Origin of the sequence: Paenibacillus sp. 481, from assembly GCF_021223605.1 — a bacterium.
GTDB lineage: Bacteria > Bacillota > Bacilli > Paenibacillales > Paenibacillaceae > Paenibacillus_B.
This window is the reverse complement of record NZ_CP075175.1, coordinates 5,424,363-5,482,033: the sequence shown is the minus strand read 5'-3', so window position 1 is coordinate 5,482,033 and position 57,671 is coordinate 5,424,363. Positions and strand designations below refer to the sequence as shown.

Here is a 57,671-nt window from a genome sequence, read left to right as displayed (position 1 = left end):
AGGCCCTGGCTTTTCCACGTTGGTCGTGTCAGGACATAAACTAGTAGCAGAAGTGTGCGATGGTTCTCGTTTTGACAAATTGATATACAGTGAATTGGAAAATGTACGCGCCTTCGGCGGCGACGGCCTATTTACAAGCAGAACGAACGAGCCTAATTGGAGAAAAGCCCATAACATTTTGCTGCCTACTTTTGGCCAACAAGCGATGAAAGGGTATCACTCCATGATGGTTGACATCGCCTTGCAGTTGGTTCAAAAATGGGCTCGTCTGAATCCGCAAGACAGTATCGATGTCCCTGATGACATGACCCGCCTCACGCTCGACACGATCGGGCTTTGCGGTTTTAATTATCGCTTTAACAGTTTCTATAGAGAAGATCACAGCCCTTTTATTGTGAGCATGGTACGCGCACTAAATGAAGCGATGCAAAAAAGCGCACGGCTTGCGATTCAACATTTATTTATGTTCAAAGCAAAGCGGCAGTTCCAAGCCGATATTCAGACGATGTTTACATTAGTAGACAAAATCATTGCGGAACGAAAGGCAAGCGGCGATCAAGGTGAGATGGACTTACTTTCACGAATGCTGAATGGCAAAGACCCAGAGACTGGGGAAATGCTGGATGACGAAAACATTCGATATCAAATCATCACTTTTTTAATTGCGGGACATGAAACGACAAGTGGCTTATTATCGTTTGCGCTTTATTTTTTGCTGAAAAATCCAGATTCGCTTAAAAAGGCGTATGCGGAAGTGGACCAAGTATTCACAAGCCCGACTCCGACGTACAACCAAGTGCTTCAGCTCAAATACATAAGGATGATATTAAATGAGTCGTTGCGCTTATGGCCGACAGCTCCGGGTTTTGATCTGTATGCGAAAGAAGATACGGTCATCGGAGGGATATATCCTTTAAAAAAAGGAGACGGTGTCAGCGTACTTCTGCCTCAGCTTCATCGTGACAAAGACGCGTGGGGAGAGGACGCAAATGAGTTTCGGCCCGAGCGGTTTGCAGATCCGGCTAAGGTGCCTAATCATGCTTACAAGCCATTTGGCAACGGAGAACGGGCTTGTATCGGGATGCAGTTTGCCTTATACGAAGCAACGTTAGTTCTGGGGATGATTTTACAGCATTTTGCGCTTATTGATTATGAGAACTACGAGTTGAATATCCAGCAGACGTTAACGATTAAACCGGGTGATTTTAAAATACGCGTGCAGTTGCGGCAGGATAAGCAAGTGGCAAGTATGCCTGTGCAAGCGGGGGCAGCAGAGACAGCGGCTGGGCTGGCTGTTGAGGATGTTGAGGATGCAGCCAATGAGCGGGAGCAAAAAGAGCAAAGAGGACAAGGGAAACGAAGAGCACAGTGGGAGCAAGGTGAGCGGACGGAGCAGCGTAGTCAGCCAGGTCAGCCAAGTGAGGTGGAGCAACGAAGTCATGCAGGTCAGCCAAGAGAGGCGGAGCAACGAAGTCATGCAGGTCAGCCGAGAGAGGCAGATCAACGAAGTCAGATTGCAAGCACCATAAGCGGAGCTGAAAGTCCCTCGCTGCTCGTGCTTTACGGCTCTAATCTAGGCACAGCAGAAGGAATAGCACGAGAACTTGCACATACCTCACGCCTATACGGCTTCAAGAGTGAAGTCGGCCCTCTGAATGATTGGGTCGGTAGGCTTCCCAATGAGGGAGCCGTAGTTATCGTTACCGCTTCTTATAGCGGAAGGCCGCCGCACAATGCGGCTAAGTTTGTGCAATGGCTGAAACAAGTGCAACCGAATGAACTTCTAGGTGTTCAATATGCGGTATTTGGCTGTGGTGACCGCAATTGGTCGAATACGTATCAGGACGTGCCTAGATGGATCGACGACCAGCTCACATTAAAAGGAGGCACAAGGCTTTCTCCACGTGGTGAAGCCGATGCTGGCGGGAATGTTGAGCGGCAACTTGCCGAGTGGCGGGAGACCATGTGGGCGGATATGAAGCATGCTTTTGGCTTGCAAGCAGCCGAACATCATCATGTGGCAGTCGAGCAGCAGCGTTCACTGCACGTTCAATTTGTGAGCGAATTAGTCAGCGGATTAGAAGCGCTGCCTCTTGCTCGCACGTACGGTGCTGTCATCACTACAGTGCTGGATAATCGTGAACTGCAAATGGCTGGAAGCGAGCGCAGCACAAGGCATATTGAGCTTGCATGGCCTGAAGGGATGACGTATCAGGAAGGCGATCACCTCGGGGTGCTACCAAGCAATAGCAAGGAGAATGTAGATCGAATATTGCGTCGGTTCCGACTTCATGGAAATGATCAACTGATACTGACGTCTGATGGCCGCAACATGGCACATTTACCACTGAATCGCCCTGTTAGCCTGATTGAACTGCTCCGTCACAGTGTAGAAATACAAGAGCCAGCAACTCGCGCGCAGCTGCGTGAGCTTGCAGCTTACACCGTGTGCCCACCGCATAAGCGTGAATTGGAAGCCTTACTAGATGAAGCTGTGTACAAGGAGCACATATGGAATAAACGTATCTCGATGCTAAGCTTACTGGAACAGTACGAAGCGTGCGAGCTGCCGTTCGAACAGTTCCTAGAGCTGCTGCCGCCACTTAAGCCAAGATACTACTCGATTTCCAGTTCTCCACGAACAGATGCTAAGCAAGTAAGCATTACAGTTGCCGTTGTGCATGGACCTGCTTGGAGTGGCAACGGCGAATACGAAGGTGTTGCTTCAACGTACTTGGCCACATGCAAGCGAGGAGAAGAAGTCCTTATGTTCGTACGCACGCCTGAATCTGGCTTCCAATTGCCGGAGGATGCGACTGTGCCTATCATTATGATTGGCCCGGGGACAGGTGTGGCGCCGTTTAGAGGTTTTTTGCAGGCACGGGCTGCACTCAAGAAGCAAGGATTGCCTATCGGGGAAGCGCATCTCTTTTTCGGATGCCGCAACGAATTGGATTTTATTTACCGTGAGGAGCTTGAGCAATTTCAAAAAGAAGGCGTTGTCACGCTTCACACGGCTTTTTCGCGTGCAGAAGGGATGCCCAAATGCTATGTGCAGCATTTACTAGCACAACATGCAACCGAAATCATAGAAATGCTTAACGATCAAGGGCGGCTCTATGTTTGCGGAGACGGCAGTCAAATGGCGCCGGATGTGGAGGCCACCCTTCAACAAGCCTACCGAGATGTGCGGGGAGTAGGCGAGCAAGAAGCGCAAGCTTGGCTGGACAAGTTGCAAGCAGAGGGGCGCTACGCGAAAGATGTGTGGGCACGGACATAACGATTATGCAAGCTGTTTCCTGTAGCGGACGGGAGACAGCTTTTTTTTATTTTCCAATTGCAGGCGGCTTGTTTATTAACGGTGTTAATCATTCATATAGTATAATTTTGTATTATTCAAAAAATCGTGTCACAAATTGGAATGTTGAGATTGTTATATAGATAAACAACACGACAGGAGGTGATCTCTTGCAGACTATCATCCCCGGGGAAGCGGAAGAAAAACGGAATGCAATCGAAGCGATTGTTGAACAAGTCAAAGCAGGAGACATTCAGGCATACAAGTCAATTATTATCCATTTTGAACGGCAAATGTATGCGTATTGCTTGTATATTTTGAAAGATCATGCAGAGACAGAGGATGCTGTGCAAGAGATTTTTATTCGCGCTTATGAACATCTGTATCAATATAGCAGGCAAGTATCTTTTTCTGCGTGGCTTTATAAGATGGCGTATCATCATTTGATGAATGTAAAGAAGAAGAAAAGCCGTTGGCTCAGATTGGTCGAGCATGTGAAAGAGCAGCAGCCTGTGCAGCAATTTTCTCAACAGGAGTCTGTCGTGCATGAGCTGTTAACGCATCTATCGACGGAAGAACGTCATATTTTACTGCTAAAAGCGGTAGAACAGTACACCTTTGAAGAAATAAGTGAAATTATGGGCGTTAAGTCCGCTACGATACGAAAAAAATATGAGCGCTTGCGGCGGAAGTTATTGGAGAGCAATAGCCTAATTGGAGGGGTGGCACATGGAAAAGTGGCAGCATCAAACGGAGTGCGCTGAAATGGATGCCATTGAACGCTTGATTGCGGACACGGCATTGCCAAAGCACAGTTTGAGCGATCAAATTATGAGCAAGATTGAAGCTCGTCCACTGTCAAGACGATTATCTCGGGCAAAACCAAATGTAATGAAGCGTGTAGCAGTAGCCACATCTGCGGCCGCGATCCTTGGCGTAGGTGTTATTGGCGCGGGATTTGTATCGCCAGTTATGGCTGCAACCTTAAAGCAAATTCCCGTTATCGGAGTGCTCTTCCAAGGAACGAGTGAAGAAGCAGTGCGAGCTGCGATTAAGCAAGGAATCGTATCTACACCTAACCTAAGTGTAACTCATGATGGAATTACACTTAAATTAACGAATCTTTTGTACGATGGAACTCGGTTATCTTTTTTGGTGGAACGTGAAGGTGAAAATTTGCCGTTTAATGCTGGCACTCCGTATATCCCGTTTGATCCTACTGAAAAAGGAGAGTGGGCTAAAAAACGGATGGTTCCGGAAAAAGATCAGCTTAAAGGTTATATCAAAAGGCCAACGATCCTTGCAAATGGAAAGGAAATTGATTCCGCATCAGGGCAATATGGGGACTACCCGCTAGGGAAAAGCACCGCTTATGAAGTTGAATTGTTTCAAATCAAACATTTGCCAGATGAATTTGAGCTGACCGTTCAGCTCAATGTCACAAAGGTAAAAGAAACCTTCGAGTTCAAAATTCCTGTAAAAGTGAAAAATAAGGCGCTTGTCCTGAAGCCGGGCATGTCTAAATCACATGGAGATTTCAGCTATACGGTTAAGCAGTTAGACATTTCACTCGTCTCCACTCGTCTTATTTTGGATAGTAAAGGACCTGTTCCACGTTCTCCAGCGCAGACAGGCAAATACCACGCTAGCAAGATGTATTATGAGCTTGTGGATGACAAAGGCATTGAAGTGGAGCTGAGTCAATACGGGTATTTCCACGGCAAACCGAAAACCAAATACAACGTTGACGAGTTATACAGTCCTTTTAAAGGCGTACCTAAATCCATTACGATTAAGCCTTATACCCTTACGGTGAAGAACAAGGATTGGAATGTCGTCGGTAGAGATTTGAAAAATGATAAAAAAGGTGATCGGACGTACATTAAACAATTGGAAATGACTATTCCTGTTAAAAAGTAAGAACAGGGGAATTCGACAAGATCTAGCTAAACTACATTGAACAGGAGATAGAGAAATGAGCACTATGAACAACACTGCGAAACCTAAGTCGAATCATACTCGGAAAAAAATCACGTTAATCGCATGGGCAGTCATGCTAGGTGTGGCGATCGTCGGCAATGGATTTCCTTCTTACGCTAGTGCTGAGACTGCCATGCAAGCTGCTGTTGCCGCTAAGCCAGCCATTGATTCGAATAAAACGGTTACTCAAGGTGGCGTGACGCTCAACCTAACTAAAGTGTTGTACGACGGGCAACTCCTGAAAATTACGATTCAGCCGGAGCGCGGGACTGTAGATTCCGCGAAGTATCCGGTGCTATCTGTTGAGGGGAAACAGACGATATTTAATGCTGGATTTACGACAACTAGCGAAAATACGACAGCGTGGCTAAACTACTCCATCCATGGAAAACTTCCGGACGAGTTCAATATGACGCTGACGTTACATGCGAATGGCGTAAAGGAGCCATTTATTTTTAATATCCCGATGAAAAAGCTTGGAAGTCTGATCACTTTAGAGCCGGGTATCACTCAAAAAAGCGGAAATTTTAGTTATACGGTGAACCATTTCGAAATGACCCCGTTAACGACAAAGCTCAAGCTGGATAGCAAAGGGAACGTTCCGACAGGAGCTACATCCAAGGGGAGTCCTAGCAAAATGTTCTATGAAATTGCAAATGAGCAAGGGGATTTAATACAGGGAAATGTGTCCGATCTCGACATCAAGAAAAAGCCTAAATCTAGCCATAAAGAGGATCTGTTATACGTGGACTCGTTCGAATCGGTACCCAAAACCATTACAATTAAACCGTATACGTATACGATTGAACCGAATGGGAACATTTTGACGGAAAAAAATAAGTTCAAAAGATGGGTGAAAACGTATTATAAGGACCTCGAAATGAAGATTGTGATCCCGAAATAACGAATTATAAATGTACAACAAACGATTACGACTGAGAACTACCGCACAACTATCGCAAAGCTACCGCATTAAAAAAAGGAATTCGCGCTTATCCAGCGTGAGTTCCTTTTTTTTTGCAGGTGAACAGCGGTTCCAATTTATCGAGATTCAAGTCTAACCAATAATCCCGTTCAATGAGTTGATTCAGGATGGTTGTGAAAGGCATACCAATATCCTTGCCAGATACATATTGCCCCATATAGATGTGCAGTACCGCGACATGGTATAAACGAGTCAACGTTCTTAATTGTTGAGTTTCATCTGTAGTAAAGGAGCGAAATGTTGTGTAGCCGTCAATGAACGCAGCAGCCATATCTAAAGAGCCATTTGACATTTGCAACACATGATTCAAACTGATTGCAAATTCTAGAAAGGCAATGTCATACGCCAGAAAATCAAAATCAAGGACGCCAGTTATATTATCGTCTATCGCAAGCAAATTGAACACGAGCAAATCATGATGCACAAGCTGCTGTGGTAATTTCTTTAATTGTTCAAGCTGTTTATTAACGGATGCAAGGGCATGATCATAGGCGTTTTTTTGTGCATCTGTAATAGGAAATGGCGGGCAATCCCAAAACGATTCGACTGCTGCTTGATTAACGAGCGGGTGGATGCCGTAGAAGTCTGTAAAGGGAATCCCTTCAAAGTCTAACCCCCTTGGCTTGTTATATGTACCTAGCTTAGCAGCCAATTCTCCCACGACGCTTCCAAACGATCTGGCATCTTTCAGCGTTAACAGCGCAGGTGCGGTACCCTTAATATAAGTAACGCAAGCTCCTAAAGTACCGTCCTGTAACGTAACATATGCTTCTCCATCTAGCGTAGGTAAGAACCTTGGAATTTCAAAGGACAATGGACTGTCTTCTAAAAATGACGTCACACTCATTTCCAAGGCTAAGCTTTGAATCGACTTTGTATATCGGTCATATTTTCGCACAACGAATTTCTCGTTATGTATCGCCACGAATATGGTCGTATTCGTTAAACCGAACGGTGCGGGTTCCGTTTTCACATTGTTGGTATCAACATATTTGGCAATTATCCATTTTAACGAATCTATCATGTTAAACCCCCTCGAAAGATACTCTAGGTTAACTTTAGGTACACCATCTCTAAACCATGCTATCACACTAAATCTAGAACGAATACTCGTAGTTATCCCATATCAACAACATGATTTAACATCGCCATTTTTAAAAAATACGTCATGCATGAATGAGCGTGTCACAAATTTGTATTTCAAGATTGTTATATAGGTAAAGAGAAAGGGGGACAAGCTCTTACAGACTCCATCCCCGGGGAAGATAGTAACAGGTTGAAATAACGTGAAATGCGCGAATAGCAAGGTGCCAGCACTATGCACAGATGAATAACCAACTCATAACATGATAGGAGAGTTTTCAATGAAAAAAACAATTTTGGCTGCCTCTATAGCAGCAGTACTCGGAGCAAGTGTTATTAGCCCAGCATCAGTATCGACTGCGTTAGCTACATCCGCAAACCAAGGAAGCGCAGCTGAATCTATCTTAAGTGCTACCCACGACGGAATCACATTAAAGGTAAGCGACTTAACTTATAATGGAACTCGTTTATCTTTTCTCTTAATCCGTGACGGAATAGATTTACCTACAACCGCATCGCCATACATTGATGGAGCAATTAAAGCTGACGATAACGAATGGGTCAGAGAACGGAAGGTGCCTGAAAAGGATCGGATTAAAGGATATATTACAAATCCAACCCTTCTAGTTAATGGGAAAAAGATCGACGGTATGGGCAGTTACGGAGATTATCCCGTTAAGAAACACGCTTTTCGCGTTGATTTAACAAATGTCTCGAATTTGCCGGATGATTTCGAGCTCACGATTCAAACGAAAGTGACGAAGGTCAAGGAAACTTTTGAGTTGAAAATTCCAGTAAAGGCTACACAAAAGCCGCTTATACTGAAGCCAAATGCGTCCAAATCAGACGGGGAGTTCAGCTATACGGTTAAGGAATTGCATGTTTCGCCAGTGTCTACTCGTCTTATTTTGGATAGTAACGGCCCAGTTCCAAGATCGTCAGAACAGACCGGTGAATATATCGCCAGCAAGGTCTATTATGAGCTGGTGGACGACAAAGGGAATGCCCTCGAACAAGAGATATTCGGCTATTTCCACAAAGAGCCTGGCACGAAAGACAGCGTTAACGAATTGTATAAGTCCGCGAACGGTACATCTAAATCGATTACGATTAAGCCATTTACGCTTACGGTGAACCCGAAGGATTGGAGCGTGAAAGGCCAAGGGAAGAAGAGTGTTGGAGATAAGACATACCTGAAAGATTTGGAAGTGACGATTCCGGTAGCGAAGTAAACGACAGCTGGACAAGTGAAAATAGGGATGAGGGAAATCCACACTAATACGAGTGTGGATTTCTTTTTTATTCGTGATCTATTTTAATTCACTTCTTATGTGCTCTTTCCACTTAATAATGTTTGCGATGGCGTTTTTTTCACCACCCAAGTAAATATCCTCAATGGTCATAGACCAACGTTTCAGTGTGCGACTTCTTTCTTTACTTGGAAGAGGATTTGCTATTTTACCAGCCTTGGATACTAACTCTCGATTTCTTTCGAGAATATACGGAGTATCCCAATTATGATCATAAGCGTCAGTAAATAATTGAACCAAAGATCGGTAACCTTCTTCAGTGTAATTCGAAGGATGCTGTATCATATAACAGGCAACAAGCCAAAAATGCAAAGCATATAACTTTGGGTTATTGTGTTCCCAAATAAGGGGGAATCCGAATAATTCGTAGCAGGAAAACCCATCTATCCCCTTAGCACCACATTCCACACATTGTCCAGACTCCATAACCGTGCTATTATCAACCATTTTGGAATCCCCTATCAAACGACTATTTGTATAAGGTTAATATATCGTATTTTTATGTTCTTTGCTGCTTCTTCAATATCAAATAAATATAAAAAATTGTGTCACAAATTCGCAGGTTGAAGTTGTTATATAGGTATAGCGCAGGGGACGCCAGTCTCCATTAAGGTATTCTATCTACATCACAATTCCTACTAGAATGGAGCGAGTTCATTGACAACAACGACATCTAAATTAAGTGTACTCAAAAAAACAGTACTGATCGCATCGATCTTAACCGTATTCGGGACTGGTGTGTATGGTGCGGGAACAGGATTTGGAACACCAGTAATGGCTGCATCCGCTAGCAAAGACAGTGCAACTGCATCTAACCGGAGTGTAACTCATGACGGAATCACATTAACGGTAGACAAATTATCTTATGATGGAACCCGATTGTCTTTCCAGTTGATACGTAAGGGAGTAGGCTTGCCTGAAAATGTTGCATCTCCATACATTGATGGAGAAATAAAAGCAACGGATAACGAATGGGTCAGAGAACGGAAGGTACCTGAAAAAGATCGGGTTAAAGGGTATATTGAAGGATCAACCTTACATTTGCTTGCTAATGGGGAAAAAATAAAATATACCGCAGGCAGCTCTCGTGGTACACCCGACAATGCTTTTTATTTTGAACTAACAAGTGGGTTGAACTTGCCTGATGAGTTCGAACTGACGATTCAAGCGAAGGTCACCAAGGTTGATGAGCCGTTCGAGTTCAAAATTCCAGTAAAAGCTGTAGGTAAGCCGCTTATGTTAAAGCCGAATACGTCCAAATCGCACGGCAAGTTCAGCTATACAGTGAAGGGATTGCATATTTCGCCGAAGTATACGCGACTCATTTTGGACAGTAATGGACCCGTTCCAAGATCCAAAGAGCAAACGGGCAAATACATCGCCAGCAAGGTCTACTATGAGTTGGTAGACGACAAGGGGAATGTCCTTGAGCCTAATATTTTCGGTTATTACCACAAAGCGCCGGGCGATAAAGCTCATGTAAATGACCTGTATAGCCCTGCTAAGGTGACACCTAAATCGATTACGATTAAGCCGTTTACGCTTACGGTAAACCCGAAGGATTGGAGCGTGAAAGGCCATAGTAAGAAAAGTGTGGGTGATAAGACATATCTGAAAGAGTTGGAGTTGACGATTCCAGTGGTTAAGTGACTTCACTTCAATTACTCAGTGCTGTTGTTCAACTTCGTTATTCACTTGTCTTTTTTCAAAAAAAGGGAATTAAACCCTTTCTATTAAGTAGTTGCATGAATGTTTAAAATCTTCTTCTCATAAAATAAATATGGTAAATGAGCTTGTTCCATTATATTTAGACAAAATGATTTGCAAGTCGCTGAAGGGCTATTAACAGGTGAAAGTGAGTTCATTATTGAAATTTACTCATTTAATAAACAAGGGGGCTAGCTGCATGAAAAAAGCAGTTTCTAAACGGTTTGTTGCAGTGATTGGCGGTTCTCTTTTTTCCAGCATGTTGATTGTAAATGCTACAGTCGGTGACGTTGTCTCTTTTGGTGGTGGAGCTGTTATTTTACCGTGGTAACGTATTTTCGAAACTCCCGCAAAAGGAGCATAGGTTACATTTCTCTCGTATAACTCTGATCTTTATGATGAAAATGATTGCAGTGACATCGACATCACAAAATTTCGTCAACGAACCTCCTTCTTCTTGTGGATGGTTCGTTGGCGATTTTTTTATGGGTTGTATTTTTGCATCAGCTCAGCGTTCCGTGGTCACTCCATTTTAAAAAATTGTGATAGAATTGTAGTTCATGCTAATTCAAGGTTGTTGTCGAGTGGATTGTGTATTACTGACTACGCGAATTGAAGATTTTTATTTTGAAAAATGGTAACAATGATAAGAGAGGGGATTATCGTGAATTATTTAGTTGTAACCAATCACAGAACGGAATATTCGAATCCTATCACTTTAATAAAAGGTCAGCCTATCATTGTTGGCGAAAAATACAATGGACCAGAAGAATGGGACAATTGGTACTTCTGTTCAACTTTGGATCATGAAAATGGCGGTTGGGTTCCAGGGCAATTGATTGATGTAAGGGAAGCAGAAGGAGTTATTTTAGAAGATTATACCGCAAAAGAACTGGATGTTAACGAAGGAGAACATCTTGTTGGCTTAAAAGAACTCAACGGTTGGATTTGGTGTTTAAGAACGCTTAACTCCGAAGAGGGATGGGTACCTAAAGAGAACCTACAACTTTATTAAATGTACATAAAAAAGGTGCTGTGATCACATATTCGTATGAGACATTTCTGCATCAGAGATAGCAAGGAGTTAGAACATAATGATGAAGCTTATATCGTGGAATGTAAATGGTTTACGGGCATGTGTAAATAAGGGGTTCATGGATTATTTCCATGAGATGAATGCGGATATTTTTTGTGTGCAAGAGACGAAGCTGCAAGAGGGGCAAATTGATATGGCCCTAGGCGAAGAGTATGCGCAGTATTGGAATTATGCATTGAAGAAGGGATATTCCGGAACAGCTGTGTATACGAAACGGAAACCTCTTACTGTGCGCTATGGAATCGAGGAAAATGAGGAACCGGAAGGTAGAATTCTTACGCTAGAGTTTGAGTCCTTCTATCTGGTCAATGTATACACGCCGAATGCGAAGCGGGACTTGTCACGTCTGGAAGAGCGCTTGGTGTGGGAGGATCGCTTCCGTCATTATTTGCAGCAGTTGGATGAGCAGAAGCCAGTCATTGTATGCGGTGATTTGAATGTGGCGCATCAAGAGATTGATATTAAAAATGCAAAATCCAACCACGGGAATTCAGGGTTCACGGCTGAAGAGCGGGAAAAAATGACGATGCTTCAACAAGCCGGATTTACCGATACATTCCGGTATTTCTACCCGGATACGACAGATGCTTACACGTGGTGGTCTTACATGCCAAAGGTAAGAGAACGAAATATCGGGTGGCGTATTGATTATTTCCTTAGTTCAAGCAGAATCGATACGGCTTTGGTCGATGCACGTATTGATTCGATGGTGCTGGGCAGTGATCATTGCCCGATTCAGCTTATTATCGACGATACCAAATTGTAATTCATTTCCCAGTTCATGCTCTAGTACAAACATGGAGTACAGATATCAAGTACAAACAAGGCACCCCTTGCGTGGTGTCTTGTTTGTTGACAATACGGGGTTATCATGAAAAAGTAAACTCCTACATAGATGGTATTCGTCCGTATAGCTCACTTACTAAATTGTCTTGTTTCATAATCTCATAACAATTAGAGGTGCATGATGATAATAGGAAAATGGACAACAAGAGTACTGGGGGAACACTTGCCTTACGATAATGATGTTTTAGTTTTCTTGAAAAATGGAACTGGCTGGATGTATAGCATGAATAAACAAGGTTGGTCTAGCGATACGTTTGTTTGGAAAAAGAATGAAAACGGTAGTCTATGTATTGAAGGGAAAGTTCACGAGTATAAACGTGAAGAAGCTAGAGAATCTAAAATCCTTTTTAACGAGGTTTTCTACAAGGTTACTACAGGTTTATCAGGAAAAGTAATTACTTTTTCATCCCCAATAAGCAGCGATCATACAACATTTGGTTTAGATGATGGTGATGTTCCCGATTTAGATAGGGAAATGACTGTGTTTGAAAAAATTCATGAACAAATAAAGCTGTTACACTGGTATACGCCAAACTGTATAGTAGATTCTGTACTCCAAGAGTTAATCCAAATCGATGATCAGCATCTCCATCTACTTGTTCTTCCTTATGGTAAAGCGTATTGGGACAACGCTGCATTAGTATTATCTAAAATAGAATCTAAGAGACTTGAAGTTATTATTCCAGACATGATTGAATGGTTGTATGATTTGAACTGGCCCGGAGCACTGGAAATTGCAGAGTTATTATGTAAAATGGGAGAACCTATAATCCCGCATTTGAAGCCATACTTATCAGAATATGAATCTCCAATGACTTCAAATATTTTGTCTGAAATTGTTGAAAATTGGCCAAAATCTCATGTAATTCAATTAAAGCACGAATTAAAAAGTTTGACGACGCAGGACGAAACGTCGGAATATGCTAAAAGAACTGTACTGGAAATTTTTAAAGAACACGAACTGTTTTAGTCCTTTGCTTAACCCATATAAAAGGCTCGACTATCAACTAACGTACGCAGTATTCGATAGTCGAGCTTATTTTTACTACTCTGTGTCTGAAATTGTAGTCTTGGTGTTTTTTCTCGTATCAGGCATCTTATTCAGCGGGAATCGACCTTCCAAGTCAATGACCTGCCTGACATCGAACAAATCAAGAAACAGTTCACGCTGTCTACTTAACACGATGCCATCAATATGCCTGCGATCCTGCATCACTTTGTTCGCGAGACGATGTTCATACGTAACATTGCCCACATGACTGAATACCGTATAGCCTTGCTGCTCCAGCCACGCTAGACGTTTGTCGCCTAACGCGTAGCCTTCGCCATAGGGGTAAATATATACACTCGTGTCGCCAACAAGTGAGCCGACTTCTCGTTTCCACTTGCGTTCATCGGCCTTCAATCGCTCCAAATTCATCTTCAAATGGTGACGATGGCCATAACTATGCGAAGCGAACCGCCAGCCCGACTCCTTTAACTTCTCAACGACTTTTCGTGCTCCCACACGCTCCCTTGACATATCTCGTGAAGTTGACTGTGTACGCCAACCTAAAATCCCCTCAAAACCAGTGAGCGCTAATGTCCCTTTTGCACCCCGATAAGAGAAATCAGGATGCTCCTCCACGAAATGGTCAAGCAGCGGGACGATATCCAGCTCACTGGATAACACCGTGTTGCCCTTTAAGTCATACGACTCCGATACCACCTTGCCATCACGATTCAAACGAAGCTTATCAACGGTGCCATACCTCCGCATGTATGTATAATAGTTCGGATCATCTATCGAGATGACTAGCGGTTTCTTACCCGCAGGCAAATGAAAATCATGGCGCATCGCTTGCTGCTTACCGTTAATCTTTTTGAATTCATACACATCATCCAAATGAACGAGTACATAGTTATGATCGTACAGTGACTTTATAATCCGCTTAAATTCAGGTACCGTTACGAACCAATCAAACATCTCTTTTGACTGCCTATCGCCAACAAATGCTCGCTGTGGATACGCAATTAACGGGTGAAAAAAGATATGCTCCACTAATGGGGGAGAATAAACGACGTCGTTCCTTACGCTTGAAACAACGCCCAACTTCGCACAACCCAAAGCATGCACCTTCGGGCTGTCAACAATGTCTGCAACGTCAATTCCAAACAAAGCGATGCAAAGTGCGATTATGATTCGTTTCTTCAGCGTCTGTACCTGCACTTGCACTTGTAAATCCTCCCGACTAATCAAGATTGCAGCTAACTATCAAGCATGCCTAACGCACCATTAGTATGGGTTAAAAATACAAAAAAAATTGACCGGTGTCCCTTTTTTTAGAAGGAGGTCTATGATTTCAGGCCCTAATCATCCGCTCATTCCCAGCCACGGCATAACATAACGATTCAAGTCTTCCGTTACGATCTATGGATATGTTACGCTGGATCATATCACCGTAAAGAGGAAGGGGACACGTTTAATGAATGTTGCGACTACAATTCGCTTAAAGGACACGTTGATAGACACGTTGCTGTCCCGTTATCCTCACACGAATATCCATACATGCCGTTCGCTCTCAGAAGCTCCGGACGAGATCTTTCAATCCGACGTACTAGTTACGTACTCGTCGGGCATTACGGAGCGTCTATTGGACAAGATGCCTAATTTAAAATGGATTCAAGTGTTCAGTTCAGGTGTGGATACGATGCCATTATCTTATTTAGCTCATCGGAACATAACCGTGACGAATGCGCGTGGCGCACATAAAGTGCCGATGGCAGAGTTCGCCTTCGGACTTATGTTGCAGGAAGCCAAATCGTTCATTTCGCTATATGAACAGCAGAAGCGAGGGGAATGGGGAAACAAGCTAAGCTTTGGAGAGCTTGATGGGAAGACGGTGCTGCTATTAGGTACGGGCGCGATCGGACAAGAAATAGCGGCGCGTGCTAAAGTGTTCGGGATGAAGACGATCGGCATAAATCGATCAGGACGAGCGGTCGAACATTTTGATGCCATATATCAAAGCGATGCCGACGAGATTCCGCTGGGGGATGCTGATTATGTTATCCTTATCGCCCCGCTTACGCCCCATTCTGCGAATTGGCTGGACGCTGCAAAACTTAAGCAGTTAAATCAGGACGCGGTGCTTATAAATCTGGGGAGAGGGGATCTTGTCGTAGAGGACGATCTCATTCATGCCCTTCAAGCGCAACAAATAAAGCGAGCGTATTTGGATGTGTTTCGCGTCGAACCGTTGCCCCGTGAATCGGTACTGTGGCAGCTGGATAACTGTATCATTACGCCTCATGTGTCAGCCATTTCGAAAAGATATAATGAGCGTTGCACGGGCATATTTGTCGAGAATGCGTTGCGTTATTTGGAGGGGGCTTCCACTTCCATGTTGAACGAGGTAAATTTAACAGACGGATATTAAGACGCCTCAGCAAGCACGCTAGTTCGAGATGAATGATCGGGTATTTCCGATACAAGTCAAGACGCAAGCTAATTTCAAGCTAATTAGGCTGCCCATTAAAGGGCGGCCTTTGTGCGTTAATCGAGCTCATTAGGGGTTTCGAGGAGCGCAAATGTATAGCCAACATCCCTCTTGATTTGACAGCCATAACATTCCATTAGATAGTTATATATATAACTAAATGGATGAGGAGCAGCATCAGCATGTATCGCATTTTTATCGTTGAAGATGATGACCAAATTGGCGCACTTCTGACAAGAAACTTGGAGAAATACGGATTTGAGGCGAAATGTGCAACGAATTTTAGCGAATTGGTACCAGAGCTCGAGGAGTATGCACCGAATCTTGTGCTGTTAGATATTAACTTGCCGTATTTTGACGGCTATTACTGGTGCAGGCAGATCCGCATGCGTTCGAGTGTGCCGATTATTTTTATATCGGCGCGAGAAGGAGAGATGGATCAGGTCATGGCTATTGAAAATGGGGGCGATGACTACATCACGAAACCACTTCCGCTAGATCTGCTTATGGCCAAAATAAAGGGTGTATTACGAAGAGTGTACGGTGAATATGCAGATACGTCGACACTGGCGCCCGTCGCTGAGCCTGATGCCGAATTGAACGTACAAGGTTTACGGCTTAATTTAAGCCGTAATGAGCTAGCGTGGCAGCAGCAGAAAGTCGAGTTGACGAAAAATGAGCAATTGCTGGCGGAATGCTTCATGCAGCATCTCGGAAAAACGGTCACACGAGATCGATTACTAGAGACGCTGTGGGATAAGGCAGAGTTTGTCGATGACAATACGTTAACCGTCAATGTAACAAGACTCCGCAAAAAGTTAGAGGAGCTAGGGCTACATCAAGTCATTGTGACAGTACGTGGCCTAGGGTATAAGCTCATAATTGAAGCAGAAGCAGAAGCAGAAGCAGAAGCAGAAGCAGAAGTTCAAGTTCGAAAGAGGGAGTCACTCAAATGAGCAAAAGCGCACATAGAAGCTCCGTAGTCCTTTTTTTTCGTGATCGCTTACTCTATATAGTAACGGGGCTGTGTGTGGTCGGACTTGGTGTCACGCTCATGTTGCTGGAGAGATCGCGTGTCAGCAGAGGAATAAGTGATGGCGGAACGATTACGTATTTTATCGTCGTATCTGTATTCATTATTGGATTATGGCTAGCTGTAGACTACGTCCGGCAACGCGCTTACTACGATGAAATGAAATCGGCCATCGAACGTCCCCACGGGTTACAGGCAAGTGCCGTCGTCCAATCTACCGTGACACAGGAGCAGCGTCTTGTGGCTCGCTTATTGGAGGAGCAGCAACGTTCTTATTTGAATGAGCTGCACACCTATGAACGCCAGCAAGAGCTGCACAATCACTTTGTGCTGCAATGGGTTCACAATATGAAAACGCCTATCGCGGTTATCGATCTCCTTATGCAGGAGGCTGTGCAGCAGATGCCCGCAACAGAGGAAGAGCAGCATCAACTCGTGTCTAGCGTAAAGGATGAAGCCGACCGCATGACGAGGGGGCTTGAAATGCTGTTATATACAGCGCGGCTCGATAAATTCGAGATCGATCTTCATATCAAGAGAACACCGTTGCATGAAATAATTCGTGACGTGATGATTGCACACAAGCGTCTCTGTATCCGCCATTCCATCATCCCGCGGGTGGATGGTGTGGCCTGGGTAGAAACGGATGCGAAGTGGATGGCATTCGTCCTTAATCAATTGGTAAGCAATGCGATTAAATATAGCAAGCAGAAGCTCGGTCCCAAAAGCCTTATCTTCCGCATGGAGCAGACTGCGAACGGCGTCAAGCTGAGCGTGATCGATGAAGGCATCGGAATTGCGGCGCATGAATTGCCGCGCATATTTGACCCATTTTTCACAGGTGAAAATGGGCGATCTGCGGGAGAATCTACCGGAATGGGGTTATATTTGGCTAAGCAAGTGTGTAGTAGACTCGGTCACGATGTATCGGTGCATTCGGAATTAGGCGTCAGTACAAGGATTGTGATTACATTTGAGCCAACTAGTCTTCATGTTCTTAGGTGACAAATTTGTAAGGTAAACAACACGCGGATTGTCATCTAAATCGATGGGTTCAGCACTTTCTGAAGGCTATACTTACGGTGTTGAATCATTTGAATAGGGGGCAAAGGAGAGTAGAGTTAGAGAATGACGTTATTGGAGGAACAGAAGATGACAGAGTATGTTAGGAGGGAACGCAATGACGATTCGCTCACTTGCATATAGCAACATTCGCGGAAAATGGCGCTCGTATAGCGCATTTTTTATGAGCTGTGTTTTTTCTGTCATGATCTACTACATGTATACCGCTTTTATTGTACATCCGGATGTCGTGAACGCTCATATGATAGCGGCTATGAACGTCAAGCAAGGGCTCATATTTTGTCAGTATATCATTATTATTTTTTCATTGTTATTCGTGCTTTATTCCAATACTGCATTTTTGAAGACGAGACAGCAACAATTTGGCCTCTTCACGCTGTTTGGCATGACGCGCATGCAGCTTCGTAGACTGATCATAGTTGAAAATGGCGTTATTTCCGCGCTAGCGATCGGCGTCGGTATCGGCCTTGGCATGATGTTTAGCAAACTATTTTTTATGGTGCTAGAAGTGCTGTTAGAAATGAAACATCCGCTTAAATTTACGGTCCCACTCGATGCAGTGTGGCAAACGGCAGGTAGTTTCTTCGTGTTGTTCACCGTTCTATCTCTATGGTCGGCTTTACAGGTAGGGCGCAAGGAAATCATCCATATGCTCCAAGCTTCATTGCAGTCTAGAAACAATCTGATCCAATCGCCGTCGCTTGCCGTGCTGGCCGTCGTTTGCTTAGGATTCGCGTATGGTTCGGCGCTTATTTTAAACGGTCATAACTTTGTCCTGCTAGCACCGCTTATTATGGGGACGGTGATGATCGGGACTTATTTTCTGTTTACACAGGTCAGCCTTGCCATCCTGCAATTCGTGCGAGGAAATCGTCATATTTACTATCATCGTACCCATATGATTATAATCGCTCAGCTTGGACACAAGTTAACAGACAATGCGCGCATGCTATTTATCGTATCGATGTTGAGTGCCGTTATCGTTACGGCATCGGGCGCTGTCTACATGATATTGCGAACTGTGCAATTAGATGGTGTGAAGACGCAATACGAAAATCCCGAAGCCCTTTTTTCGCTCATCTTATTTATAGGCATGTTTCTTAGCATGTTGTTTTTTGTTGCAGCTGGCAGCATGATTTATTTCAAGCTGTTTACGGAGCTACGGGACGATCAAGCGCAATTTAAAGCGTTGACCCGCCTCGGCATGACCGAAGATGAGGTCAGAAAGATCGTTGTTACACAGATTGGTATCATTTTTTACGCACCTTGTATCGTGGGAATTATCCACGCGTTGTTTGCGATGAAAGCAGTGGACAACCTGCTTCAGTTATCGAATTGGAACTATTCGTTGTTCGTTATAGGGATTTACATGGCTATGCAAACGATATATTTCCTCGTGACTTGTCATGATTATATGAAGCATGTATGGCGCAGCACAGACTACTAACAGGTGATGAAGGAGAACGAAGATGACTACTAGGACCATTTGGAAGAGAACCTATATGGCGATCATGATCATCGCGATATTAGGCGGAGGATACCCAACGGCAGCTATCGCAAGCTCGCAATTAACGATTGAACAGAAAGCTCACACCATCGAGCAGTTTGTTCAACAACACATGCAAGCTAGCCGTATTCCAGGTATTTCGGTCGTTATTGTAGAGAAGGGGAACACCGTTTATCAACAAGGCTTTGGCTACGCAGATGTTGCTGCGAACAAGCCTGTTACCGGAAACACTTTGTTTGAGCTCGCTTCAACGAGCAAAGCGTTTACAGGTCTAGCTATTTTGCAACTGGAACAAGAGGGGAAGCTGAAGCGGACGGATGATGTGACGAACATCATCCCGTGGTTGACCTTGTCGTACAAGGATGAGCCTGCATTGATCACGATAAATGATCTATTGTTTCACACGAGCGGAATACCAGCTACCTCGATTCAATATTATCCCGAGAGTCATACGGAAGATTCGCTTGAACGAACCGTTTCCACGTTGCTAAGCCAGCCATTGAACCGTGAACCAGGAAGTTCGTATGAGTATGCGACGATCAATTACGATATATTGGGCCTAGTGATTGAACAAGTGACGAAGCAAAGCTTCGAAGATTATATGCAGCAGCATATATTGCAGCCGCTTAATATGAACGACTCAATAGTCGGGGTGCAACCTAGTCCCCCAGCGGGCATGGCTGTGGGTTACCGCCTTCGGTTCACCAAGCCTAGCGCTTATACGCCACCCATCTATCGTGGCAATACACCCGCAGGCTATATCATTAGTAATACGAACGATATCGCCAAATGGCTAAACGTTCAGCTCGCTGCTGAGCCGCATCCTACGTCTGAGCAGTCCGCAGCACAGCCAATTGATCCACAGCTAATTAGCAATTCTCACATTCCTGATAAGTCCGTCAAGCCATTAGATAAACATACGTACTATGCCGCCGGATGGGCAGTAGAACAGCAAAGCAACAACAAGCACGTCATCTTTCACGCAGGAGCAAATCCTACCTACTCTTCTTATATTACGATGCTGCCTGAAGAACAGATTGGGGTAGCCGTGCTAGCAAATATGCAGAGCAGTACAACGACCGCCATCAGCCAAGGCGTGATGGACATATGGCAGGGGAAGAAGCCTGCAAGTCAGCGCCAACCAGACGGCATGCTGAAGCTTGATCAAATCGCGACTTCTGTGTTCTTCAGCGCTGGATGCCTAGTATTACTTTGTTTCTGTTTGATCCTTGGATTAGTCCGTAAATTAGTCCGACAGCAACGGAGCTGGGTTTCATTATACGCATTAACATGGAAAAGATGCTTATTTCTCGTCATACATATCGTGATCTGCGCAACAGGGTTATTCGTTGTCATCAATCTCCCGAACCTATTGCTCGGGGGAATGCCTTGGTCCTTTATTAACCGATGGTCACCAGCTACCATCGCGCTAACTTATTATAGCGTTATTGGTATGTTCAGCTTGTATTTCATGTATGGGATGCTGCTCGTATTTACGAACAAGCGAATCGGCGCATGACGTAACTTGAGGCGGTCGTTACAAACACCGTTGTGGCATGTTTTTGGAGTGGGAAAATGCGGTCATAACTATCGCATACCTCATCATTATATGGTATATTTTTCATAGAGAGGGGTTGGGGAGTTTGAATATTTGGGAAGGTAAGAAGGTTAGATTACGAGCAATTGTGCCTGAGGATTGGACGAAATTTCATGAAAATGATCAAGATTCAGAGGGTGCCAGATTATCTGATGTCATCTATTTTCCAAGATCGGAAGCTGGAACGAAGTCGTGGGCTGAGCATCAAGCATCAATGGGGCAAAATGGAGACAATATTATGCTGGCCATCGAAACGCTCGATGGCGCATTAGTAGGGAGCATTAATTCACATAGTTGTGATGCCCGTAACGGGACTTTTAAATATGGCGTGGCTATTTTTCGCACTCATTGGCGTAATGGATATGCGTCGGACGCTGTGCAGGTGTTTCTCCGCTATTTCTTTCATGAATTGCGTTACGAAAAAGTAACCGCACATATTTATGCGTTCAACGAAAGCTCGCTCAAACTACAAGAACATCTTGGTTTTAAACAAGAAGGAAAAATGAGAAATATGATCTTTACGAATGGACAACATTATGATGAATACATTTATGGGCTGTTAAAAAGTGAATTTAATGCGTGAATATGAAATAAAGTCGGATAACTACATGTAACAAGATGTATATAAGGGCAGCTCTGGCTGTCCTTTTGTGTATTCGTTTCGGTCCCCCGAAAGATGATCGCAATATGAGTAAGGTCGCTTTTACAGCGGGCATGCAGCATGTTATTGACCATATTAGTCATTCTCCTTAAAAATTTAGATCTATATTACATTCCATGATGATAAAATGAGATAGAGTAAATGTGTGCAGCAAATTGTAGTAGGTCATATTTGATATGACGGGTATCATCCTGAAATAGAACACATTCAAGGGCTTAAAAAGTGGGCTGGATGAAATAAATCCAATTTAAAAGGGAGGAACGCACATCATGGCTGAATATCAACTCATTAGCGATTACAAGCATATATCAAAATATCGGGAGAGCTTTATTGAACTAGCCAATCATCTATTTAAGATAAATTTTACGGAATGGTATAACAAGGGGTGCTGGAATGACAACTACATCTGTTATTCCTTTGTAGATGGGGATCAAGTGATCGCGAATGCTTCAGTCAATAAAATGGTCATTACGTCCAATGGTACCGATTATAAGGCGATTCAAGTGGGCGCAGTGATGACGCATCCCGATTATCGTCACCAAGGATTGGCCGTCAAGTTGATGAAACATATCATTGAAACCTATGAAAATGAAGTTGATTTTATATATTTATTTGCGAACGATACGGTGTTGGATTTTTATCCTAAGTTTGGATTCGAGAAGGTTCAGGAAAGTCATTTTTACGTGAGGACTTCAGATTTGAAACCACAAAGTTGTCAAAAATCCATGCTACGCAAGCTGGATGTCAACAACGAGGTTGATTTCGAAGTCATGCACACGTTTGCGGCTGCACGAATTCCTGTATCATCGCAATTAGGTGTGAAGGATAGCGAGCAGATATTAATGTTTTACTTTATGCTAGCGTTACCTCATGCGATCTATTATGTCGAAGCGGAGGATGTCATTGTTTTATTTACGGAAGAAGAGAATCAGTTGCATGTGTTTGATATCGTAAGTAAGACACCAGTGGATGTAGAACGGATCATCCACCATGTCATTTCTGATGCAACAGAGACGGTTCATTTTCATTTTGTGCCTGATTGTGACAACAAGCATATTCAGTTCACGTTGATGACAGAGCCGGAAGATACATTGTTTGTTCGACCAGCGTGGAAAGAGGGCGTGAAGCCGTTTTTATTACCGTTTACTTCACATGCGTAATTATTTCTCCTTGTACAACTTGGCCTGCAGAGACGGGGAATGAATCGGGTCACACTGTGCTACGGTCTACATTTTCATATATGGTAAATAAATAAGCGCTCTTAACCTCTAATTATTCTATACAATTCCATTAGATGTCTAATTAGCAACTTGGCTTTAAAACTATTCTAAATGGGTTCAATTTTGTGAGAATTGGTGCTAAACTAATTTTTGCAAATGGAGTGGAAGTAAGGTGCGCTTATTTATTTTACTAGCATATGAGGTGGAGAATTGTTACAAAAAATACAGCAAGAATGGTTTTCAAATGTACGATCTGATATTTTGTCGGGTATCGTCGTAGCGCTAGCTCTCATTCCAGAATCCATTGCCTTTTCCATTATTGCCGGAGTCGATCCTATGGTCGGTTTATATGCGTCATTTTGTATTGCTGTCATTATTGCATTTGTTGGGGGACGTCAGGGCATGATCTCAGCGGCAACAGGTGCGATGGCGTTATTAATGGTGCCGTTGGTGAAGGAACATGGTTTGAATTACTTATTGGCTGCGACCATTCTGACAGGAGTTATTCAATTCATATTCGGTGTTTGTAAGGTTGCAAAATTAATGAAGTTTATACCGCGTCCCGTTATGATTGGATTTGTAAATGCATTATGTATGCTGGTCTTTATCGCGCAGGTTCCGCATTTTGTTGGTATCTCGACACTAACGTATATTTTCGTGGGGCTCACCTTACTTATCGTGTATGTCGTGCCTAGATTTTTCACTGCGATTCCAGCGCCTCTAATAGCCACCGTCCTATTAACAGCAGTAGCGATGAACTGGAATTTGGATCTCAAAACGGTAGGGGATATGGGCAGTATCACACAGACCTTACCTTCTTTCCTTATCCCAAATGTGCCATTTAATTTAGAGACGCTTGCTATTATTTTTCCATATTCACTTGCATTAGCTATCGTCGGTCTGCTGGAATCCTTGCTGACTGCTTCCATCGTTGATGATATGACTGACACAAGCAGCAACAAAAATAAAGAAGCGCGCGGCCAAGGTATCGCCAATGTCATTACCGGCTTCTTTGGCGGTATGGCAGGTTGTGCGATGATCGGACAAACTGTAATTAATGTGAAATCGGGCGGGAGAGGCAGGCTGTCTACGTTTGTAACAGGCGTGTTCATGCTGTTTCTCATTATTGTGTTAGGTGATTGGGTCGTGCAAATCCCAATGCCAGTTCTGGCGGGTATTATGCTTGTCGTATGTATCGGCTCGTTTGACTGGTCGTCATTTACATATTTGAGAAAAGCACCGAAACCGGATGCGCTTGTCATGTTAACGACGGTTAGTATGGTTGTGGTAACCCATGATTTGTCCAAAGGGGTTATTGCTGGGGTGCTGATGAGTGCGTTATTTTTTGTAGCGAAAATTTCGAAGATTAAAGTCACGCAAACGCAAGATGGAACGAAGCAGGTGTTCCTAGTGGAGGGGCAACTCTTTTTTGCTTCTACTAGCAGTTTTATCAATGCCTTCGATTTGAACAGTCACGGGCAAGAAATCATTATTGATTTTTCGAATGCTCATGTATGGGATGATTCGGGTGTGGGTGCCATTGATAAAGTGATTATAAAGTATCAGGAAAATGGTAATCAAGTATCGCTTATTGGACTAAATTCGTCTAGTCAAAAATTAGTTGATCAATTGGCTGTCTACGATAAGAATGGCAAACTTGCGGCTCATTCATGAGGCGAGGCGAGGCGAGATAAAGTGAAACGAGTACCATGGACAGTAGCTTTACCATTTTAATTAATCGTTTGAACTGGAATATAATGCAGAGGACGTAGCCCAAGCGAAAGCGTGGGAGCGTCCTTTTTTATGGTGCTGAGGGGCAACATTTTACGATTCCAAATGTTTTGATCACACACAAATCTTAGAGAAAAACAATAAAGTACATAGCTAAACTTTTTATATTCATATCGGTAAAAATCAAGGGTACGGCAGCTTTACTTTAGCACTTGCATAAATGTTATACAATAAATCTAGAAACGAAAAGGTGGAGATCGTATTGGAAATTAGTAATCTTGGTTCTACGCCGTACCCGTGCGCAAAGCCCGGCGAAATCATTACATTCGGCACTTATCCGCAACTGGCGGACGGCGCAGACAGAACGCCGATAAAGTGGCGGGTGCTGCAACGTTCAGGTAGCGAGCTGTTCCTTTTGAGCGAGTACATTTTGGACTGCAAGCGGTATTACGGTGAATATGTCGATATTACATGGCGTGATTCTGATTTGCGAAAGTGGCTGAACGATGAATTTTATCATGCCGCGTTCAATGACTCCGAGCAGAGCCTAATTAAGACTACACGCTGCACGGATAATGGAGAGGATAGTACAGATACGGAGGACAAAGTCTTTTTGCTCAGTGTTTCGGAGGTAAAAGAGCTGACCGATAAACGTGGTGAAGATGGTTTAAGTGCGAACCGTCGTGCAATAGGAACACCATTCGCCAAAATGAAAAAGAACGATGGTTGTAACTTGTATGTGTATGATAAAAAAGTCAAAGTTGATTATATAATCGAGAACGGTGAAGAGTTGGGCTGCTCATGGTGGTGGCTGAGAACGCAACCTAGTCGTTCTTCGCGTGCGTTTTTTGTTGGACCTCGTAGCAGTATTCGTAGTTATGGACGTGTCAGCTTAGCTTGCTACGGCGTGCGCCCTGCTTTAACTATTAATCTTCAATGATCATAAGCGTGGCGTTCGACGGGCTTTTACCTAACAGCGCTGCGCGTCCGGCTAGCTCGTACAAATCACAGTACGGAGATGGTTGGGATATGGTACGTCAGCACTCTTGATATTTGAGTGCTGACGTATCATGTTTACAAGAGGGTAGGTAGAACATTCAACTCTTGTTTACTTAACCAAAATACACATCAGAAAACGGGCATCCGGCAACCCGAATCCTTCATTCTCCTGAACTTGTAGCATAAGACCGCTAATGATTGCAAAATACCAATATAACAACTCTTGAGGGTTGCCCGCACGGAATTCACCTTCCTGCTGCCCTTTAATAAAGATAGGGAGCAGTTGATCGATTATGACTTTAGGCGTGGGGATGAGCCATTCATATACCCAACTTCGACGAACAGCTTTTTGGTGCTGAACGAATGGGCAGCATTGTTTAAGAGCGGAGAAGCGCCGGAGATAAGGAAAAATATGCTTGCGTATTTCCTATAAAAGTGAGATGCTATTATCATTTGTTTTGTATAATGTTGGAAATCTAGTGATAATGATGAGTGAAGAGGAGCTACGAACATGACCAATTCGACATCCACACTCGTAACTGGCGGCAACGTCACACTGAACGCCGGGAACGAACTGCAAGTTACTGTCTCGTGGAATAGCACACCCGCCGAACTTGATGTAAGCTGCTTTATCGTGGGCACTAACGGCAAAGTGGCTTCCGACGATTACTTTGTGTTCTACAATCAGCCGTCTGATCCACACGGACACGTGAAACTGAGAACGGTCGATGCTCGATCGTCGACATTTACGATCCAGTTGGACAAGCTCTCGTCGGTTGTCGCCAAATGCGTGTTTGCGGCGACGCTGGACGGGCCTGGTACGTTCGCAGACGTGTCCGGCTGCACCGTGACCGTGCGTGTTGGTGGGCAGACCGTCGTTTATGATATTAAGGAAGCGACTCGCGAGACGTCTTTAGTGTTCGTCGAGCTGTACCGCCATCAATCGCTGTTCAAGCTACGGGCGGTGGGCCGCGGCTTCAACGGCGGCCTGAAGCCGCTGGCCGAAGCGCACGGCGTTGTTGTCGCAGACGACGGGGATGCTGGCCAGATCGCGCATCCGGCCGCGACTGTAGCGTCGACGCCGACGAAGATTTCCGTCGCGTCTTCACAGCCCGCCACCGCGTCGCAGTCGGCGTCCGGATCTAAGCTTCATTTGAGCAAAATTGATTTGCTCAAAAAAGAGGTGCAGATTTCGCTGGCGAAGAAAGGAATAGGCTCGCAGAAGGCCCGCGTCGCTGTCGTGTTCGACGCCTCTGGTTCCATGTATCACTTATATAATCAGGGAACCATACAACGTGCTTTCGAAAGGGTGCTTGCGGTAGCGGCCAGCATGGATGACGATGGGGAAATGGACGTCTGGTTTTTCGGCGACAATTCGGCTAGAACGCCAAGTGTGAAAGCCGCCCAATTCGAGGGTTATGTCGATCGTTATTATTGTTCGGACGAGGATTTCCAAGATAAGCTGGGATTCGAAAACAACGAGCCCGAGGCAATGAGGGACATTATACACAAGTATACCGTTGAATCGCCAAATGATCGTCTCCCGGTCTTTATCGTATTTTTCAGCGATGGCGGCGTTTACTTTTCGGATCAAATTGCCAAGTTACTTGTTCAAAGCTCCCGCCACAATCTATTCTGGCAATTCGTCGGCCTAGGTAACTCGGACTACGGAATTTTGGAGGAATTCGACAACTTGCCAGGCCGAATCGTCGACAATTGTAACTTCTTCGCCTTGGATGACCTCGACCGAGTGTCCGACCAAGTGCTCTATGACCGGCTGTTCAACGAATTTCCGTCCTGGCTGCGCGCTGCGAGGAGCAAAGGCATTCTTAGAACCTAGCTCGGCGTGTGCTGGGCAGCTCCTTTCGCATTTTCGCGGATAGACTCGTTAAGCTGAAGCGTATCATAAGTAAGTCATAATAAAGGAATATACCATTATTTACGGAGGGTTTAGTTATGCTAACATTTAAGGAGATAGATAGAAATAATTTTTTTGATGTGATTAAGTTGGGAGTGGCAGAAGAACAGAAAAAGTTTGTGGCCAATAATATGTATTCACTCGCACAGGCGAAGGCACTTCCAGAGTGTGTTTGTTTGTCTATATATCACGATGATGTTTTAGTAGGATTCACGATGTATTGCATAGACCATGAGGATAATGAATACTGGATTTATCGTTTAATGATAGATACGAAGTATCAGTCAAAAGGATATGGAAAAGCTGCAATGGTGAAGCTTGTTGACAGGATTAAAGAAGATAAAGAGCATCAGGTCATTTATATTAGTTTTGAACCCGAGAATACGTGGGCTAAGCATTTATATGAAAAATTAGGCTTTGAAGCAGATGGTCGCGTGCTAGATGGAGAAATAGTTTACAAGCTAGCGTACTAATCAAACACGATTGAACTAACGGAAACGATAGCATTCCATTGACCGCCTTCTAAGGAAGGCGGTCAGCTTGTCGAGCAACCCCTGTCTTGAAAAAAGACAAGGGTTGCTCGACAAGCTGATGTACTATTTCATGAAGTATAACTTGTTCTGAGTACTCCATCTACATATTCATCCCCATAATTCTTCATGGTAACGACGTGGTAATGAGACGACGATAAAGTACTTCTTCTTAACTTACTCCCAACAACCTACATAAATGAACGAATAGATACTGTATGTGAAAATTGTAAATGATTGATTCTTAAACATCATTAAATTTCTATTTCGAAATATTGGGGAGGGGAAAGTCGTGAGCAAAAGGAATATTTTCATGGTTGTTGTTACTGTTCTAGTTGTTACGATTGTTGGACTTTACGGATATAAATCAAGTACAGAATCTAATGATATCAATACGCTGAGCGCTGCAGAAGCTCAAAATTACTCGCCTGAGCAATTTGAAATAGAGCAGATTCGTAAATTAAGAGTATCGCTTAAAAAGTCTTACTCTCAAGCACATTTGGATATTTTAGATTCAGAATGGATGAATAATCCTCAGGGAATAATCAATTTGGAAGGGTACGGTCCGATTGCCAATAACGAACTCGAAGCTCCAAAGAATTTACTAGAATTATTAACAGAAATTAAAAAGATGTACGATGGAGAAGCTCCGTTTACGCATGCGAGGACAACAGCGATCGAGTACTATGCTTCTCAGGAGCCGATTGCTATTGAAATCAAGGAAATCGGCGTACAATTTCCTTTCTTATCAATCGTGGGACATCCTCTTAGAGACAATAGAGTTGCGGATATTAAAGACTCCTATAAAGCATTCAAAGAATACATAATCCAATTTGAAAAATTCAAAACGAGTAACTAAATGAAACCAACTAGAAATCTCTGTCCCATGGATAAAACGGTAGAAGAGCGGGTCAAAATCGTTTTGTCTTAAAGAAAATCGTGTAACATCTAGGGAAGTAGAATATCGATCAGTAAAAAATGCCTCAAGGCCGCACTATAACTCTAATCATTACCATTACCTATAATAACGATAGGGAATTTGTAATTGTTACTTCTTTACCTCACTCCTATAATGATGACATGTAGCAAGGAACACCATATAAAAAATCGATAGGAGTTGTTTGAGTATGTCTAAAGCAGTTTATTACCACGCAGGTTGTCCAATTTGTGTCGAAGGTGAACGATTCGTACTGGAGTTTCTGGATCAAGCCAAAGTAGAACTGGAAATCGTACATCTTGGCACGGATCGCAATCGCATAGCCGAAGCAGAACAAGTTGGTGTAAAATCAGTTCCCGCATTAGTGATTGACGGCGGCGTTTATCATATTAATTTTGGCGCGAGTATGGAAGAGGTTAAAAAAGGATAGCATGCGTAAGAAGGAGGGGCCCCTCAACGGGCTCCTCCTTCTTTTTTAGCTGCTACCAGTTGCCTTACGAATAAGGCTCCTTGTTTACGGTTGCCAGCAACTGCTCCATAAATACCCGACTCGCCGCACACAAAAATTTGTTTTTTCGATAGACGAGACCGATTTCGGTTGTGAGCGTGGGCGCTTGAATGGGAATCGTCCGAATATACGGATTGTCGATATAATCGAGATATCCTTTAGGCAAAATAGTGACGCCGACGCCTTTGCTTACCATATGAATAATCGATTCCATCGTCGTCATTTCGATCACTTGCCGTGGTGCAAAATCAAGTTCACGGCACTGCTCATTAATGAGTTGTCGCAAAAAATAGGAGCTGGGCAATAAAACACTTGAAGTTTCTTTTAAAATATCAAGGGTGACGAATGGCTGCTGGGCGATAGGGTGATCGACGGGTGCAGCAAGTGCAAGGTTCTCCTTATACAACGGGATCGTTTCCAGATCATCATGTTCCATTGGTAAAAAGACGATGCCCAAATCGAGTTCATTTTGCAAAATGCCTTCAAAAATATCTCCCGTCCGCATGCCAAATACAGATAAATCCACATTCGGATAATTGCTGTGGAAGCCGATTACAGTAGGTGGAAGCAAGTAATTGACCACCGTAAGTAGCGCGCCGATCCTTAACGTGCCACGTTTCAAGCCTTGCAGCTCGCTAATCGCAGCGCGGGCCTGCGACAACTCGTGAAACACATTATAGCTATGATGTAGCAGAGTCTTGCCCGCTTCGGTCATAATCGTTCGTTTGCCCACGCGATCAAATAATGGCGTGCCGATTTCGTGCTCAAGCAAACGAATTTGTTGGCTTAGCGAGGGTTGGGCGATACCCAGCTTTTCAGCGGCACGGGTAAAATTCAGTTCCTTGCATAGGGCCATAAAGTACTCAAGTTGCTTTAGTTCCATAAGTGTTCCTCGCTATCCATTCCTTTTCTAATTCAAATAGGAAATTGCTATTATTATGAGCCAAATGATTATAAATATCTAATAGATATGAATGGAAAGGGCCTATGGTCGCGAAATGTAAAAAACGATAGGCCAAACCTATCATTAGTATAGCGATAATTGAATTGTTTATCAGGTAAGTCATTATTATACTCAATTCAGAATGACTTTTGATGCCGACGAAATAGAGGGGAGAACAACAGATAACTATGAAAATTCATTACGTGCAGCACGTTCCCTTTGAATCCATCGAGCATATCGGCGTTTGGGCGAAGGAAAAAGGACATGAAATTACAGGGACATACGTCTATGACAATCCTCATTTTCCATCGATGTCGGAATTCGATATGCTTGTCATCCTCGGAGGCCCGATGGGCGTGTATGATGTGGATGTGTATCCGTGGCTTGCTCCGGAAAAACACTTTATTGCAGAAGCAATCCGCGAGGGGAAGCTCGTACTCGGGATATGTTTGGGAGCGCAATTAATTGCGGAAGTGATCGGGGGCAAGGTATACCGAAATGAGCATAAAGAGATTGGCTGGTTCCCTGTCAAACTGACGGAAGCGGGGGAGCAATCGTTCTTTTTCAAAGACTTCCCAGATGAGTTTCTCCCTTTGCACTGGCATGCGGACACGTTTCAGCTGCCTGCGGAAGCGAAGAGAATCGCGTTCAGCAAAGGATGTGTCAATCAAGCCTTTGTGTATGAGGATCACGTTGTCGGACTACAGTTTCATTTGGAATCCAGTGCTTCAAGCATTAAGAAACTAATCGAACATTGTGCAGACGAGATGGAAGAGGGAATATATGTCCAAACTTCTCATGAAATGTGTAATCAGCGAGGGTTATTAGCGCTATCGAACGCGATCTTGTTCGCTTTGCTTGACGCTTTCGAAGAAAAGTTCAAGCACGCGTGATACGCATATGACTAGATTCATATGTGGGTATGTCTCCAAATTGAAGTGCCGCCCAACCGTTAGTTGTGTCTAACTCTTGGGCGGCACTTTGTCGTCGCTCCAATCTTTCTTGAAATCCAGTCGCTTTTTTTTACAAAAAACCCCCTTACAAACAACAGCGCGGAGTTCTTCTTAACATGAACTCTGTTTACTGTTTACCGTAAGGGGGGATGGGATACTGCTAGCTACTAGGGTTGATTTCAGGACGGTTTACTCGTTATTTAGCAAAGTCGATACGTTTTTATGGAGGACACTTTGTCATTAAAATCGCTGTGAATGTTAAAGAGATGGGAATTGTGTGTTTTATTTTCAAGTATCTTTTTCAAACCTGAGAAGTTGGCGTGTTCGTACAACACGACAAGTGTTTTAGGAGCGACACGTACCGAAGAAATTCTGTCGTTCCAAGGATTTCCTACATATGAAAGGTCGTTTCCTGAGTTTAGCGCGAAAGACATGCCTGTTCCGTTAATATGTTCAAAGAATCGATTGACCTGTTGCCTAGCGTCCGATTGATCGTAATGTTCCGGATTATACTGTTGTGTATGATCAATATACGGATGATATGCCATATACACCGCTCCAATCCTTTATTTTCGCTCCCTACAACGTATGGTTATTTGCTGATTACGTGCACGTCTTCAATCGAGGGCGACAGCCTATTTCTTCTTTATATCACATTTTCGACAGTTGTATGATTATGGTATGTTATGTGGAGTTGGCGATCATAAAACGCTTGAACAAATCCGGAATATCGAAATGGATGAGAGTGAGGGAACACTAAGTGGAGGACAAAAATACACAGTTGCTACTGAATTTAAGAAGAATCAAGCAGAGCGGATATCAGCTCCAGCAAGAAGAGAGCGCAATGGATTACGTTGAGCTGATGCTTGAATACATAGGAGATCCCTCGCCCGAGCTGCGGGATGAGCTCATTTATATGACATTTTGTAAGTGGATTGTTGAAAAAGAGTACATTCAGGAGGACGAGCTTCGATACATCTTATCCGTTCTTATTGAGGAGGGATACGGCGATGATAAGTGAGAATTGTGAGTGTAACGTCGTATCCCTTTTAATTAATTACTTCTCATTATGAGGACAATCTCTTTAAAACGGATTGATAGTGTTCATTGTTCTTTATATCTTCAATATTAAGTCGTTCATTAGGATTGTATTTCAACATCGCAGTGAGCAGCGCTGCTTCATCCTCCTTCAAACCTTCAAACCTGATCTCTTTTAGTTCCTTGAGTTGCTTTTCTAACTCATCTTCATCGGCACCCATTGCGCCATACTGTGCTTGAAGACTCTTTTTAGTTTCAGAATAGGGCATTTTCCCCATAAGTTGCTGGTAGAAAACTAGCCCAAGCATAAACGTGTCGGCTTTTTTAAAATCAAACGTTTCGTCTTCTGAGTTTTTTTTGAGTCTAGCCCGCAGCACCTCCGGTGAGGCGTAAAGCGGATTTCCAATCATTTTATTAATCTGCGATTCATCTTGTATTAAGCTTTCACTCAAACCGTAGTCACCGAGGACCGGTCTATCGCCGGATTCGCCCGCATAAAAAATATTTTCCGGCTTTATATCACGATGGGCATATCCCTTCTCATGCAGTGCAGATAATCCTCTCACCATATTGTGCATCAAAACTCCTTTTTCTTGGGAGCTAAGGGGTTTCTTCTTCTCAATCCGATCTTCCAGTGTACCGCCTTTGGCATATTCCATGATGATGTATATGTTGAATTTCCCTTCCGCGACATCGATCAACTTCAGGCTCGGAATATCGACTTCCGACATTTCTGCTTGTATATTGAATTCATCTCGAGTACGTTGTCTTGTTTTACTGTTATCTTCTTCATTGTCATCCAGCATAAATTCTTTGGTGATTACCTTGATAACGACATCAACTTTCTTTTCGTCATCTTTAGCCAGCAATATCATGCGCTCTGAAGACTTGTCTAATGTTGATTTTATGGAATATGGGCGTAAAGCTAGGGTGTCTTTCACCAATTCGTCCGTATCAAATAAGGGAATGAACTTTTCCTCGTCTTCAGATCGATCATTTCCGAAATAATCTTCGAAAGGAGCTCCATAAAGTTCCGCGGCTAACTTTTCATTGTCGTCCCGTTCCTTTGTCAGCATTTCGAGGACCGTCTTTTTTCTATCCGGGTGCTTTTGCAGAAAATGTTCGATAATTTGAATCCGTTTGCTTACCATTTCCTCGTTGCCCTCTGTTTGAACTAGCTTTTGAGCAATTTCTGCACCAAATTTTTCGGTAAGTTGCGGTCTTTGTTCATCCAATACCCTTTGTATGACCGCTGTTTGCCGCGGTAGATTGTGATACGGATTTTGGATTTCTGGTACTCTGCTATGCTGCATGAACTGTCTAACGGATACATTCCCAATGACCCGTTGGAGCTGCAGCACATCATGTTGGGTCCAAGCGGTAGTCTCTAATCGAAAAGGTTGTTTATATGCAGTGTTATTGTTATGAAGTGTGTTTTGTTTTGAAATTGGCGTATTTTTTGGGGGATCGGTGTTAGCACGTTTGTGTTCCATCTTATCACCAGTCCTATTATAAATATTGACCATGACATAGCCTTCGAATAAGCATATATCATAGGTAAGCAATCGACAATGAAGAACTTCACGCACATCCGAAACTAATTAAACAAATAGCGTTAACACGACTTCTTTATCGATTCGTTCACAATGAGCATTTATATGTTATCTCCTATACTAAAATTTGCGAGTTTTCCGATTGTGTTGTTTCTTTTATTTTGAACTACAGTAAGAAGGAAATACGTGGAATATGTCGAATATCCAATGTGTGAAAGATGTCGAATATTGATACAAGATGGGATTTTGACATCATTTTTCGCGAAACAAGGAGACTTCTATAGGAATAGTGTCAGGGGGAAGAAGCGTTCAAGTAGAACGCCATTACTAGTACGGAGAGGCTGACCTAGACCTGCGAAACTCCTTATGATTCTGTTAATATAAGCGGTTTACTGTGCTTTAGTTGTTTATCTAAGTAACAGTACGCCATCCTTACTTCTAAATTCATCTAGATTATGTTCAATAAGAGAAAACACTGCATCCTCGCGATTAACACAAGCAACACTTCAACATAGAGGCAACCTACATACGGTCAAATGACAATTATCTAATCCATACAATCAAGTTTCGTGTCGCAAAAAAAAGAAGTCAGATAATCATGCACAGCATAACGACGTATTCATACTGATCCCAAAAATTGCTGCCAGGAGGTGAGCACTTATTGGCGACTATACGGTCATTGCCGATACGGGCAAGACACTAATCAAGCTCCTACGAAATGAGCTGACGCCTTACCCAATCACGCAACCGGAATTAATCGGGCTGGCATCTCCCGCCGACAAGGGCGACCTGAGCTTGTCACTATTCCTGTACAACATCAGGGAGAGCGTGGAATACAGACAAGCGGGAATGGTCCAAAGAGGCTCCGGTCAGCCGATGGCGGTAGAGCTGTTCTACTTGATGACGGCTCATTCCAACGCCGATCTGAGTACTCGTGCGCTAGATGAACATCGAATTCTAGGGCGCGCGATGCAAGTGTTGTATGATAACGGAATCATTGGCGGATCAACGCTGCAAGGCACGCTATCAGAGCATAATGAGAGCGTTCGCATTGTGCGGGAGCATCTGCCGTTTGATATGATGACTTCTTTGTTTCCGCACATTCCTTATAAGCTGTCGGTCAGCTATCTTGTAGGGCCCGTGTATCTAGATTCGGCGCGATCGAATCCGATGAAGCGGGTGCGACAGCAAGATACACAGATGGAAGAGAATTAACAGGCGGAGGTGTTAAGTCAAGCCATGCTAAGCGAGCTATGCGTTTGTCTGAACGAATGAAGCCTGTGTGCCTGTCGTTTGTCGTCCGCCTAATTGACACCTATACAGCGGGTCCTCCATCGGACCCCGATCTGAAGGTGAGCGTTAGCGATACGATATGCCGCCAACCCGTGAAAAAACCAGACGGCCTCTATGTCCTTACCGATTTGCCGCCGACTGGAACGTACACCGTGACCGTCCGCTCAGCAAGGTATTTGCCCGAGACGATAAGCGTGGATATGAATGCGTTGAATCCCATCGAGCCTGTTGTGTGCGTAGCATTAATCCCGCACCCTGCGTATCCTTTTTCCAACCAAGCAACACTGCTGCGAGCAGCTATCAAGGATGCATCGGGCCAGCCTGCTGCGGGCGCCGACATGCAGGCATTTTTCACCGACGACCTGCATGCCAGAGCGCGACTCGCACAGGAAGTGAAAGAAGGAAGTTGCACCATTCGCTTGTCTGGCTTAACAGGGAGAATAGCGGAGGGAGATGCCTTCCTATTCAAGGAGAAACATGAAGAAGCGGGAGAAGCAGAAGTATTCCGCATCGCTCAATTGCTTGACGAGCCAAGAAGCTTTGTGCTAGATAGACCGTTGCAGCACAGCTATCACCGGGGAACGCTACTATTGCCCGTCGTGACAGCGCACAGTGATGAGAGGGGAGAAATCGTTCTCCCATTTCGCAGCTGCAATGCGAAGCAGTTTGATTTACGGCTTGAATACTCGTATCGGGGCCAACATTTCAGTCAACAAGTTACCGTTACAGAGGGGAAGACGACCTACTTGGGCTCTATTTACTGCGGTTAGTCGATTGAGATTTGCTCTCAATCTTCGATACATTAACTACAAGCTGGGGGGAGGAACTGGTTTCGGGACTAGTACAAAGGAACATGTATTCATTTCCTATCTGTTCACTTGTTCATTTGTACGATCTTATGAAATCGGGCAGTTATGGCCGAGTATTTATCGCCAGGCGTGTATGTGCAAGAATTTGATAGCGGTGGCGTACCCATGCAAGGTGTCAGTACGAGTACGGCGGGTTTTATTGGGATGGCACAGAGGGGGGACACCGAGGGTATTCCGAGGTTCTTAACAAGCTTTGCCGATTTCCAGAGGCAGTTTGGTTCCTATTTGCCTGCCAATCCTTATGGCAACAACCGCTTTCTGGCGTACGCTGTCGAACATTTTTTTAACAACGGGGGCTCCCGCTGCTTTGTCATGAGAGTCGCTGCTGCGGATGCAAAGCCAGCGAAGGCGGTTAGCAAATCAGCGGACGTTAGCTTTTCCGCGAAAAATCCGGGTCTTTGGGGCAACGGGATTCGTGCTGAATTTATACCTTCGAGCAAAGCGAAGACGACGATCAAAGCAATTGTTGGAGACGCTTCCAATTCTACGCAATATCGCGTTGCGAGCCCTGCCGGATTTCTTGCTGGCGATATCGTTGGTTTTACGTCAGACGGCAAAACGAAACTGTACAATCAAGTCGTTTCTGTACAGGACGATGTCATCACGTTTGCACAGCATTTTGCTGGCGACGCAGCGGTCATTGACGATGGCAAGACGCTACCTCCGGTGAAAGTGCTGACCACGTGCGAGTTTACACTCGCTGTAACGTTTGGGCAAGAGCAGGAGACGTATGAAAATTGCTCGCTCAACGAATTAGCACCTAACCATGTTGAGAAACTCATTTCACGTTCGAATATTATTGCATTTTTGCCCAAAGCAGCCGTTCTTCCTCCGAAAGAAAAGGAGCAAGAGAAGGAAGACGATGGCACGAACAAAGCTGCCGATGAGAAGGAAGAAACGAACGATCCAGCGACACCTGTTGCACCTGAACCTGTGCAAGGCATCGTTTCCCCTTTTCAAACGATTTCAGCTTTAGGGGAAACGTCCGCACCCGACAATAAGCTATCGTCGTACAGTATCTTTTTTGAGGGTGGTTCGGACGGAACCGTAACCGATGATCCATCTAAGTTTCCATCCGACATTTATATGGGGACTGACAACGGCCCTGGACGTCGCACGGGCATTAAAGCATTCATTGATAATGACGAGGTCAGTATCATTAGCGTTCCTGGTGTAACTGATCCTGCGGTGCAGGTCGCCTTAGTGGCCCACTGCGAAAACCTTGCCAGCAGATTTGCCATCCTAGATATTCCTCAGGCAAAAAAACGAGTCGATGAAGTTCAGGCTCATCGCAATATTTTCGACACTTCATATGCGGCACTCTATCATCCTTGGCTTCAAGTTTACGATCCACTAGAAAAACGCAACATTTTCATTCCACCTTCAGGTTCGATGGCCGGCATTTATGCACGCTCGGATCAGTCCCGTGGTGTGTACAAGGCTCCAGCGAACGAAGTCGTTCGCGGCTGTATCGGTCTGGATTGCCAGTACAATACGGGCGAACAAGATATTCTCAACCCGATCGGCGTCAATTTGATTCGCGCCTTTACGGGCCAAGGCATTCGAGTATGGGGAGCGCGAACATGCTCTTCCAACGGCTTATGGAAATACGTAAACGTCAGAAGATTGTTTATTTATGTGGAGCAATCCATCAAGACAGGGACGAACTGGGTCGTATTTGAGCCGAATGACCAGACGCTTTGGAGCCGTGTCAACCTGACGATCGATGCGTTTTTAACGACGGTTTGGCGCAGCGGCGCATTGATGGGTGGAAGTCCATCGGAGGCGTTCTATGTCCAGATCGGACGAAATACGATGACACAGGATGACATCGATAACGGTCGGTTAATTTGCGTGATCGGCATAGCTCCCGTTAAGCCAGCAGAGTTTGTTATTTTCAGAATTACGCAAAAAACAGGCGGCGACGCCAGCTAACCGGAATACGACTTCTACACGGAAAATGAGGGGATATAGTCATGGCAGATCGCGTAGATCCATATCGAAGTTTTAGGTTTACCGTACAGGTAGATCAAATTACGCAAGCCGGATTCAGTGAAGTATCTGGATACGACGCTTCCATTGAAGTGATTGAATACCGTGAAGGCAATGAGACCACGACCGCGCGTAAGCTTCCGGGGCTAACCAAGTACGGAAACATTACGCTTAAATGGGGAGTCACCGACTCGATGGATATGTATAAGTGGATGGAGGATGCCGTTAACGGGAAAATAGCGAGAAAATCGGTGACGATTACTGCATTGGATGAGACTGGGGCAGAAAAAGCCGTGTGGACCGTGCTTAACGCTTGGCCGTGCAAATATACGGCACCTGATTTTAAAGGATTGGGTAATGATATCGCGATTGAATCGCTTGAAATTGCCCATGAAGGTATGACGCGGAAAAAGTAAGAAGTCAGGAATTGAGCGGCATCTATTTTCAATGGGAGGCGTTACATCATCATGTTCAAAACGGAATATGCTTTCGAATTGCCAAAAGGCTATGTAGACGAGAACGGGAATTTGCATAAAAAAGGTGTGATGCGCCTAGCTACAGCAGCTGATGAAATTGCGCCTTTACGTGATCATCGGGTACAGACGAATCCGAGTTACTTGACGATTATTTTGCTCGCACGCGTGATTACACGGCTCGGCGATATAAAAGCGCTCGACACGATGGTGATCGAGAATTTATTCACGGCGGATCTGGCATTTCTGCAACATTTTTATCAGGAAATTAATAAGGCGGAGTCACCGCGCGTGAAGGCATCTTGTCCGAAGTGTGGACATGATCATGAGGTTCAGCTCGATTTTTTGGACGAGCCCCAAGTGGTCTGACCGTATACCCGAAAGACAAAGTTTATGAGGAAGTGGCGTTTATCGCTTACCATTTTCATTGGTCGCATGATGACATTATGTCTATGGAGCATCGGGAGCGCAAAAGATGGTGCGATGAGATCTCACGTATTAATCGCAGCCTGAACGAGGACAAGCGTGAGAACGTATTCGATGTGTTTAAATAGGAGGATTTAAATGTTTGACCAGCCGAGTGGCACGTTTCGCTTTATCGTATACTTGCAGGGCATAAACGGAGTCATCGGATTTACCGAAGTTCGTGGACTACAGGTTGAGACGGAATTTGAAGAGTATCGCGAGGGTGGGGTAAACGATTTTGTACATCGTCTGCCCAAGAAAACGACCAGTCCCGTACTCGTGTTAAAACGGGGAATTACGATGTCTAACGCCCTATGGCAATGGTATTGTAATGTAACTATGGGAAAGATCGAGCGGAAAAATGGCACGATCGTGCTGCAAAGGCAGGATGGTCAACCGTTATGTAGTTGGGATTTCGTAGGCGCTTACCCGACCAAGTGGGTTGGAACGGATCTGAAATCAGATAGCAAGGAAATCGCCATCGAAACGCTTGAGCTTGTACATAATGGTCTGAAAACGGTATTCATTAGCGAGTGAGGAGACCTCCCATGAATGGTATTATGAAACAGACTTCCAAGTTTTTGCGAGGAAAACCGCCTACGGAGCGATTCGCCCAAAGTATAAGCAGCAAATATGGCATTTTCTTTAACGGACATTCATGGGGGAGACCTGCACTCGTATTCAGGGATGCTGCTAATCCAGCTCCGGCTGGGGCATCTGTTTTCTCGTACCTAACGGTGAATCAATTTCGCATTCAACAGCATGTCCACCTTCAGGTGATGAAGTTGGCTTCGTCCTTGATATGGACTCAAATGGGACAACAGGTTCGAGAGCTTCAAGAAGCTCATAAGGTTCAAGGTGTTCAAGTGCTGCAAGATTTTAAAAGGAGTCAAGAGCTGCGAGAGATACAACGTTCTCCTAGGGAAAAGCTGTTGCAGATTCGTCCTGAGCGTCTCCCGATCCCGATGGCGAGGAATAATGGGAAATCAGATTTCGGCGCTACGATGTATTTCGGCTTGCCGCGTTTGCATTTGCATAGAGCGAATACATTCACACCTAGCATGGTTTCCAGTTTCTCGACAAAGGCAATAATTCCAGCGCAGATGACTCCTGTAATCGAACGAGGGAGACGACAACACTTTTTTTCCAAGGAACTAGCAGAGAGATCTCCCTTTAATGTATACATGGGCGTTGAGCGCCTGCAACCAAATCAACTACGACCAAATCGACTACAACTGCTTGCTCGAAGTCGATTTGCACAAAGACCGCGTTCACTTGCATTGCTTGCAAATTGGCCGTTTGCAACTAGAGATCACTTCAATGGACGGCTCGTACATGGACAACCTGATTTGCATTCTTTTGCGGCATGGTGGCATGCGCAACAAATCAATCCAAGCTTGTATGGGCTTGAGCGTACTTTTTTGGTTCCGTTGGCAAGTAGGTCAATACAGCAAGCGGGGTCGCAAGGGGATTTGCTTCGCCAAGTCGGAATGTTAGATCGGGATACACGGTTGGGAGAAAGAGTAGGCTTTGTGCGGGAGCCGTGGTCGGTGACGCTGCAAGCGTTGTACAAGTACAACGATGCTTTGTTGACATTAGACCGTCGGGTGCGGTTGTTTATGGCTGGGGAGCAGGAACAGCGGGAGAGTCCTGTAGCATACAGTCGAATTGACAGTCGTATTGTCAGTAGTCGGTCATTGGTGCAACGGTGGAAGCAGGAGCTGGATTTTTTCCGTGCGTCCGTTAGCAACTCCCATTTTCATACTAGTGAATCATCTTCCGGAATATTTGCTCACAAAATAAAGCGTGATCGCTCATTATTTATTGGAAAATGGAAATTAAAGCACGAGGCGATACGGTGGTCTACTATCCGTAATGTTAGCATGAATCAAAGGTTTGCGCGGTCGGAAGCGGCGAGCTTGTTGTGGAAGCCATTGTCGTTTTCGATGTTGGGGCCTATTCCCCCGCTAGCTTTGTCTAAGCCTAACCCTAAGCCTAACCCTAGCCCTTTAGCCTTCTTGACTTACGACAGTCGATTCCAGTCGAATATGTTGAAGAGGCGTGAAGAGCTAAACATTTTCCTAGCTACTAGCGGCTTTTTCGTCCCTATTTCTTCGCAAGTAGGCGAACGAAACCAACTAAGGCTAGGAGTGCGCGATGAGCGAGCTCTCACGGAATGGGTACAACATGAACGCCTAATAGCTAGTGCGCGAATGGAAGCTTCGTTGTTGCGTTTTGCCGCAATGTTAAGGATTGAGCGGGCTGTAGAAAATGAGATTCAGACGCATTCAGGCAAAAGGTTTTTGGAACAGCGAAGCGTGATAACGCATGCCAAACGCAGCGAAGTTGGACAAAAGACGGCTGTTCCGATTCCGGCTATGCGAAGCAACTTTGCGACATTCGCTAACATGTCGAAGCTCGTGCACAGGCTGGGGCGTATTTTTTCGTTTTCAACCGCAGTCATGCATACGTTGTTCAGTAAATCGTTTTATACACATGGACAGCTTTCGCAAGCTGGATCAAATCTCAGTCCAGTTTTAAGGTCAAATGTGAGAACGAGCATGAATCTAAACATGCTGCTACTTAAACCAAATTTGAGCTTTAGTACGATGCAAACGGAAACTGCTCATGGTGTGGTAGAGCGTGTAAATAGGCATTTGACCGAACGCTTGTTAGAGCACTTGTTAGTTACTGATCGCTACTTTACTTTTGCTGAGCAAGTGAAACGCTTTTTCGGCTTTTCGCGCGATGTTCGCAACCAACCTTCTTATTCGATGCGGCAACAAAGGCCGAAAATTGAAGGGAACCAAGCACCAGCATGGGTGAGCGTAGTAGAGCATTCCTACAGTAATCTGCTTGTTGCAGCTAGACCGCTACAGTTACGTTTCGGAAAACGCAGCTTGGAGTCATCTTTTTCAACAACTTCGCTTCGTCATGCAACCTTTTTCATGGAGCGGTTACGTGGGGGACTGGCGGGACCCCTTTTTCAAAACGAGATTTTCCGAAAACAGGCTGTCTGGGATGATCATGATGCGGCACGTCCAGCTGCTCGTAGTGAAAGAACGATCATTACCTATTTTTCAGATCCGACCTATATGAACCGTGCAAGGCATCTGCACTCGCGGATAAACGAGTCCGATGTTGAACGTCTTTTTGCCAGTGCGAAAAGTTTGTTTGTAAGATCTGATACGGTTCATAAGCACTTTCGTGTGTCAGCAAGGAATTGGGCAGGCGTTCATGCTTTTAGGCTGAGTCCACTCGTCGCAAGGGTAGCAGAAATGGTGAAGAGGCAAACTGAAGCCCAAGAATATGAACATTTAAGCCCAATTCATAGTTCTAACCCTGTTTCAATGCTGACCATGAACAGATTTGGACAGTCTGTATTCTTGCTTCCCAAACAATCTATGCTTAATGGATTGCTGTGGGGAAGTGCACCCAAGATGGTTGCGCCTGTTAAAAAGGAAATCCATATTAGCAGCCCGACCATTGCTCCATTGTTAGCTCGCCTGAAACAAGGATGGCTCATACGGAGCAGCGAGAGAATCCAGAATGGTTATGGACATTTGATTCCTGTCGGACCTACACAGTCAGGTATACATAACTATACACGACTGACGGTCAAGTCTTTCGAGCTGATGCGTTCGGATGCGGCGCATCGTTGGGAGGATGGAAGTATAGCCCATGCTAGCTTCGATAGTAGATTTAACGACATGAATACAGTAGTTAAACAGAAGCTGGTTATGAATCGTGCTAGATTTGTAACTGAATCCGAATCTAATGCAAGGAAATCGAATTGGAATTCGGAATCAGCATCAGCATCTGTTCAAACAAGGCTACAAAACGAATCACGCTCTGTGTGGAAAAGAGTAAATGGTGTTAAAACAAGTCCTTACTTCTATACGCTTCTAGGGACAGGTGGAAGTAGTATTGAGCGTTCGGAGCGTATTCGGTCGAAAATGTGGTCTACTCAGACGGAAATAGCTAATCGTAGTCGAACATTGATACAGCTAGATAGGAGTGAGAATGCTCGCTATTTCCAACTTAATATGAGGCGTTTACAAATGCAAACGTCGACCCTTAAATGGATGCGTGTACAAGTAGCTAAGGGCCGAGTTGAACGCTTAATGCTGCCGTCCAATATTTCTGTCATGCCCAATGTCGCAGTCATTTCGAAAAAAATGCTAGCGATTAGCACACTTCTGTCTTCGGGTCAGCGCAAGCGTCGACTGAGCCCATTGGGAATGACAGTGAAGGATGTGGATTTGCATAGTTCGGTAAATTTATTGCCAGTAAGCTATATGCTGAAATTGCTGAACTTGACGAACACGTTAAGCTCGGCGCAGTTGCCTACTGCAATGTTATCTAGTATTAGCATGCGTATCGGTGATCGAGTCGGGGTTCATGTACATGGACGAACGCGTGGACACACGCTTGCTCGTGTCGATGAACAAGTGCTCGGCCGTACGGTTTCACGAAACGATGAACGTGGGCGTGGATATGCGCTTGCGCGTATCGATGGACAAGTACTCGGTGGCCGTAAGGTTCCACGTAACGAAGACCATGTGCGTGGAATTACGCGCGCACGTATCGATGGACAAGTACTCGGCGACCGTACGGTTCCACGTAACGAAGACCGTACACGTGGAATTACGCTCGCACGTATCGATGGACAAGTACTCGGCGGCCGTAAGGCTTCACGTAACGATGAACGTGGGCGTGGATATACGCTTGCGCGTATCGATGGACAAGTACTCGGCGGCCGTACGGTTCCACGTAACGAAGACCGTACGCGTGGAATTACGCTTGCACGTATCGATGGACAAATACTCGGTGGCCGTAAGGTTCCACGTAACGAAGACCATGTGCGTGGAATTACGCTTGCACATATCGCTGGACGAGCACTCGCTCGTACGCTTTCACGTAACGAAGAACGTACGAGAGGAGTTTCGCTCGCACCACGTATCGATGGCCGAGCGCTCAGTCGTACGGCTTCACGCATCAATGAACGTACCAGCCATCGTAGTAGCGAGCATGTCACTGGACTTGTTCGTAAACTTACTAGGGAACAGTTCACGCCGCTCAGCCGCATCGGCCATGAGGCGAAGGATGTACGCACAACGAAGGAAGCGCTCCAAGCAAAGGCTTTACTACAAGCGAAAGCGAAAGTGAATGGCAATGACCGTACACCCGCCATTCCGGTGATACAGCTGCGTCTGCTGACTAAGTCATTCGAGCGCGGAGAACATGTTCACAAGCTCGCTAAAGAGCCTTCCGCTTCGCCAGCATCGTATCGAGCACCCGTTATGGAGTACCATAAACCGAAGCGCAATATGTTCAACGAAGAACAGGCAGAAGGCCTCGCCGCAAAATCAGTGCGGAATGAAATACAGGTCGAGAAAAGCCCAGTAACCATACCAATACAGACTGCTGCCTCAACTTCTGTGAACATCGACCAGATTGTCGAGCAAGTGTTCAGAGAATTTGAAAAAAAGGTTCAATTCGAGCAGCAAAGAAGGGGTTTGTGACCGAGCAAATCCAGCATAGAGGGTGACGAGTGTGCAGCTTACAAAAGCAAAGATCATTGTAGACCAGCCCAAACTTCATATCGATGTCTTGTTCAATCCGAACGAGTACTCGCTCAGTGCAAGCAATAAATATGCGCTGCCGACGATTCCTGGACTCTCTAGCCCAATCACCCAATTTATTAGCGGTGATTCGACGACGTTAACGATGGATTTGTTTTTCGATACGTACGAATTAGGATCTGACGTCCGCACCTTTACGCTGCAAATTGTCAACTTGCTGAACATCGACAAAGACCTTCATGCACCGCCCAAATGTCGGTTCGTGTGGGGCTCCATGGACTTTAGCGGTGTATTGGAAAAAGTAACCCAAAAATACACGATGTTTCTTGGCGATGGAACCCCCGTGCGTGCAACACTGAACGTCACGTTTCGTGAAGTGAAATCGATAACGGAGCAGCTACAGCAAATTCCGCGTCAATCGGCGGATCGTACGAAGTTGCGCCAGCTCAAGCAGGGGGAACAGCTGTGGATAATGGCTAGCGAAGAATATGAAACTCCAGCAATGTGGCGAGAGATTGCCAAAGCGAATGGGATTGATAATCCTCGTTGGCTAACATCAGGAATGCAGCTGGTCGTTCCGCGATTGGAGTAAACCTATGGGACAATTAACGCTAAATCAAACGGCTTACACATTCGAAGCCATTGAAAAAAAATATCGTGACTTCCTAGCGCCCACTTTTCAGATTCTGATTAATGGTGCGAACATTACGACAACCGTGGCGGTCAGCCGAATAACAGTTGAGACAAGCGTCGAGACCGAAGCCAATTCGTTCAATTTTACCGTTAATAACGCGTTTGATATCGTTAAAAGAGAGTTTCAATGGCTGGACGAATATTTCGCCGTTGGAACGTATATCGAGATTAAGTTCGGGTACGTCGATAAACTAGAAACGCTCTTGTACGGTCTGATTACCTCGGTAACGTGCGATTTTCCGTCGGAAGGGGGATTGCCGAAACTGATGGTTAGGGGAATGGATATTTCATTCCTGATGATGAGAGGACTCAAATCCCGATCATGGGAGCAAAAAAAGTTTAGCGAGGTAGCAGCAGAGGTCGGCAAACAGTACGTGTCTGACGTGTCGGTCGACGACTCTGGAGAGGCCATTGATATAATCGCCCAGAACGAATGCAACGATTTTCAATTTTTAACGCAGATGGCCAAAGAAATTAACTATGACTTTTTTATCGTAGGCAAGACGATGTATTTTCGCAAAGCATTAACACAAATGACTCCGGTCATGACGTTAGTATGGGGGAAAACATTACGAAGCTTCACTCCGGAAATGAATATCGCTTCACAAATCGGTGAGGTCGTCGTACGAAGCTGGGACCCCATCCAAACACAGCTAATTGAAGCCTCCTCTACACAGGTGACGAAGCTAGGTGGAAACTCAAAGACGGGCAAGGACATCATGAATGCGCTCGGAACATATAAGGAATACGTTTATACCAATGTAGATACCGTCCAAGAAGCTCAAAAAAAGGCCGATGCGATATTGAACCATAAGGCTATGCAGCTCATTTCTGGAAACGGGGAATGTATCGGCATACCCGAATTGATTGCGGGCCGATATTTGACGCTCGAAGGAGTCGGCCAAAAATTGAGCCAGCCTTACTATTTAAAAGCGGTTACTCACACCATCGATAGTTCAGGCTACATCATTCGCTTTAAGGTAGGAGGTAATGCGGTGTGAGTTTATTTGAGCCTTCATTTTACGGAAATGATCGTTCTTACCGCAAGGTAGACGGCGTTATGGTTGCGATTGTGACGAACAATAAAGATCCCGAAAATTTAGGAAGAGTGAAGCTAAAGCTTCCACTACGTGAGAGCGAGAATGAAACGGATTGGACGCGTATCGCCACACTCATGGCTGGCAGTGACCGTGGAAGCTATTTTGTACCCGAAGTAGGGGACGAAGTGCTCGTTGCTTTTCATCTTGGGGAAATTCGTCAGCCGTATGTGATCGGCATGTTGTGGAGCAGCACGCAGCCTGCCCCTAAAGCAAATGAGGACAATAATCTGCGTAAAATCCGTTCCCGAGCAGGGCATGAGATTACGTTCGACGACGATACCTCAGCCGGCAAAATTATTATTAATACGGCAAAAGGGCAAATCATTCAGTGCGACGATCAGGCAGAAACGATTAAAATTGCGGATGCCAACGGAACGAACAGTATCCAGATTCAAGGTGGATCTTCTGGGCAGATCACAGTGAAAAGCCAATCATCCACGCTTACCCTAAACGCTAAAGGAGAAATTACGATTTCCGGCACGAATTCGGTATCCATAAAAGCATTGGAAGTTGCGGTCGAGGCTTCAGCTGCGTTGAAATTGAAGGGCAGTGCCTCTTTAAATATTGAATCAGATGGCATCGTTAACATTAAAGGCAGCTTAGTGAAATTTAATTAGCTTAACAAACGGGGGCTTGAGATGAACAAAACGTTTCTCGGTAGAGGATGGAAATTTCCCGTTCAGGTAGATGCAGCTACCGGTCGGATCGTTATGTCGGAGTTCGAGGATGATATCGCGGAAGCGATTCGGATCATTTTACGAACTTCTCCAGGCGAGCGGGTAATGAGAAGCGATTTTGGCTGTGATGCTGATCGCTATGTATTCGGATTAACCGATCGCACCACGCGGCACTTAATTGAAACAAGCATCAAGAAAGCTATTCAGACGTGGGAACCGCGTGTAACTGACGTTGAGGTTCATTCCGAATCAGACCCAGAAAGCCCACAACGGCTGCTAGTTTCGATTCGATATGTGGTTCGAACGACGAACAATCTGTACAATCTCGTCTATCCGTACTACCTCCATGAAGGAATTAAATAACTGCTACTGAAGTTCGGCCCATTCCGAGCAAAGGGGGTGGCTAGATGAAACCACCAAAGATTGGACCAGAAGACGCTAAACAATTAATCGAGCAAATCAAGCGCATAGCCCCTTACTATACGCCAGAATGGAAATGTTCCTTTGAAGATCCAGATGCGGGGACAGCTTTAATGCTTATTTTCGCCGACATGTTCGAGCAAAATAGCAAGCGGCTTAATCAAGTGCCTTACAAAAACTTTATTGCTTTTTTAAATATGTTAGGCATCTCCTTTCTACCCCCTAAACCAGCACAGGGCTACGTAACCTTTGAGCTCAGTACGGGCGCAAAAGAACCGGTGCTCATTCCTGAGGGGACTCAGGTGACGGGGAAGACGCCTGACGGCACAGAAGATGTCATCTTTGAGACTACGGGCGCAATACTCGCCACGCCAGCGGAAGTTGTAGATGCTTATAACGTCAGTCCCGACAGAGATTATATTGCACGGGCACTTGGTCTTGGTCGTGCTGGCCCTTTATGTTCCTCTTCGTCAACACCGTTTACGATGTTTCAGTTCGATGAGGGAGCAAATATGCAAGCTCACACCCTTTATTTGGCCCATCGCGATTTGTTGCTTATTCGTCATGCGGCCGTGATTCAAATCGTAATCTCCAATTCTGAGCAGCGCTATTTGGAAAATGAGATCTGCACGAAGCTGGGGGACGATACCGCCGTACAGTGGGCATACGGGGCCGAGGGTGGATGGGTTCCATTTGATGAAGTAACCGTGCGGGATAACCGCATTTTTTTGCACAAAAAAAAGATAGCACACATCATTCCGCAGTGTATCGCGGGAACTGATGGTATGTGGATAAAATGCACGCTCCATAAACCGCTAGCGCGGGATGGCGCTCCTTTTCCGATACAGGACATTCGTATTGACGGTTTGAAGTTGAAGTCTGAGCATGTCGAGCAAGCTGGTCACGTTGGTATAGCGCCTGATTTTTTATTTTTTAATGATATTCAGCTTACCCAGACGGGAGGATACCCGTTCGGTGAGTATTTTGCGCCATATGCGGTGTTTTATATCGGAAGCTGTGAAGTGTTCAGCAAAAAGGAAGGGAAAATTACACTACAATTTCAACTGCAAACGCATTGCAACGAGTGGAACAACGAAGCGTTGCCAAAAATCGATTGGAAGCCAATCATGAAGCAGTCCCAATTCGAGCGTCCCGAACCGCAAAAAATGGTCGTGGAAAAAGTACGCTGGGAATATTGGGACGGAGAAAGCTGGGTCAAGCTATTCGACCGCTCCCCCTATGAAGATTTATTTTGCAATACGGAAAAAAGAGTACAGACGGTCGTGTTCGACTGTCCTCCTGATCTGAAAGAAACCGTTGTGAACTCACGGCTTAGTTGCTGGATTCGGGTTCGCATTTTACATATAGATCCGATACATACAGCTAATCCTATTTATTTTTCTCCTTGGGTTGAAGACGTTCAGCTATTTTATGAATTTAAGGAGAAGCTGTTTTCACCGGATGTTTGTTTGACATCCAACAACGCTGAGTATGCCGACAGAACTGTTGCGGCGATTTACGGAAGCCAACTGTTTCAGCCGTTTGCTGCAATCGATTGCGAGTATCCGGCTTTTTATATGGGTTTCGCCATCCCGCCGATGAAAGGACCGATCAGTCTATACTTTTCTTTGCAGGAGCAGCGCTACACGAGCTCGCAAATTCCTGTGCTGGACTGGGAATACACAAGTCAGTACGGCAGTGAAGTCACATGGCGCAAGCTTAAGACGATCGATACAACGGAGTCTTTGACACGGAGCGGGACGATACAATTTGCAGGGCCACCCGATTTCGCCATAGTGTCCTATTTTGGGCAAAGGTTGTACTGGATTCGTGCGGTTAACCGCGACCGACTGCTTGAACAGCAGGACAAAGGGCAACCACTGCCGATTGTCAAAGGAATTTACCTCAATACGGCACGGGTTATGCAGCAAGAGAGCATCCGTAATGAGTTGACTTGGAAAAAGAAGCTTGCTGACGGGAGCGACGCTTACGTGCTTGAGCAATCACCGGTCATCTCTGAGGAAGTGTGGATCAATGAGACCGGACATCTCACCGAGAGTGAAATTGAGGCACTTCAAAGGGAAGGTCGGCACCCCGTGCAAGCGATTCGCGATTCAGAGCAGCATATCCAGAAATGTTGGGTCGCGTGGCTGCCAGTCGATTCTTTTGCCGATTCAGGCTGGAATGACCGACATTACGTGATTCATCGAGCGGCGGGACATATTCGGTTTGGGGATGGAATCCATGGAAAAATGCCGCCAAATGCGGGGCCTGAGAGCGTGAAAGTTCATTATCGAGTCGGAGGCGGGCGGCAGGGGAATCTGGACGCTTTTCAAATCATCAATTTGAAAAACTCTATCGCGTTTATTCAGTCGGTATACAACCCTCAAGCTTCCGGAGGTGGCAGCGATACAGAAACGATGGAAGAGGTGCTGCGACGCGGTCCCAACGTTGTCAAGCATCGCAATCGTGCCATTGCTGCACAGGATTTCGAATGGCTAGCTAGAGAAGCGTGCCCGAATATACATAAAGTTAAATGTCTAGCGAATTACAACGCTAATTTGGAGCGTGAGCCCGGCTGTATTACGGTCGTGGTTATTACCCACGGCGGGATGTCTGACGCTCCTTTTTTTCCAGAACTGAAAAAACAAGTAGAAACCTACTTATTGGAACGCACGCCGAGTATCGTCGCTTTTCCAGATCGTATCCAAGTTATTCAGCCCGCTTACCTTGAAGTATCTGTTTCGGCTTCGCTATTCGTTACGCGAATGGAAAGCATTTTATCGGTAGAAGAGGTGTCGATTGAGACACTAAATCGCTTTTTAGATCCCGTTAACGGCAATTACGATGGGAAAGGGTGGAGCATCGGGGAAATGATCCATGAGTCTATTTTTTACGGCTTATTGAAGGCGATCCGCGGTGTTAGTTTCGTTAGTGACATTGCGCTGAGTGTTGTGCGGATCGAGTACGGACAACGAACCGAAGCAGATGCTGCTGTGTGGGCTGGTCTGCCACATCGTGTCATCGTTAATGGGAAGCATCGAATAACAGTTAACATTCAGTAACGACGAGGGGGCTATGTGATGCTGCCTTTACCGAATTTGGACGATAGGGACTTTGAACAGATTGTAAAGAATGCCAAGCAACTTATTCCTAAATTAAGTCCGAATTGGACGGATGAAAACGTTCATGATCCCGGTATTACGTTGATCGAGCTTTTAGCATGGTTGACGGAGATGCAGCAATATTTTTTAAATCGAGTTACGGTTAAAAATGAGCTGAAGTTTCTGAAGCTGCTCGGTATTCGCCGAGAGGATGCAGCATTCGCGAAGGTAGACGTGACCTTTAATCAGGTTACTACAGAAACGGTCGTCCCTAAAGGAACCAAATTGGAGGCAGGCGGGGAATCGTTTGAAACGGACGAAACGATTTTGCTCGTTCCAAACGGCATCTCCAAAGTGCTCGTCCGTTCCGACACAGAACAAGTGGATCGTACCTCTGCCAATGCGTATATCGGGGCGGCATTCTACGTATTCGGCCCGAAGGCGGAGGCGGGCAGCAAGCTATATTTGGGTTTCGATTCTCCGTTACCTATAGGGAAAAGCTTGGCGTTGACGGTTCATCTCTATGAAGATTATCCGATTTCATTAGGAAGCGCGACAGGCAATGACAACGGCAAACGAAGCTGCCATTATCCGACTGTCCAATTGTCCTGTACCTATTTCGGCTCGTCACTGGACGCTCAAGAAGTTGTGGCCAATTGGCAGCCGCTCGAGATCTTGGTCGATGAAACGTGTCAGTTCACTTGCAGTGGTCGAATTACTTTTCGAATTCCGAGTGAGATGCACCCAATTACCATGTATCCGACCAACGATCGAGCGCGATATTGGATTTGCTTTACAGTCGTCGAGGATGGGTATGAGGTCGCACCACAAATGCTAAATATGTGCTTGAATACAGTGGCAGCCTCCCATTACGATACACTTTCCTCCGAGCTGTTGATCGATGGGACGAGCAAGCCGGGACAGATGTTCACTGTCGACGACTACTTGAGCTACTACGGTAAAGTTGAAGTACAAGTGCGGCAAGCAGACGGCGGTTGGATGGATTGGCAATGTACGGACTCGTTGTCTCTGCTCGGTCCGATGGAACAAGGCTTTACACTGCTCAGGAATCCTGAAACGAAGGAAACCGTGGTGGAGTTTGGCGATGGAATCCACGGTGCGATGCCACCGGATGGGAGGCAAACGATTAGGCTTATATCGTATGCTCCAGCCTTTGAGCAGGAGCGCTGGATCGGCGACAGCAGGGGGCTTCCTGAACAGGTGTATCCACTGTATAAGGACAACTTGCTGCCCGAGTTCTTTCGGCTTCAAGTCGGGGAACGACACGATGGATACGAAGAGTTAATTTGGTACGACTGGACTCGGGTGGATGATTTTGATCATTCATCCTCCTATGACCGACATTACGTGCTGGACCATGAAAAAGGAGAGCTATTGTTTGGTGATCATGAGCAGGGGATGATTCCAGAAGCGTCCGAGCGCTCTAACATTCGGATCATCGCCAGCAAGGTCGGGGGAGGACAGCGGGGAAACATTAAGAGCAACTCTGTGTTTACGCATAACGAGCGACACGAGATGAACGGGATAAGCGGAAGCTCGACGGAGCTGTTGTCGCTTACAGGAAATAACCGATTTCACGGCACCGGAGGCGTCGAGCGGGAAACGATAGAGGATGCCAAGGGAAAAATAACGCTGGCGCTCAAGAAAAGACATAGCGCGGTCACAAACGAAGACTTTGAAGAAATCGTAAAATCGACGCCAGGGCTTCGCGTTGCTAGATCCAAAGCACTGCCTTTGTACAAGCCGGGCTTGAAAGATTATCCTGCGCGGAAGTCTCCTACGCATATGAGCGTTGTCGTCATCCCATATAGCGATGCCTTGAAGCCTATGCCCAGCCAAGCGTTCTTGCAGGCGATTAAAGCCTACATCGAACCGTACCGGCTGCTCACGACCCAGGTACATATCATCGCACCTGTGTACGTGGAAATAACCGTTCAAGCTGTTGTTGCGGTCGAGCCAAATGGGAAAGACGTCGATCTAACGATACTAGACGTGTTGAACAGCCACCTACAGCCATTGGATTTAAAGGATGGCACGAAGGGTTGGACGTTCGGCTGCACCGTACACAAAGGTGATATTTATGGGATCATTCAAACGGTTAAGGGCGTAGCCTTTATCCAAGACTTATCGATCCACGCCAAGGGAAAAGAGATTCACAAAGCGGCTAGCGGAGACATCCACATTCCGCCGCACGGGCTGGTTTATCCGGGTAATCATGTCATCACGACGATTAAATCGCCCCAGCAGTAACAAGCAAACGTGGCGTGAACGGAGGGAAGACCAATGAACGGAGCCCCGCGCTTTTTCTCCTTCAACAAAAAGAGTGACTGGGACAAAGGACAGGCGGAAAATGTGACGACTTCTGATGAAGGAATATGTATTAGTCAGACGCAAACCTACATGTCCAGCAAATCGATTCGTGTAGCGGACTACTTAGGCTCGAACCGAATCGTTGATATTGCTCTATCCCGTTACGGGAAACTGTATTTGCTAACTCATCGTGCGGAGCTATGGTTGTTCGATCCATGGAACGGAACAACGGAAGCCGTGTTTGAAGGCGATCACGGATTGTTTACGGCAACGGCGTTAATTGCGGGTTCGGATCGTTTTGTGTATATCTTTGATCCGACTCGTCCACATAAATGTGCTGCTTACTCGGTCTATAACGGTCAGGCCGTGTGGCAGCTGGAGGAATGGGATGAGCTACCGCTCTATCCTTTGGCTGTAGCTGCTGATAAGCAGGATAACGTCTATGTGATCGTTCCTTTGCAAATTACCGAGATGTCGAACGGTGACATTTATGTTCCGCAGGGTGGTGAAATCGGGGTCGTTAAAATCGACGCTTCCGGACGTCCTGATCCATCGTTCCGCCAATCGTTCACCGTAGTTGCGACACTGACGAGCTTGGCGGACCTGGCACGAAACTTTTACATGGCTGTAGAGCATCAGCACGTGCACATCTTAGACACCCGCACGGGACAAGTCCATACGCTGACCGAAAATAGCAAGATTTCGCTATCGATTTCGATGCTTGAAGGTGCATTAGATTCGTCGGAGTCCGTATGTAGCTTTGCAGTCGCTGATATCGGGCGATTGTTTGTTGGATATTGCCGCCGTAATGATCGAGTGGCGGAGTATGATGGAATTGTAGGTACGATTCAAAGCTTCGACGTTTCAGGAAACGTTGCGACACTAACGTCTTCTCTTCAAGGGCATGCGGATAAAATATTATTCGATGATCATAAGCGCATGTACGTGCTGAACCGGAGCGCCAATGAACTGAATATCCGGCAACAAAGCTGGCGAACGAAGCCGATAAATGAGAGTGGTTCGCTGCGAGGCGTGTACTATTCGAATGCGATCGACAGTACAATTGAGGGCACGAATTGGCACAAGTTGCTTTTGGAGGCTGATATTCCAATTGAAACGGAAGTCCGGGTTTCGTCTTATGCATCGGATAAAGCGATGACGAGGGCCGAATGGATCGAACGTGAACAGCAGGGGCTGTTGACGATGTCCGAACCGATTGTCAATCCGGCGGATGCGCTGTTATTTAAGCAGACAGGACGGTTTTTATGGCTGAAAATCGAAATGTCCGGCAGTGAAAACAGCACACCATTGCTGAAGAAGCTGCGTGTTTATTTTCCACGAACTTCGCTGCTTTCGTATTTGCCAGCTATTTATGAGGAGGAAACCGGAGATGGCCCGTTCGGTCCCTTCTTAGAACGGTTTTTGGCGATGTTCGATACCGTCTTGATGGAGAAGGAAACAACGATTCAGCACATGGCCCGCTTTTTTGACGCGGATGCGGTATCCGGAGAGTTTTTACGCTGGATTGGAACGTGGGTTGGCATATCGGATGAGCATCATTGGGCAGAAGAACAACTACGGTCTTTTATCAGTCAATCTCCGGACTTGTATGCACGTAGGGGAACACGATCGGGAATGGAACGTATGATCAGCATTTTCACAGGGGAAAAACCGATTATTATCGAGCATTTTCAGTTGCAAGCGATGCAGGAACATACGGAGCTGAAATCGTTATACGTACGCTTGTATGGGGATAATCCGTATAGCTTTTTCGTACTTCTCACACCGGAGGCTATGAAGTCTGATCATACTCAACATGTCATTGAAAAAGTGTTAGCCGATCATAAGCCAGCTTTCACGGAGGCCCATGTCGTTGTGCTTGAGCCATGGATGTATATGGATATGCATACGTATTTGGGGATAAATACGGTATTAACCGAACCGCACAGGCTCGTGTTGAATGAGCAGTCCTCCATCCCACATGATACCGTACTGACGGAGTGGGATCGGGACAATCGCTTGGATATGCATATCCGGCTCGATATCGATGCCGAACTGGAGTGAGCGGCAAAAGAGGTTCATTTTTAAAGCACAGGGGGACATACAATGAAGAAGCCACGTCCATATCCTTTTGAAAAAAATCGGTACTTTTACGGCAAATTGTTGACGGTGCGCGATTTCGAATTGGAACAGCATTATGTTAACGAGAAGCGCTGGCTCATGAATCGGCTGCTGCATGGGGCGGGGATCGTCACCGGATTACAGGTATCGCGATATGACGACAAGTTTATATCTCTTGAACCTGGATTGGCGATTGACCATCTGGGTCAAGAAATTATTGTCGCTGCGCCTGTTAAACAGAAATTAAATCGTCTCCCAGGCTTTCCGAAATCGAATTTTTCGCAAAATGTGTATTTATGCCTTCAGTATAAGGAAAAATCGACTGAACCCGTACATTCCATAGCAGGTTCATCGACTCGACTGGAGGATATAAGGGAGTTTAATCGTGTGTTGGAAAGCTACCAACTCATTGTGAAAGAGGAACCGCCGGTAAGTACAGATAGCGAATACGCAGAGATCCTGTGGAATCATGCCGTTGTTTATGAGGACACGCAAGTACGGATCTGGCTGCAAATGCCGAAGTATGTCAATCCACAGGAAGTATTTGATGTTACGCTGCATGTGGAAAAAGCAGCGGAAGCACAGCGCATTCATATCCATTTCAATCTCGAATCCGAACAGTTTGCCCTTGCGAATGGTATCGGGAACAATCAGCTCGTCTTTACGGAGCCGGAGGGCAGTAAGCAGACCTACTTTGTTACGCATTTTCCGTTTAAGGTTCTGAGTAACAAGGAAGGCATAGGGCACTGGCGACTTTGTGCTGATTATGCCCATTTCATGATCGGGGATCGGACGGTGTTGCTGGGAGGCGATGGCTCCATAAACGGCGTTGAAATTGGTATCGTTCACGAGGCTGTCGGAAAAAAGCTCTTGCACGATTACTACTCACGTACGCTCGATCAAGCTTATAACAGTGCTCGAGACTGTATCTATTTAGCGAAAATCAGCTTACTCCAAATAAATACGTATGAAGGATTCACGTTTTGGATTGAAAGCGTAGATCCGATCCCTTTTGACAATTATGTGTACAACTCGACATTTGTCCAAAAGCTTGGCCAACTCGCGCAGACACCGCAGCCGAGTCGTGAAGCGATGCAAATCACATCTTCGTTAACGATGGTCACGAACAAGGAGAAACCGGAGCTATCAGCGCACTTCGACCAAGCGGGCAACGGGATCGTACTTGATTTATCCCTTCCCGAAGCCCCACCGGTTAGTGACTATATCCGAATGGGTGTATTCGAATTTCACCTGAAATCGACGAGGCTTAATCCATTCAGCCGTCATGATGCCATTTCTGATGAAATCAGTCACGGCCTAGGTGAAGGGCCCGTATTTGTTCATGTCGGAATCGAGATGGTCAGTGACAACGTTTTTTCTGAACTTACGAACGACGACGAACGGGTGTATTATGGCAATACCGATGTATTTAAAGGAAGCGCGTATGAGTGCGATTTTCCGAAAATTTCAATCGGGAGTGTTGTTTATCCGAAAAAAGGGACATTTCGGATTGGTATGAAGTTGCAACATGCGACTAGCTTGGAAGTTATACGCTTGCGCTGGTGGGCAATCAAGCGGCTTCTGGATTCGGAACCGCAAGATTATATTAGTGAAGCGGCTGTGACGTATAGCATGGATGACGAAGAAATGTAAGCGCAGGATGGATAGCGCCGCAACAAAGATGATCGGGCCGCTGTGGATTAGCGGCCCGTATCGTCGACATAAGTAACCTCAATGAGGGAAAGCTGACTGTCGCTATTACGGTAGTAGAGCTTATAGACGTAACCGTCTATCAAGTAGAGTGAGATCGTTGCATCGCTCGTCTTTATGATGGATTGCGGCACAACCGTGTCTTTTTCGCCGAACTTGTCTTTTTTTGCTGCGGCATGTTCCACGTCGTTGAGCAGTGTTTGCATGAGCTGTGTACCCCACACTTGTACAGTCGTGACAACTTGTTCACGTGGGTTAGTGCTTGGTGGTTGAAGCAAGAAGGTCAATCCCGTTTGGCTGTAAGTCAAAGCCAACTTGGCACCGGAAAGTCCAGAAGCGGCGGCTGTCGACGTTGTCTGGGCTGGTAATGGTGCAGTTGGTGTTTGTGCTGAAGACGGTTTAGTAGATACAGTTGGTGCAGATGATTCAGCAGACGCAGGTGGTGCAGATAATGTAGATGATTCAGCAGATGCAGATAATGTAGATACTTCAGTAGGTGACTTAGTTGCTGATTCTGCCGCTGAAGCTTGCAAAGTACTATCTCCTGCTACACCCGACGGTTTGCCGAGAATTTCCTCCAGCTTGTGTTGGCCTAGCCCTAAGAATCCTGGGATATAAATGGCCCCTTGCTTGAAATAGCCTTTAAACCAAGCTTGTCCATCCTTATCCAATAAGGTACCAAGCCCGTCGTAAAGATCATTTTGGAATTTGCCCTCGTAAATAGGGGCGCCATGTTCATACTGCTGTCCGGGTCCGTTTCGCTTACCCGACACAAATGTGCCACTATAAAGGATCTCGCCTTTATTATCAAACAGGGCACCTTGTCCACCATATGCACCTGCC

At 45.3% G+C, this 57,671-nt stretch carries 49 protein-coding genes (2 of these 49 cut by a window edge); 42 read left to right on the top strand and 7 right to left on the bottom strand.

The features are described from left to right. The 4 genes from KIK04_RS23505 to KIK04_RS23490 all read left to right on the top strand — a co-directional run. On the top strand, positions 1–3,280 hold the 3' portion of the coding sequence (locus tag KIK04_RS23505) for a bifunctional cytochrome P450/NADPH--P450 reductase (protein ID WP_232278876.1). 134 nt of this gene lie to the left of the window's left edge; 3,280 of the gene's 3,414 nt are visible here — the last part of the coding sequence; its start codon lies beyond the left edge, outside the window; its stop codon occupies positions 3,278–3,280. A gap of 188 nt (positions 3,281–3,468) precedes the next feature. Continuing rightward, positions 3,469–4,062 (top strand): RNA polymerase sigma factor, encoded by a 594-nt coding sequence (locus tag KIK04_RS23500; protein WP_232276201.1) that lies wholly within the window; start codon positions 3,469–3,471, stop codon positions 4,060–4,062. Further along, a complete protein-coding gene (locus KIK04_RS23495) occupies positions 4,028–5,218 on the top strand; it encodes a DUF4179 domain-containing protein (protein WP_232276200.1) in 1,191 nt (396 codons plus the stop codon). The genes KIK04_RS23500 and KIK04_RS23495 overlap by 35 nt, the downstream gene beginning before the upstream one ends. Positions 5,219–5,273: 55 nt before the next feature. Beyond that, positions 5,274–6,182, top strand: a complete 909-nt coding sequence (locus KIK04_RS23490) for a DUF5643 domain-containing protein (protein ID WP_232276199.1) — start codon at positions 5,274–5,276, stop codon at positions 6,180–6,182. An 88-nt stretch (positions 6,183–6,270) separates the two neighbouring features. Here the strand turns inward: KIK04_RS23490 and KIK04_RS23485 are convergent, their stop codons facing one another. Further along, positions 6,271–7,287 carry a phosphotransferase enzyme family protein gene (locus KIK04_RS23485; RefSeq protein ID WP_232276198.1) on the bottom strand — a complete coding sequence of 339 codons (1,017 nt, stop codon included), beginning with the start codon at positions 7,285–7,287 and terminating at the stop codon, positions 6,271–6,273. A 340-nt stretch (positions 7,288–7,627) separates the two neighbouring features. Between KIK04_RS23485 and KIK04_RS23480 the strand changes: the two genes are divergently transcribed. Further along, entirely contained in the window at positions 7,628–8,578 is a 951-nt protein-coding gene (locus KIK04_RS23480) for a DUF5643 domain-containing protein (protein WP_232276197.1), read from the top strand. 78 nt (positions 8,579–8,656) lie between these two features. Here KIK04_RS23480 and KIK04_RS23475 read toward each other — a convergent pair whose 3' ends face one another. Beyond that, complete coding sequence (locus KIK04_RS23475; RefSeq protein ID WP_232276196.1) at positions 8,657–9,103, bottom strand: DUF5946 family protein; 447 nt, start codon at positions 9,101–9,103, stop codon at positions 8,657–8,659. Positions 9,104–9,313: 210 nt separating this feature from the next. On the opposite strand from KIK04_RS23475, the gene KIK04_RS23470 reads away from it, so the two are divergent. From KIK04_RS23470 to KIK04_RS23455, 5 genes are all read left to right on the top strand, one after another. Further along, positions 9,314–10,306, top strand: coding sequence for a DUF4179 domain-containing protein (locus tag KIK04_RS23470; RefSeq protein ID WP_232276195.1), 993 nt, complete (start codon positions 9,314–9,316; stop codon positions 10,304–10,306). A 256-nt stretch (positions 10,307–10,562) separates the two neighbouring features. Then, positions 10,563–10,694: a hypothetical protein gene (locus KIK04_RS24290; RefSeq protein ID WP_269670977.1), complete on the top strand. Its 132-nt coding sequence runs from the start codon at positions 10,563–10,565 to the stop codon at positions 10,692–10,694. Between the two features lie 333 nt (positions 10,695–11,027). Then, positions 11,028–11,378 carry an SH3 domain-containing protein gene (locus KIK04_RS23465; protein WP_232276194.1) on the top strand — a complete coding sequence of 117 codons (351 nt, stop codon included), beginning with the start codon at positions 11,028–11,030 and terminating at the stop codon, positions 11,376–11,378. Between the two features lie 82 nt (positions 11,379–11,460). Next, on the top strand, positions 11,461–12,225 hold the full coding sequence (locus KIK04_RS23460) for an exodeoxyribonuclease III (protein ID WP_232278875.1): 765 nt from the start codon (positions 11,461–11,463) through the stop codon (positions 12,223–12,225). A 243-nt stretch (positions 12,226–12,468) separates the two neighbouring features. Next, positions 12,469–13,275 carry a DUF5071 domain-containing protein gene (locus KIK04_RS23455; protein ID WP_232276193.1) on the top strand — a complete coding sequence of 269 codons (807 nt, stop codon included), beginning with the start codon at positions 12,469–12,471 and terminating at the stop codon, positions 13,273–13,275. Positions 13,276–13,350: 75 nt separating this feature from the next. Here the strand turns inward: KIK04_RS23455 and KIK04_RS23450 are convergent, their stop codons facing one another. Beyond that, positions 13,351–14,520, bottom strand: a complete 1,170-nt coding sequence (locus tag KIK04_RS23450) for a polysaccharide deacetylase family protein (protein ID WP_232276192.1) — start codon at positions 14,518–14,520, stop codon at positions 13,351–13,353. 250 nt (positions 14,521–14,770) lie between these two features. Between KIK04_RS23450 and KIK04_RS23445 the strand changes: the two genes are divergently transcribed. The 14 genes from KIK04_RS23445 (at position 14,771) to KIK04_RS23380 (ending at position 29,430) form a co-directional block, all read left to right on the top strand. Next, the gene (locus KIK04_RS23445; RefSeq protein WP_232276191.1) at positions 14,771–15,724 is read left to right on the top strand and encodes a D-2-hydroxyacid dehydrogenase; all 954 of its coding nucleotides are present in this window, start codon (positions 14,771–14,773) and stop codon (positions 15,722–15,724) included. Between the two features lie 242 nt (positions 15,725–15,966). After that, complete coding sequence (locus KIK04_RS23440; RefSeq protein WP_232276190.1) at positions 15,967–16,740, top strand: response regulator transcription factor; 774 nt, start codon at positions 15,967–15,969, stop codon at positions 16,738–16,740. Then, the gene (locus KIK04_RS23435; RefSeq protein WP_232276189.1) at positions 16,737–17,822 is read left to right on the top strand and encodes a sensor histidine kinase; all 1,086 of its coding nucleotides are present in this window, start codon (positions 16,737–16,739) and stop codon (positions 17,820–17,822) included. Before KIK04_RS23440 ends, KIK04_RS23435 begins: the two co-directional genes overlap by 4 nt. Before the next feature lie 175 nt (positions 17,823–17,997). Then, positions 17,998–19,347 carry an FtsX-like permease family protein gene (locus KIK04_RS23430; RefSeq protein WP_232276188.1) on the top strand — a complete coding sequence of 450 codons (1,350 nt, stop codon included), beginning with the start codon at positions 17,998–18,000 and terminating at the stop codon, positions 19,345–19,347. A 22-nt stretch (positions 19,348–19,369) separates the two neighbouring features. Continuing rightward, positions 19,370–20,926 carry a serine hydrolase domain-containing protein gene (locus KIK04_RS23425; RefSeq protein WP_232276187.1) on the top strand — a complete coding sequence of 519 codons (1,557 nt, stop codon included), beginning with the start codon at positions 19,370–19,372 and terminating at the stop codon, positions 20,924–20,926. Positions 20,927–20,969: 43 nt separating this feature from the next. Further along, a complete protein-coding gene (locus tag KIK04_RS23420; protein WP_232276186.1) occupies positions 20,970–21,587 on the top strand; it encodes a GNAT family N-acetyltransferase in 618 nt (205 codons plus the stop codon). Between the two features lie 347 nt (positions 21,588–21,934). After that, positions 21,935–22,825, top strand: coding sequence for a GNAT family N-acetyltransferase (locus KIK04_RS23415; RefSeq protein WP_232276185.1), 891 nt, complete (start codon positions 21,935–21,937; stop codon positions 22,823–22,825). A 270-nt stretch (positions 22,826–23,095) separates the two neighbouring features. After that, complete coding sequence (locus tag KIK04_RS23410) at positions 23,096–24,559, top strand: SulP family inorganic anion transporter (protein WP_232276184.1); 1,464 nt, start codon at positions 23,096–23,098, stop codon at positions 24,557–24,559. 277 nt (positions 24,560–24,836) lie between these two features. Beyond that, positions 24,837–25,556: a DUF6273 domain-containing protein gene (locus KIK04_RS23405; RefSeq protein WP_232276183.1), complete on the top strand. Its 720-nt coding sequence runs from the start codon at positions 24,837–24,839 to the stop codon at positions 25,554–25,556. A gap of 282 nt (positions 25,557–25,838) precedes the next feature. Then, positions 25,839–26,048 carry a hypothetical protein gene (locus KIK04_RS23400; protein WP_232276182.1) on the top strand — a complete coding sequence of 70 codons (210 nt, stop codon included), beginning with the start codon at positions 25,839–25,841 and terminating at the stop codon, positions 26,046–26,048. Positions 26,049–26,126: 78 nt separating this feature from the next. After that, entirely contained in the window at positions 26,127–27,455 is a 1,329-nt protein-coding gene (locus tag KIK04_RS23395) for a VWA domain-containing protein (RefSeq protein WP_232276181.1), read from the top strand. 116 nt (positions 27,456–27,571) lie between these two features. Further along, positions 27,572–28,006, top strand: coding sequence for a GNAT family N-acetyltransferase (locus KIK04_RS23390; RefSeq protein ID WP_232276180.1), 435 nt, complete (start codon positions 27,572–27,574; stop codon positions 28,004–28,006). 349 nt (positions 28,007–28,355) lie between these two features. Further along, positions 28,356–28,922: a hypothetical protein gene (locus tag KIK04_RS23385; RefSeq protein ID WP_232276179.1), complete on the top strand. Its 567-nt coding sequence runs from the start codon at positions 28,356–28,358 to the stop codon at positions 28,920–28,922. 268 nt (positions 28,923–29,190) lie between these two features. Further along, the gene (locus KIK04_RS23380) at positions 29,191–29,430 is read left to right on the top strand and encodes a glutaredoxin family protein (RefSeq protein WP_232276178.1); all 240 of its coding nucleotides are present in this window, start codon (positions 29,191–29,193) and stop codon (positions 29,428–29,430) included. A gap of 64 nt (positions 29,431–29,494) precedes the next feature. Here the strand turns inward: KIK04_RS23380 and KIK04_RS23375 are convergent, their stop codons facing one another. Then, a complete protein-coding gene (locus KIK04_RS23375) occupies positions 29,495–30,391 on the bottom strand; it encodes a LysR family transcriptional regulator (RefSeq protein ID WP_232276177.1) in 897 nt (298 codons plus the stop codon). A gap of 248 nt (positions 30,392–30,639) precedes the next feature. On the opposite strand from KIK04_RS23375, the gene KIK04_RS23370 reads away from it, so the two are divergent. Continuing rightward, entirely contained in the window at positions 30,640–31,344 is a 705-nt protein-coding gene (locus tag KIK04_RS23370) for a type 1 glutamine amidotransferase (RefSeq protein WP_232276176.1), read from the top strand. A gap of 260 nt (positions 31,345–31,604) precedes the next feature. Here the strand turns inward: KIK04_RS23370 and KIK04_RS23365 are convergent, their stop codons facing one another. Beyond that, positions 31,605–31,952 (bottom strand): beta/gamma crystallin domain-containing protein, encoded by a 348-nt coding sequence (locus KIK04_RS23365; protein WP_232276175.1) that lies wholly within the window; start codon positions 31,950–31,952, stop codon positions 31,605–31,607. A 212-nt stretch (positions 31,953–32,164) separates the two neighbouring features. On the opposite strand from KIK04_RS23365, the gene KIK04_RS23360 reads away from it, so the two are divergent. Then, positions 32,165–32,425, top strand: coding sequence for a hypothetical protein (locus KIK04_RS23360; RefSeq protein WP_232276174.1), 261 nt, complete (start codon positions 32,165–32,167; stop codon positions 32,423–32,425). Positions 32,426–32,471: 46 nt separating this feature from the next. Here KIK04_RS23360 and KIK04_RS23355 read toward each other — a convergent pair whose 3' ends face one another. Next, a complete protein-coding gene (locus KIK04_RS23355) occupies positions 32,472–33,935 on the bottom strand; it encodes a protein kinase domain-containing protein (protein WP_232276173.1) in 1,464 nt (487 codons plus the stop codon). Between the two features lie 720 nt (positions 33,936–34,655). On the opposite strand from KIK04_RS23355, the gene KIK04_RS23350 reads away from it, so the two are divergent. From KIK04_RS23350 to KIK04_RS23275, 16 genes are all read left to right on the top strand, one after another. Beyond that, complete coding sequence (locus tag KIK04_RS23350) at positions 34,656–35,210, top strand: Pvc16 family protein (protein ID WP_332330024.1); 555 nt, start codon at positions 34,656–34,658, stop codon at positions 35,208–35,210. Between the two features lie 38 nt (positions 35,211–35,248). Next, complete coding sequence (locus KIK04_RS23345) at positions 35,249–36,058, top strand: carboxypeptidase-like regulatory domain-containing protein (RefSeq protein ID WP_232276172.1); 810 nt, start codon at positions 35,249–35,251, stop codon at positions 36,056–36,058. 144 nt (positions 36,059–36,202) lie between these two features. After that, positions 36,203–38,092, top strand: a complete 1,890-nt coding sequence (locus KIK04_RS23340; RefSeq protein ID WP_232276171.1) for a phage tail sheath family protein — start codon at positions 36,203–36,205, stop codon at positions 38,090–38,092. Positions 38,093–38,133: 41 nt separating this feature from the next. After that, positions 38,134–38,565, top strand: a complete 432-nt coding sequence (locus tag KIK04_RS23335) for a phage tail protein (protein ID WP_232276170.1) — start codon at positions 38,134–38,136, stop codon at positions 38,563–38,565. Positions 38,566–38,616: 51 nt separating this feature from the next. Continuing rightward, positions 38,617–38,991: a zinc ribbon domain-containing protein gene (locus KIK04_RS23330; RefSeq protein WP_332329987.1), complete on the top strand. Its 375-nt coding sequence runs from the start codon at positions 38,617–38,619 to the stop codon at positions 38,989–38,991. Then, the gene (locus tag KIK04_RS23325) at positions 38,988–39,176 is read left to right on the top strand and encodes a DUF6760 family protein (protein ID WP_332330023.1); all 189 of its coding nucleotides are present in this window, start codon (positions 38,988–38,990) and stop codon (positions 39,174–39,176) included. Before KIK04_RS23330 ends, KIK04_RS23325 begins: the two co-directional genes overlap by 4 nt. Positions 39,177–39,186: 10 nt before the next feature. Continuing rightward, complete coding sequence (locus KIK04_RS23320; RefSeq protein WP_232276168.1) at positions 39,187–39,624, top strand: phage tail protein; 438 nt, start codon at positions 39,187–39,189, stop codon at positions 39,622–39,624. 11 nt (positions 39,625–39,635) lie between these two features. Then, positions 39,636–44,612 (top strand): hypothetical protein, encoded by a 4,977-nt coding sequence (locus tag KIK04_RS23315; protein WP_232276167.1) that lies wholly within the window; start codon positions 39,636–39,638, stop codon positions 44,610–44,612. 31 nt (positions 44,613–44,643) lie between these two features. Beyond that, positions 44,644–45,264 carry a CIS tube protein gene (locus KIK04_RS23310; RefSeq protein WP_232276166.1) on the top strand — a complete coding sequence of 207 codons (621 nt, stop codon included), beginning with the start codon at positions 44,644–44,646 and terminating at the stop codon, positions 45,262–45,264. Positions 45,265–45,268: 4 nt separating this feature from the next. Continuing rightward, the gene (locus KIK04_RS23305) at positions 45,269–46,366 is read left to right on the top strand and encodes a phage late control D family protein (protein ID WP_232276165.1); all 1,098 of its coding nucleotides are present in this window, start codon (positions 45,269–45,271) and stop codon (positions 46,364–46,366) included. Beyond that, on the top strand, positions 46,363–47,082 hold the full coding sequence (locus tag KIK04_RS23300; protein WP_232276164.1) for a phage baseplate assembly protein V: 720 nt from the start codon (positions 46,363–46,365) through the stop codon (positions 47,080–47,082). Before KIK04_RS23305 ends, KIK04_RS23300 begins: the two co-directional genes overlap by 4 nt. Positions 47,083–47,103: 21 nt before the next feature. Next, on the top strand, positions 47,104–47,505 hold the full coding sequence (locus KIK04_RS23295) for a GPW/gp25 family protein (RefSeq protein WP_232276163.1): 402 nt from the start codon (positions 47,104–47,106) through the stop codon (positions 47,503–47,505). Positions 47,506–47,549: 44 nt separating this feature from the next. Next, positions 47,550–50,627, top strand: a complete 3,078-nt coding sequence (locus tag KIK04_RS23290; protein WP_232276162.1) for a baseplate J/gp47 family protein — start codon at positions 47,550–47,552, stop codon at positions 50,625–50,627. Positions 50,628–50,645: 18 nt separating this feature from the next. After that, complete coding sequence (locus KIK04_RS23285) at positions 50,646–52,937, top strand: baseplate J/gp47 family protein (protein ID WP_232276161.1); 2,292 nt, start codon at positions 50,646–50,648, stop codon at positions 52,935–52,937. A 33-nt stretch (positions 52,938–52,970) separates the two neighbouring features. Further along, positions 52,971–55,061: a phage tail protein gene (locus KIK04_RS23280; protein WP_232276160.1), complete on the top strand. Its 2,091-nt coding sequence runs from the start codon at positions 52,971–52,973 to the stop codon at positions 55,059–55,061. Between the two features lie 42 nt (positions 55,062–55,103). Continuing rightward, positions 55,104–56,771 carry a hypothetical protein gene (locus KIK04_RS23275; RefSeq protein WP_232276159.1) on the top strand — a complete coding sequence of 556 codons (1,668 nt, stop codon included), beginning with the start codon at positions 55,104–55,106 and terminating at the stop codon, positions 56,769–56,771. A 47-nt stretch (positions 56,772–56,818) separates the two neighbouring features. On the opposite strand, the gene KIK04_RS23270 is transcribed toward KIK04_RS23275, so the two are convergent. Continuing rightward, a protein-coding gene (locus KIK04_RS23270; RefSeq protein WP_232276158.1) for an MORN repeat-containing protein crosses the window boundary here: on the bottom strand, positions 56,819–57,671 show its 3' portion. The gene runs 989 nt beyond the window's last position; 853 of the gene's 1,842 nt are visible here — the last part of the coding sequence; its start codon lies off the right edge, out of view — the gene reads right to left on this strand; the stop codon is at positions 56,819–56,821.

What these genes read in the sequence shown, in the direction of transcription:
- KIK04_RS23490 (WP_232276199.1), top strand. Translation starts at nt 5,274, where the DNA reads ATGAGCACTATGAACAACACTGCGAAACCTAAGTCGAATCATACTCGG.
- KIK04_RS23390 (WP_232276180.1), top strand. Translation starts at nt 27,572, where the DNA reads ATGCTAACATTTAAGGAGATAGATAGAAATAATTTTTTTGATGTGATT.
- KIK04_RS23380 (WP_232276178.1), top strand. Translation starts at nt 29,191, where the DNA reads ATGTCTAAAGCAGTTTATTACCACGCAGGTTGTCCAATTTGTGTCGAA.
- KIK04_RS23395 (WP_232276181.1), top strand. Translation starts at nt 26,127, where the DNA reads ATGACCAATTCGACATCCACACTCGTAACTGGCGGCAACGTCACACTG.
- KIK04_RS23460 (WP_232278875.1), top strand. Translation starts at nt 11,461, where the DNA reads ATGAAGCTTATATCGTGGAATGTAAATGGTTTACGGGCATGTGTAAAT.
- KIK04_RS23315 (WP_232276167.1), top strand. Translation starts at nt 39,636, where the DNA reads ATGAATGGTATTATGAAACAGACTTCCAAGTTTTTGCGAGGAAAACCG.
- KIK04_RS23320 (WP_232276168.1), top strand. Translation starts at nt 39,187, where the DNA reads ATGTTTGACCAGCCGAGTGGCACGTTTCGCTTTATCGTATACTTGCAG.
- KIK04_RS23365 (WP_232276175.1), bottom strand. Translation starts at nt 31,952, where the DNA reads ATGGCATATCATCCGTATATTGATCATACACAACAGTATAATCCGGAA.
- KIK04_RS23345 (WP_232276172.1), top strand. Translation starts at nt 35,249, where the DNA reads ATGCGTTTGTCTGAACGAATGAAGCCTGTGTGCCTGTCGTTTGTCGTC.
- KIK04_RS23375 (WP_232276177.1), bottom strand. Translation starts at nt 30,391, where the DNA reads ATGGAACTAAAGCAACTTGAGTACTTTATGGCCCTATGCAAGGAACTG.
- KIK04_RS23495 (WP_232276200.1), top strand. Translation starts at nt 4,028, where the DNA reads ATGGAAAAGTGGCAGCATCAAACGGAGTGCGCTGAAATGGATGCCATT.
- KIK04_RS23445 (WP_232276191.1), top strand. Translation starts at nt 14,771, where the DNA reads ATGAATGTTGCGACTACAATTCGCTTAAAGGACACGTTGATAGACACG.
- KIK04_RS23295 (WP_232276163.1), top strand. Translation starts at nt 47,104, where the DNA reads ATGAACAAAACGTTTCTCGGTAGAGGATGGAAATTTCCCGTTCAGGTA.
- KIK04_RS24290 (WP_269670977.1), top strand. Translation starts at nt 10,563, where the DNA reads ATGAAAAAAGCAGTTTCTAAACGGTTTGTTGCAGTGATTGGCGGTTCT.
- KIK04_RS23285 (WP_232276161.1), top strand. Translation starts at nt 50,646, where the DNA reads ATGCTGCCTTTACCGAATTTGGACGATAGGGACTTTGAACAGATTGTA.
- KIK04_RS23425 (WP_232276187.1), top strand. Translation starts at nt 19,370, where the DNA reads ATGACTACTAGGACCATTTGGAAGAGAACCTATATGGCGATCATGATC.
- KIK04_RS23370 (WP_232276176.1), top strand. Translation starts at nt 30,640, where the DNA reads ATGAAAATTCATTACGTGCAGCACGTTCCCTTTGAATCCATCGAGCAT.
- KIK04_RS23440 (WP_232276190.1), top strand. Translation starts at nt 15,967, where the DNA reads ATGTATCGCATTTTTATCGTTGAAGATGATGACCAAATTGGCGCACTT.
- KIK04_RS23415 (WP_232276185.1), top strand. Translation starts at nt 21,935, where the DNA reads ATGGCTGAATATCAACTCATTAGCGATTACAAGCATATATCAAAATAT.
- KIK04_RS23335 (WP_232276170.1), top strand. Translation starts at nt 38,134, where the DNA reads ATGGCAGATCGCGTAGATCCATATCGAAGTTTTAGGTTTACCGTACAG.
- KIK04_RS23405 (WP_232276183.1), top strand. Translation starts at nt 24,837, where the DNA reads ATGTTATACAATAAATCTAGAAACGAAAAGGTGGAGATCGTATTGGAA.
- KIK04_RS23290 (WP_232276162.1), top strand. Translation starts at nt 47,550, where the DNA reads ATGAAACCACCAAAGATTGGACCAGAAGACGCTAAACAATTAATCGAG.
- KIK04_RS23305 (WP_232276165.1), top strand. Translation starts at nt 45,269, where the DNA reads ATGGGACAATTAACGCTAAATCAAACGGCTTACACATTCGAAGCCATT.
- KIK04_RS23355 (WP_232276173.1), bottom strand. Translation starts at nt 33,935, where the DNA reads ATGGAACACAAACGTGCTAACACCGATCCCCCAAAAAATACGCCAATT.
- KIK04_RS23430 (WP_232276188.1), top strand. Translation starts at nt 17,998, where the DNA reads ATGACGATTCGCTCACTTGCATATAGCAACATTCGCGGAAAATGGCGC.
- KIK04_RS23330 (WP_332329987.1), top strand. Translation starts at nt 38,617, where the DNA reads ATGTTCAAAACGGAATATGCTTTCGAATTGCCAAAAGGCTATGTAGAC.
- KIK04_RS23275 (WP_232276159.1), top strand. Translation starts at nt 55,104, where the DNA reads ATGAAGAAGCCACGTCCATATCCTTTTGAAAAAAATCGGTACTTTTAC.
- KIK04_RS23280 (WP_232276160.1), top strand. Translation starts at nt 52,971, where the DNA reads ATGAACGGAGCCCCGCGCTTTTTCTCCTTCAACAAAAAGAGTGACTGG.
- KIK04_RS23480 (WP_232276197.1), top strand. Translation starts at nt 7,628, where the DNA reads ATGAAAAAAACAATTTTGGCTGCCTCTATAGCAGCAGTACTCGGAGCA.
- KIK04_RS23435 (WP_232276189.1), top strand. Translation starts at nt 16,737, where the DNA reads ATGAGCAAAAGCGCACATAGAAGCTCCGTAGTCCTTTTTTTTCGTGAT.
- KIK04_RS23485 (WP_232276198.1), bottom strand. Translation starts at nt 7,287, where the DNA reads ATGATAGATTCGTTAAAATGGATAATTGCCAAATATGTTGATACCAAC.
- KIK04_RS23475 (WP_232276196.1), bottom strand. Translation starts at nt 9,103, where the DNA reads ATGGTTGATAATAGCACGGTTATGGAGTCTGGACAATGTGTGGAATGT.
- KIK04_RS23340 (WP_232276171.1), top strand. Translation starts at nt 36,203, where the DNA reads ATGGCCGAGTATTTATCGCCAGGCGTGTATGTGCAAGAATTTGATAGC.